The 55,737-nt window shown below is 67.9% G+C and carries 56 protein-coding genes and 1 riboswitch (2 of these 57 cut by a window edge); of the genes, 38 read left to right on the plus strand and 18 right to left on the minus strand.

The features are described 5' to 3' along the window. Nucleotides 1-1,313: the 5' portion of a malonate--CoA ligase gene (locus J2W22_RS08970; protein ID WP_307117873.1), read on the minus strand. Its footprint begins 214 nt before the window's first position; the window shows 1,313 of its 1,527 coding nt (coding positions 1-1,313); it begins with the start codon at nt 1,311-1,313; the stop codon falls past the left edge of the window. Nucleotides 1,314-1,428: 115 nt separating this feature from the next. Between J2W22_RS08970 and J2W22_RS08975 the strand changes: the two genes are divergently transcribed. From J2W22_RS08975 to J2W22_RS08995, 5 genes are all read left to right on the plus strand, one after another. After that, nucleotides 1,429-2,109: a GntR family transcriptional regulator gene (locus tag J2W22_RS08975; protein ID WP_307117874.1), complete on the plus strand. Its 681-nt coding sequence runs from the start codon at nt 1,429-1,431 to the stop codon at nt 2,107-2,109. A gap of 23 nt (nt 2,110-2,132) precedes the next feature. Beyond that, nucleotides 2,133-2,495: a malonate transporter subunit MadL gene (gene madL, locus J2W22_RS08980; protein WP_307117875.1), complete on the plus strand. Its 363-nt coding sequence runs from the start codon at nt 2,133-2,135 to the stop codon at nt 2,493-2,495. Then, nucleotides 2,492-3,253 (plus strand): malonate transporter subunit MadM, encoded by a 762-nt coding sequence (gene madM / locus J2W22_RS08985; protein ID WP_307117876.1) that lies wholly within the window; start codon nt 2,492-2,494, stop codon nt 3,251-3,253. The genes madL and madM overlap by 4 nt, the downstream gene beginning before the upstream one ends. A gap of 193 nt (nt 3,254-3,446) precedes the next feature. Continuing rightward, the gene (locus J2W22_RS08990; RefSeq protein ID WP_307117877.1) at nt 3,447-6,173 is read left to right on the plus strand and encodes a TonB-dependent receptor; all 2,727 of its coding nucleotides are present in this window, start codon (nt 3,447-3,449) and stop codon (nt 6,171-6,173) included. 346 nt (nt 6,174-6,519) lie between these two features. Further along, nucleotides 6,520-7,269, plus strand: coding sequence for an SDR family NAD(P)-dependent oxidoreductase (locus tag J2W22_RS08995; protein ID WP_307117878.1), 750 nt, complete (start codon nt 6,520-6,522; stop codon nt 7,267-7,269). Here the strand turns inward: J2W22_RS08995 and J2W22_RS09000 are convergent. Together J2W22_RS09000 and J2W22_RS09005 are read right to left on the minus strand one after the other, a co-directional pair. Beyond that, nucleotides 7,266-7,904 carry a response regulator gene (locus J2W22_RS09000; protein ID WP_307117879.1) on the minus strand — a complete coding sequence of 213 codons (639 nt, stop codon included), beginning with the start codon at nt 7,902-7,904 and terminating at the stop codon, nt 7,266-7,268. The two genes, J2W22_RS08995 and J2W22_RS09000, sit on opposite strands and share 4 nt — an antisense overlap. After that, the gene (locus tag J2W22_RS09005) at nt 7,894-10,971 is read right to left on the minus strand and encodes a sensor histidine kinase (protein WP_307117880.1); all 3,078 of its coding nucleotides are present in this window, start codon (nt 10,969-10,971) and stop codon (nt 7,894-7,896) included. The genes J2W22_RS09000 and J2W22_RS09005 overlap by 11 nt, the downstream gene beginning before the upstream one ends. A gap of 181 nt (nt 10,972-11,152) precedes the next feature. Between J2W22_RS09005 and J2W22_RS09010 the strand changes: the two genes are divergently transcribed. The 4 genes from J2W22_RS09010 (at nt 11,153) to J2W22_RS09025 (ending at nt 14,447) form a co-directional block, all read left to right on the plus strand. Further along, complete coding sequence (locus J2W22_RS09010) at nt 11,153-11,548, plus strand: hypothetical protein (protein ID WP_307117881.1); 396 nt, start codon at nt 11,153-11,155, stop codon at nt 11,546-11,548. A gap of 77 nt (nt 11,549-11,625) precedes the next feature. Continuing rightward, nucleotides 11,626-12,288 carry a response regulator transcription factor gene (locus J2W22_RS09015; protein WP_307117882.1) on the plus strand — a complete coding sequence of 221 codons (663 nt, stop codon included), beginning with the start codon at nt 11,626-11,628 and terminating at the stop codon, nt 12,286-12,288. 79 nt (nt 12,289-12,367) lie between these two features. Next, a complete protein-coding gene (locus tag J2W22_RS09020; RefSeq protein WP_307117883.1) occupies nt 12,368-12,745 on the plus strand; it encodes a response regulator transcription factor in 378 nt (125 codons plus the stop codon). Between the two features lies 1 nt (nt 12,746). Next, nucleotides 12,747-14,447, plus strand: coding sequence for a sensor histidine kinase (locus J2W22_RS09025; RefSeq protein ID WP_307117884.1), 1,701 nt, complete (start codon nt 12,747-12,749; stop codon nt 14,445-14,447). Between the two features lie 39 nt (nt 14,448-14,486). Here the strand turns inward: J2W22_RS09025 and J2W22_RS09030 are convergent, their stop codons facing one another. After that, complete coding sequence (locus tag J2W22_RS09030; RefSeq protein ID WP_307117885.1) at nt 14,487-15,308, minus strand: alpha/beta fold hydrolase; 822 nt, start codon at nt 15,306-15,308, stop codon at nt 14,487-14,489. Nucleotides 15,309-15,631: 323 nt separating this feature from the next. Here J2W22_RS09030 and J2W22_RS09035 point away from each other — a divergent pair, with 323 nt between their 5' ends. From J2W22_RS09035 to J2W22_RS09070, 8 genes are all read left to right on the plus strand, one after another. After that, nucleotides 15,632-16,384 carry an SDR family oxidoreductase gene (locus tag J2W22_RS09035; protein ID WP_307117886.1) on the plus strand — a complete coding sequence of 251 codons (753 nt, stop codon included), beginning with the start codon at nt 15,632-15,634 and terminating at the stop codon, nt 16,382-16,384. Between the two features lie 24 nt (nt 16,385-16,408). Next, a complete protein-coding gene (locus tag J2W22_RS09040; protein ID WP_307117887.1) occupies nt 16,409-17,170 on the plus strand; it encodes an SDR family oxidoreductase in 762 nt (253 codons plus the stop codon). Next, nucleotides 17,167-17,613 carry a hypothetical protein gene (locus J2W22_RS09045; RefSeq protein ID WP_307117888.1) on the plus strand — a complete coding sequence of 149 codons (447 nt, stop codon included), beginning with the start codon at nt 17,167-17,169 and terminating at the stop codon, nt 17,611-17,613. Before J2W22_RS09040 ends, J2W22_RS09045 begins: the two co-directional genes overlap by 4 nt. Before the next feature lie 24 nt (nt 17,614-17,637). Continuing rightward, a complete protein-coding gene (locus J2W22_RS09050) occupies nt 17,638-18,102 on the plus strand; it encodes a carboxymuconolactone decarboxylase family protein (protein WP_307117889.1) in 465 nt (154 codons plus the stop codon). A 67-nt stretch (nt 18,103-18,169) separates the two neighbouring features. Further along, a complete protein-coding gene (locus J2W22_RS09055; protein WP_307117890.1) occupies nt 18,170-18,904 on the plus strand; it encodes a sensor histidine kinase in 735 nt (244 codons plus the stop codon). Continuing rightward, entirely contained in the window at nt 18,901-19,530 is a 630-nt protein-coding gene (locus tag J2W22_RS09060; RefSeq protein WP_307117891.1) for a glutathione binding-like protein, read from the plus strand. Before J2W22_RS09055 ends, J2W22_RS09060 begins: the two co-directional genes overlap by 4 nt. Continuing rightward, nucleotides 19,527-20,297 (plus strand): SDR family oxidoreductase, encoded by a 771-nt coding sequence (locus tag J2W22_RS09065; RefSeq protein WP_307117892.1) that lies wholly within the window; start codon nt 19,527-19,529, stop codon nt 20,295-20,297. Before J2W22_RS09060 ends, J2W22_RS09065 begins: the two co-directional genes overlap by 4 nt. 11 nt (nt 20,298-20,308) lie before the next feature. Further along, on the plus strand, nt 20,309-21,082 hold the full coding sequence (locus tag J2W22_RS09070; protein WP_307117893.1) for an alpha/beta fold hydrolase: 774 nt from the start codon (nt 20,309-20,311) through the stop codon (nt 21,080-21,082). Between the two features lie 19 nt (nt 21,083-21,101). On the opposite strand, the gene J2W22_RS09075 is transcribed toward J2W22_RS09070, so the two are convergent. The 5 genes from J2W22_RS09075 to J2W22_RS09095 all read right to left on the minus strand — a co-directional run bounded on the left by J2W22_RS09075 (nt 21,102) and on the right by J2W22_RS09095 (nt 25,731). Then, nucleotides 21,102-21,425: a DUF3325 family protein gene (locus J2W22_RS09075; protein WP_307117894.1), complete on the minus strand. Its 324-nt coding sequence runs from the start codon at nt 21,423-21,425 to the stop codon at nt 21,102-21,104. Then, complete coding sequence (locus J2W22_RS09080; RefSeq protein WP_307117895.1) at nt 21,422-22,897, minus strand: PepSY-associated TM helix domain-containing protein; 1,476 nt, start codon at nt 22,895-22,897, stop codon at nt 21,422-21,424. Before J2W22_RS09080 ends, J2W22_RS09075 begins: the two co-directional genes overlap by 4 nt. Then, complete coding sequence (locus tag J2W22_RS09085) at nt 22,894-23,196, minus strand: ketohydroxyglutarate aldolase (RefSeq protein WP_307117896.1); 303 nt, start codon at nt 23,194-23,196, stop codon at nt 22,894-22,896. The genes J2W22_RS09080 and J2W22_RS09085 overlap by 4 nt, the downstream gene beginning before the upstream one ends. Before the next feature lie 14 nt (nt 23,197-23,210). Then, complete coding sequence (locus J2W22_RS09090) at nt 23,211-25,355, minus strand: TonB-dependent siderophore receptor (protein WP_307117897.1); 2,145 nt, start codon at nt 25,353-25,355, stop codon at nt 23,211-23,213. Between the two features lie 169 nt (nt 25,356-25,524). Then, nucleotides 25,525-25,731, minus strand: a complete 207-nt coding sequence (locus tag J2W22_RS09095) for a hypothetical protein (protein ID WP_307117898.1) — start codon at nt 25,729-25,731, stop codon at nt 25,525-25,527. A gap of 230 nt (nt 25,732-25,961) precedes the next feature. Between J2W22_RS09095 and J2W22_RS09100 the strand changes: the two genes are divergently transcribed. Then, nucleotides 25,962-26,492, plus strand: coding sequence for an alpha/beta hydrolase (locus J2W22_RS09100; RefSeq protein ID WP_307117899.1), 531 nt, complete (start codon nt 25,962-25,964; stop codon nt 26,490-26,492). Between the two features lie 64 nt (nt 26,493-26,556). Continuing rightward, nucleotides 26,557-26,739: riboswitch (yybP-ykoY riboswitch) on the plus strand. A 10-nt stretch (nt 26,740-26,749) separates the two neighbouring features. Next, entirely contained in the window at nt 26,750-27,322 is a 573-nt protein-coding gene (locus tag J2W22_RS09105) for a TMEM165/GDT1 family protein (protein WP_307117900.1), read from the plus strand. Here the strand turns inward: J2W22_RS09105 and J2W22_RS09110 are convergent. Then, complete coding sequence (locus tag J2W22_RS09110; RefSeq protein ID WP_307117901.1) at nt 27,319-27,933, minus strand: response regulator transcription factor; 615 nt, start codon at nt 27,931-27,933, stop codon at nt 27,319-27,321. The two genes, J2W22_RS09105 and J2W22_RS09110, sit on opposite strands and share 4 nt — an antisense overlap. Beyond that, nucleotides 27,930-29,360 (minus strand): sensor histidine kinase, encoded by a 1,431-nt coding sequence (locus J2W22_RS09115; RefSeq protein WP_307117902.1) that lies wholly within the window; start codon nt 29,358-29,360, stop codon nt 27,930-27,932. Before J2W22_RS09115 ends, J2W22_RS09110 begins: the two co-directional genes overlap by 4 nt. 287 nt (nt 29,361-29,647) lie before the next feature. Between J2W22_RS09115 and J2W22_RS09120 the strand changes: the two genes are divergently transcribed. The 16 genes from J2W22_RS09120 (at nt 29,648) to J2W22_RS09195 (ending at nt 46,969) form a co-directional block, all read left to right on the plus strand. Then, nucleotides 29,648-30,259 carry a TetR/AcrR family transcriptional regulator gene (locus J2W22_RS09120; RefSeq protein ID WP_307117903.1) on the plus strand — a complete coding sequence of 204 codons (612 nt, stop codon included), beginning with the start codon at nt 29,648-29,650 and terminating at the stop codon, nt 30,257-30,259. Between the two features lie 419 nt (nt 30,260-30,678). Further along, nucleotides 30,679-31,068: a hypothetical protein gene (locus J2W22_RS09125; protein ID WP_307117904.1), complete on the plus strand. Its 390-nt coding sequence runs from the start codon at nt 30,679-30,681 to the stop codon at nt 31,066-31,068. Then, complete coding sequence (locus J2W22_RS09130; RefSeq protein WP_307117905.1) at nt 31,065-32,339, plus strand: efflux RND transporter periplasmic adaptor subunit; 1,275 nt, start codon at nt 31,065-31,067, stop codon at nt 32,337-32,339. Before J2W22_RS09125 ends, J2W22_RS09130 begins: the two co-directional genes overlap by 4 nt. A 74-nt stretch (nt 32,340-32,413) precedes the next feature. After that, nucleotides 32,414-35,608 (plus strand): efflux RND transporter permease subunit, encoded by a 3,195-nt coding sequence (locus J2W22_RS09135; protein WP_307117906.1) that lies wholly within the window; start codon nt 32,414-32,416, stop codon nt 35,606-35,608. 102 nt (nt 35,609-35,710) lie between these two features. Beyond that, nucleotides 35,711-37,111, plus strand: coding sequence for an efflux transporter outer membrane subunit (locus J2W22_RS09140; protein WP_307117907.1), 1,401 nt, complete (start codon nt 35,711-35,713; stop codon nt 37,109-37,111). Nucleotides 37,112-37,307: 196 nt separating this feature from the next. Beyond that, nucleotides 37,308-37,694 carry an OsmC family protein gene (locus J2W22_RS09145; RefSeq protein ID WP_307117908.1) on the plus strand — a complete coding sequence of 129 codons (387 nt, stop codon included), beginning with the start codon at nt 37,308-37,310 and terminating at the stop codon, nt 37,692-37,694. Between the two features lie 56 nt (nt 37,695-37,750). Then, a complete protein-coding gene (locus J2W22_RS09150) occupies nt 37,751-38,479 on the plus strand; it encodes a response regulator (RefSeq protein WP_307117909.1) in 729 nt (242 codons plus the stop codon). Continuing rightward, the gene (locus tag J2W22_RS09155) at nt 38,476-39,807 is read left to right on the plus strand and encodes an ATP-binding protein (RefSeq protein ID WP_307117910.1); all 1,332 of its coding nucleotides are present in this window, start codon (nt 38,476-38,478) and stop codon (nt 39,805-39,807) included. Before J2W22_RS09150 ends, J2W22_RS09155 begins: the two co-directional genes overlap by 4 nt. An 88-nt stretch (nt 39,808-39,895) precedes the next feature. Next, nucleotides 39,896-41,263, plus strand: a complete 1,368-nt coding sequence (locus tag J2W22_RS09160; protein WP_307117911.1) for an arylsulfotransferase family protein — start codon at nt 39,896-39,898, stop codon at nt 41,261-41,263. Continuing rightward, the gene (locus J2W22_RS09165; RefSeq protein WP_307117912.1) at nt 41,254-41,460 is read left to right on the plus strand and encodes a hypothetical protein; all 207 of its coding nucleotides are present in this window, start codon (nt 41,254-41,256) and stop codon (nt 41,458-41,460) included. The genes J2W22_RS09160 and J2W22_RS09165 overlap by 10 nt, the downstream gene beginning before the upstream one ends. Next, a complete protein-coding gene (locus tag J2W22_RS09170; RefSeq protein ID WP_307117913.1) occupies nt 41,457-41,831 on the plus strand; it encodes a hypothetical protein in 375 nt (124 codons plus the stop codon). The genes J2W22_RS09165 and J2W22_RS09170 overlap by 4 nt, the downstream gene beginning before the upstream one ends. Next, entirely contained in the window at nt 41,815-42,840 is a 1,026-nt protein-coding gene (locus J2W22_RS09175; RefSeq protein WP_307117914.1) for a sulfotransferase, read from the plus strand. Before J2W22_RS09170 ends, J2W22_RS09175 begins: the two co-directional genes overlap by 17 nt. Nucleotides 42,841-43,130: 290 nt before the next feature. Next, nucleotides 43,131-44,225 (plus strand): Gfo/Idh/MocA family protein, encoded by a 1,095-nt coding sequence (locus tag J2W22_RS09180; RefSeq protein WP_307118014.1) that lies wholly within the window; start codon nt 43,131-43,133, stop codon nt 44,223-44,225. Between the two features lie 58 nt (nt 44,226-44,283). Then, nucleotides 44,284-45,300, plus strand: a complete 1,017-nt coding sequence (locus J2W22_RS09185; RefSeq protein WP_307117915.1) for an SMP-30/gluconolactonase/LRE family protein — start codon at nt 44,284-44,286, stop codon at nt 45,298-45,300. 194 nt (nt 45,301-45,494) lie between these two features. After that, complete coding sequence (locus J2W22_RS09190; protein WP_307117916.1) at nt 45,495-46,238, plus strand: NUDIX hydrolase; 744 nt, start codon at nt 45,495-45,497, stop codon at nt 46,236-46,238. Beyond that, nucleotides 46,235-46,969 carry an extensin-like domain-containing protein gene (locus tag J2W22_RS09195; RefSeq protein WP_373422953.1) on the plus strand — a complete coding sequence of 245 codons (735 nt, stop codon included), beginning with the start codon at nt 46,235-46,237 and terminating at the stop codon, nt 46,967-46,969. The genes J2W22_RS09190 and J2W22_RS09195 overlap by 4 nt, the downstream gene beginning before the upstream one ends. A gap of 37 nt (nt 46,970-47,006) precedes the next feature. Here the strand turns inward: J2W22_RS09195 and J2W22_RS09200 are convergent, their stop codons facing one another. Further along, nucleotides 47,007-47,558, minus strand: a complete 552-nt coding sequence (locus J2W22_RS09200; RefSeq protein ID WP_307117917.1) for a hypothetical protein — start codon at nt 47,556-47,558, stop codon at nt 47,007-47,009. 421 nt (nt 47,559-47,979) lie between these two features. Here J2W22_RS09200 and J2W22_RS09205 point away from each other — a divergent pair, with 421 nt between their 5' ends. Continuing rightward, on the plus strand, nt 47,980-48,549 hold the full coding sequence (locus tag J2W22_RS09205) for a CHAP domain-containing protein (RefSeq protein ID WP_307117918.1): 570 nt from the start codon (nt 47,980-47,982) through the stop codon (nt 48,547-48,549). Nucleotides 48,550-48,762: 213 nt separating this feature from the next. Here the strand turns inward: J2W22_RS09205 and msrB are convergent, their stop codons facing one another. From msrB to J2W22_RS09225, 4 genes are all read right to left on the minus strand, one after another. Further along, nucleotides 48,763-49,245, minus strand: a complete 483-nt coding sequence (msrB, locus tag J2W22_RS09210) for a peptide-methionine (R)-S-oxide reductase MsrB (RefSeq protein ID WP_307117919.1) — start codon at nt 49,243-49,245, stop codon at nt 48,763-48,765. Between the two features lie 185 nt (nt 49,246-49,430). Further along, nucleotides 49,431-50,672 (minus strand): cytochrome P450, encoded by a 1,242-nt coding sequence (locus tag J2W22_RS09215; protein WP_307117920.1) that lies wholly within the window; start codon nt 50,670-50,672, stop codon nt 49,431-49,433. Between the two features lie 228 nt (nt 50,673-50,900). Beyond that, the gene (locus J2W22_RS09220; RefSeq protein ID WP_307117921.1) at nt 50,901-52,133 is read right to left on the minus strand and encodes an ABC transporter permease; all 1,233 of its coding nucleotides are present in this window, start codon (nt 52,131-52,133) and stop codon (nt 50,901-50,903) included. Then, nucleotides 52,130-53,062 (minus strand): ABC transporter ATP-binding protein, encoded by a 933-nt coding sequence (locus J2W22_RS09225; protein ID WP_307117922.1) that lies wholly within the window; start codon nt 53,060-53,062, stop codon nt 52,130-52,132. Before J2W22_RS09225 ends, J2W22_RS09220 begins: the two co-directional genes overlap by 4 nt. Nucleotides 53,063-53,103: 41 nt before the next feature. On the opposite strand from J2W22_RS09225, the gene queG reads away from it, so the two are divergent. After that, a complete protein-coding gene (gene queG, locus J2W22_RS09230) occupies nt 53,104-54,204 on the plus strand; it encodes a tRNA epoxyqueuosine(34) reductase QueG (protein WP_307117923.1) in 1,101 nt (366 codons plus the stop codon). A 51-nt stretch (nt 54,205-54,255) separates the two neighbouring features. Here queG and J2W22_RS09235 read toward each other — a convergent pair whose 3' ends face one another. Further along, complete coding sequence (locus J2W22_RS09235) at nt 54,256-54,663, minus strand: hypothetical protein (protein ID WP_307117924.1); 408 nt, start codon at nt 54,661-54,663, stop codon at nt 54,256-54,258. Further along, on the minus strand, nt 54,660-55,355 hold the full coding sequence (locus J2W22_RS09240; RefSeq protein WP_307117925.1) for an EI24 domain-containing protein: 696 nt from the start codon (nt 55,353-55,355) through the stop codon (nt 54,660-54,662). The genes J2W22_RS09235 and J2W22_RS09240 overlap by 4 nt, the downstream gene beginning before the upstream one ends. A 56-nt stretch (nt 55,356-55,411) precedes the next feature. On the opposite strand from J2W22_RS09240, the gene J2W22_RS09245 reads away from it, so the two are divergent. Further along, nucleotides 55,412-55,737: the start of an adenosine kinase gene (locus J2W22_RS09245; RefSeq protein WP_307117926.1), read on the plus strand. The gene runs 673 nt beyond the window's last position; the window shows 326 of its 999 coding nt (coding positions 1-326); the start codon lies at nt 55,412-55,414; its stop codon lies off the right edge, out of view.

Here is a 55,737-nt window from a genome sequence, read left to right on the forward strand (position 1 = left end):
TCCGGGTGCGGCAGGCCGATGACCGCGCTCTCGGCGACGCCGGGGATCGCGTCGAGCAGCGTCTCGACCTCCGCAGGATACACATTGTAGCCACCGCAGATGATCAGGTCGCGGGCGCGGCCCACGATCGAGACATAACCGCGCGCATCGACCATGCCGAGATCGCCGGTGATGAAGAAGCCGCTTTGCCGCAGCTCCTCGCGGGTCTTCTCGGGCAGTTCCCAATAGCCCTTGAAGACGTTCGGGCCACGTACTTCGATCATGCCCACGCTACCCTGGGGAAGCTCGGCCCCCGTCTCGGGATCTGTGATCTGGAGCTCGATGCCGGGAAGCGGAAAGCCGACGCTGCCGGGCACGCGGTCCCCGTCATAGGGGTTCGACGTGTTCATGTTGGTCTCGGTCATGCCGTAGCGCTCGAGGATGGCATGGCCCGTGCGCACCTGGAACGCCTTGTGCGTCTCGGCGGAAAGCGGCGCCGAGCCCGACACGAACAGCCGGACATGGGCGACCAGTGCGTGCGTGAACGCCGGCTCGGACAGGAGGCGGGTGTAGAAGGTGGGCACGCCCATCATCACGGTGACGCCGGGCAGTGCCTGCAGGACCTTGCCCGCGTCGAAGCGGGGCAGCAGCCGGATCGCGCTGCCCGCGACGATCGTGGTGTTGGTGGCGACGAACAGGCCGTGCGTGTGGAAGATGGGGAGGGCATGGAGCAGCACGTCGGAAGCGGTGAAGCGCCAATAGTCCGCGAGCGTCGCCGCGTTCGAGGCCAGGTTACCATGGGTCAGCATCGCGCCCTTCGACCGGCCGGTTGTCCCAGAGGTGTAGAGGATCGCGGCGAGATCGTCGGGATGCGCATCATGGGCGTCGGCAGGGGCAGGCTGCGCATCGGCACCGTCCGCGAGCGTGCCGCGGCCGTCCGCGCCAAGGGTGAGCCGCTCGGGCACCCCCAGTTCGGCGCAGAGCGCAGCCATCTCCGCCTCGTCCTCGGCGCGGTGGAGGAACAGCGCCGGCCGTGCATCGCCCAGGAAGAAGCGGATCTCCGCTGCGGTATAGGCGGTGTTGAGCGGCAGATAGACCGCGCCGATCCGCAGCGATGCGAGATAGGTGAGGAGGGTATCGACGCCCTTCTCGGCCTGGATGGCGATGCGGTCTCCTGGCTTCACGCCCCGCGCCAGGAACAGGTTGGCGATCTGGCCGGTGCGGTCGAACGCCGCGCGATAGCTTAAGGTCGTCCCATCCTCGAGATGGAGGAAAGGGGCGTCGGGCGAGCGTCGGGCACGGTCCTGGAAGATCGGGAAGATGGCGCGTTTCATGAATTCCCCCACCGGGTCGGGATGCGCCGCGTCGCAGCGACGATGTGCAGTTGTCTGTTCCTCTAGTGTATGCAAGATCGTTTCTCTAGCCATTTCCCGCATGCAGGATGTCAGAATGCCGAGCGACGACGCGAACCCCAATCCGCTCCTGTCGGAGCGTATCCGCATCGCGCTTGCCGACGAGATCATGGCCGGCGCCCTGGCACCCGGCCAGGCGCTGGACGAGCAGCAGATCGGCGACAGGTTCGGCGCCTCGCGCACGCCGGTGCGCGAGGCGCTGCGTCAGCTCGCCGCCGCCGGCCTGGTCGAGATCCGTCCGCGGCGCGGTGCGATCGTCGGCGGCTTCACTGCCGAGCGGATCGTGGAGATGTTCGAGATGACCGCAGAGATCGAGGCCCTGTGCGTGCGCCTCGCTGCATGGCGGATGACGCCGGTCGAGCGAAGCCGCCTGGCACGGCTGCACGACGAGTCCGAGGCGATGGTCGCGAACAATGATATCGACGGATACGACCGGCTGAACTGGGAATTCCACCGGACGATCTACGAGGGGACGCATAACAGCTTCCTTGCCGAGCAGGCGATTGCGCTGCGCGATCGCATGGCGGCCTTTCGCCGGACCCAGTTGCGCGAGGAGGGGCGCCCGGTGCGCTCCCGCGGCGAGCATGAGAAGGTGCTGGAGGCCATCATGCGCGGCGATGGCGAGGAGGCGGCGCGCTGCATGCGCGCGCACATGTTCAACGCGTCGATCGCGCTGGAGCGGTTCACCGCCAAGCGTGAGCCGGCACCGAACAACTAATCACAAGATCAAGGGGGGAATGCATGGCGATTTACGGGACGGCGCTTCTCGCGTTGTGCACGCTGCTGGGCGTCGCGCTCGGCGAGCTGCTCGGCCGCTTGCTGCAGGTGAAGGCAAATGTCGGCGGCGTCGGGATCGCGATGCTGCTGCTCATCCTCGCCAAGATCTGGCTGACGCGCCGCGGCAAGCTGACACCCGGCATGCGGCTCGGCGTCGAGTTCTGGGCGATGATGTACATTCCGATCGTGGTCGCGATGGCGTCCCAGCAGAATGTGCTGGCCGCAGTCGAGGGCGGGCCGATGGTGATCCTTACCGGCGTCCTCGTCGTCGCGGCTTGCTTCGCACTGGTCGGACTGCTCGGTCGCGCGGCGGGCGGCGCGCGATGATCGGGGTTCTCGAGAAGATCGCGGAGGAGCAGGCGCTCGTCCTTTCCTTCGCGCTGGTGGGCGCACTGATGTGGCTCAGTGTGGTGATCTCGCGCCGGCTGACGCGCGGGCGAATCCATGCGAGCGCGATCGCGATCGTGGCCGCGCTGGCCCTGGCCTGGTGGGGCGGAGTGCTGACCGGCGGCAGGAAGGGATTGGCAGACATTCCCGCATTGGCGGGCCTTGGCCTCATGGGCGGGGCAATGCTGCGGGACTTCGCCATCGTCGCCACGGCCTTCGAAGTCGATGTCGTCGAGGCGCGCAAGGCCGGGTTGCTCGGCGTCGTAGCCCTGGCGCTGGGCACGATCGTGCCTTTCGTCATGGGCGTCGCCATCGCCTGGAGCTTCGGCTACCGGGACGCGGTCTCGCTGACCACGCTGGGGGCGGGGGCGGTCACCTACATCGTCGGGCCGGTGACCGGGGCGGCGCTTGGGGCGTCTTCGCCGGTGGTTGCGCTCTCGATCGCGATCGGGGTGCTGAAGGCCGTGCTGGTGATGGTCGCGACGCCGATGGTCGCGCGCTTCATCGGCCTCGACAATCCGCGCAGCGCCATGGCCTTTGGCGGGTTGATGGGCACCGTTAGCGGAGTCGCTGGCGGGCTGGCGGCCACGGACGAGCGCCTCGTTCCCTATGGTGCGCTGACGGCTACCTTCCATACCGGGATCGGCTGCTTGTTCTGCCCGTCGCTGTTCTTCCTGGTGGTGAATGCGCTCGCCTAGCGGTGTCGCCATTCCCCGCGATAGCTCGATCCTCGGAACGGCCGCGCGAGCCTGACGTGCGCGGCCTTGGCAATTGCTTCCCGAACCTTACCATTGCAGCACACCCCTTGTGCACAATAGCGGCACCAAGGTTGAATCATGTATATAATATGATAAGTGTGACTGATAATCGGCATACAAGGGGGAGGGAATCGTGACCACTCGCAACAGGTTTTTGTTGATCGGCGTATCGGTGCTTGGCCTGACCACGCCCATGCTCGCGACCGCGCAGACGGTGCCTTCGACGGCGCAGGACGGTTCGAAGAACGTGCCCGAAGCGGCCGAGGCGGATGGGGACGGTATCGTGGTCACTGCGATCCGGCGCAGTCTCGAGACATCCCAGGCGATCAAGCAGGATGCCGACCAGATCATCGATTCGGTCGTGGCCGAGGATATCGGCAAGCTGCCGGACGTAACCGGTGCCGAATCGCTGGCCCGCATCACCGGCGTGCAGGTCGATCGCGGGGGCGGCGAAGCATCCGGCGTGCGGGTGCGTGGCCTGCCCGATCTCACCACCACCTATAATGGCCGCGAGATCTTCACCGCGGAGGGCCGCTCCGTGGCGCTCCAGGATTTCCCGTCCGCCAGCATCGCGCGGATCGACGTGTACAAGTCAGCCAGCGCCAATCTGGTCGAGCCGGGGATCGCCGGCCTGATCGACGTGCGCTCGCGCATGCCGCTCGACTTCAAGGGCAGCCGGATCGCCGGTGGCATCTCGGGCGTGCACTGGACGCAGTCGCAGAAGATCGGGATCGACGCGAACCTGCTGCTCAGCACGCGCTGGCATACCGGGATCGGCGAGATGGGCTTCCTGATCGAGGGTTCCTATGCCGATGTGAACTTCCTCGATTCGGCGCGCGTGGTCAGCCAGGGGATCCTGACGCGCACCGGCGTGCCCGGCACGACCGGCGCGATCCGCTATCCGAACAACATCAACATGACCTATTCGCCGGGCGACCGCTATCGCCCCTCGGTCCACACCGCCTTCCAGTGGCGCCCGAGCAGCAACCTCGAAATCTATGCCGATGGCCTGTACCAGGGCTTCCGCAGCGATGACGCGGGCCGCAACCTGACCGTCAACAACGGCGCGGCGGCGACGCTGACCAACATCACCTTCTTCGAAGGCACGAACCTGGTCCGCAGCTTCACCGCGACGGGCGGCACCTTCCCGACCGGCCAGCAGAACGCGATCAAGGGCAAGACCGACACCTACCAGGCCGGCGGCGGCTTCATCTGGAAGCCGGGCAAATGGCGCATCACCGGCGATGCCGCCTATACCGACTCGACCTACACCCAGCTCAACCAGTCGTTCGTCTTCACCCAGACCCGGGTGCAGCCGACCCGCAACTTCAACTTCGACTCGCCGTACGGTGCGGGCGGCGGTTCCGTCACCGTTTCGAACTATGACCTGTACGATCCGCTGAACTACCGGATCACCGCGTTCAACGAGTCCGGCCGCCGCGCCAACGGGCGGGACATCCAGGCCCGGCTGGACTTCGAATATCCGCTCGAGGGCTGGCTGACCAAGATCCAGGGCGGCATCCGCTTCAACACGCGCGATGCCAAGCTGCAGACCTATACGCAGAACGGGAATGCCCCTGTCGGGTACAACTACACGGTGCTGCCGCTCGACTTCACCAGCAATTTCGCCGGCCGTCGGGGCGACGAGGTCAATTCGATCGTTTCCTGGATCTCGCCTACGCCGGAGAGCATTCGCGCGAACGTCGATTATCTGCGGACGCTGGTCGGCAAGGCGAAGGGGCAGCCGGCATTCCTGGCGCCGACCTTCCGGGGCACCGAGAAGGGCTATTCGGCCTATCTGCAGGCGCGCTATGCTTTCGACATCGGAGTGCCGGTGGATGGCCTGATCGGCATCCGGGCGATCCGCACCGAGGACAATATCAACGGCTTCACCACCGTGCCGGGGGCGACCGCAGGCTCGACGGTGGACGTGCCGGTGATCCGCAACAACAGCTACACCGACTATCTTCCCAATGTCAGCCTGCGCGCCAAGCTGACCCGCGAGTTGCAGATGCGCCTCGCCTTCACCCAGACGCGCACGCGTCCGGCATTCGCAAGCCTGAGCCCTTCGATCACGGTGGGTGTTCCCTCGGATATCTGCTCGACCGACCCGACCAATGCCGACTGCCTGCGCGTGGCATCGGGCGGCAACCCGGACCTGAAGCCGACCAAGTCGACCAACTATGACGCGTCGCTGGAATATTACTTCACCCGCGACGGGTCGATCACCGTCGGCGCCTTCTATCGGGACCTGACCGGGTTCATCAACACCACCACCACGACGATCATCGATCCGGTCTACAACCGGCTTAAGATCACCCGTCCGGAAAATGGCGGGAAGGGCCGTATCCGCGGCGTCGAGGCGGGCTTCCGCACCTTCCTGCGGGCGCCGTGGCTGCCCGAGTGGATGCACGATTTCGGCGTGCTGGCGAACTACACCTATCTCGATCATCAGTCCGAGCTCGCCCCGGCGCTTGCGGCGACCCTGCCCGGCATGCAGCCGATCTCGGGAGTGTCCTCGCACCTCGTCAACGGGTCCGTATTCTACGAGAACCGCTTCATTTCGCTGCGCGCTGCGTACAATTACCGCTCGAATTTCCAGACCTACAGCCAGGTCGTGAATCCGACCACCAACATCCTGGGACCGACGCTGCCGACTAGGGAGGAGGCCCGGGGGACGCTCGACCTGTCCGGCACGATCAATCCGGGTGAGAACATCAGTGTCAACTTCAGCGTCGCGAACGTCCTGGGCGCGGTTGCCACCAACAGCCGGCCCTTCGACGTGGAAGGCGACGCCTATCCCTATCAGGTGCGCTTCCTGGAGACCGTCTACCGCCTCGGCGTCCGTTTCCGGTTCTGACGCCGCTGCAGTGCCATGGCTTGCCGAACCGTCGGCGAGGCAAGCCTTTCGGCGGTGGAAGAGCCGGACAGGTGGGACGCTCGACTGCCATTTCGTTGGCCGCAGGGTGAAATCGGAAAAACCCCTGCGTTCGTCATCCCTGTCGCGTCCGATTGACACGGCTCCCCAAGCTGCCCGGGCTGGCCCGGAGCCTCCGGTACATTTGTGCGGCACGTCCCTGCCGTCCGCATCTGGCCAGGGGCAGGGGAACGGCCCGACCTTTGTCGGAGCGCGCCTAGACCCGGGTACAGGTTCTGCAGAAGCCGTCGCTCCCTACTTCCGGATCAGTCAATTCTGGAGGAAAACCATGGCTTTGCTCAGCGGCAAGACGGCGATGATCACGGGCGGCACGAGCGGGATCGGCTTCGCCATCGCCCGATCCTTTGCGGCGGAAGGCGCGCAGGTGATCGTCACCGGCCGCCGGGCGGATGCCGCGGAGGAAGCGGTGCGGCGGATCGGCAATGGCGCGACCTCGGTGATCGGCGATGTCGGCGATCCCGAATTCCATGGCTGGGCGGCGGACGTTGTGAGCGAGCGCTTCGGCGGGCTCGACATCTATGTCGCCAATGCCGGGATCAACACGATTCGCCATTCGGCCGAAGTGCCGCAGGACGAATATGACGCGCAGTTCGCCACCAACACGCGCGGCGTGTTCGTCGGGGTGCAGAAGATGGCGCCGCTCCTTCGCGATCACGGCGCGATCGTGATCACCGGATCGCTCGCCAGCGAGAAGGTGCTCGACGGGCATGCGGTCTATGCCGGGTCGAAGGCGGCGATCAACGCCTTCGCGCGCAGCTGGGCGCTCGAGCTCAGGGAGCGCGGCATTCGCGTCAACGTCCTGAGCCCGGGCCCCACGGATACCGAGATACTCGGCAAGCTGGGCGTCTCGGCCGAGCAGCGTCCGGCCTTCGAGGCACAGATGGCTGCCGCGATCCCGCTCGGCCGGCTCGGCCGGCCCGAGGAGTTGGCGAGCGCGGCCCTGTTCCTCGCCTCGGACATGAGCAGCTTCGTGACCGGCGTGAATCTGCGCGTCGATGGCGGGATGGCGCTGCTCTAGAGCTCGATGATCCCGCGACGGGCGGCGACCGTCACCGCATGGGTGCGGTCGCTGACGTCGAGCTTGGCGAAGATATTCTTGAGGTGGGCCTTCACCGTCTCCTCGGAGAGGGCGAGGGCATGGGCGATCTCCTTGTTCGCCTTGCCTTCGGCGACCAGCCGCAGCACCGAGATCTCCCGCTCGCTGAGATTGTCGTCCGCTACGTGCAGCGCGATCTCTGCGGCGACCTCGCCGTGCACATGGCGCCGGCCGCGATGGACGTTGTGAATCGCATCGAGCATCTCGGTGCGCAGGCTGCTCTTGAGCAGATAGCCGGTCGCCCCGGCCTTGAGCGCGCGCACCGCCTGGACGTCGCCGGCATAGGTGGTGAGGACGAGGATGCGGGCGTCGGAGAATTCGGCGCGGATCGCGGTTATCGCATCGACGCCGTTCATAACCGGCATCTGCAGGTCCATCAGCGTCACGTCCGGGCGCAGCTCGCGAAAGCGCGCGACGGCCTCGGCTCCGTCGCGGGCCTCGCCGATCACGATCATGTCGGTACGATCCTCGAGGATCGCGGTGACGCCTTCGCGCAGCACTGGGTGATCGTCGACGATCAGGATCCGGATAGGCGAAGCACCCTTTTCAGGCGGCATGATCGTGGTTCCTGTTGCGGAAGAAGCGGGAGAAGAAGCGGCGGCGGCCCGGCGCGTGGTCGGCGAAGGCGAGGCGGGCGGGCAGGGTCATCGTCACCGCGCAGCCCATGCCGGGGCGGCTGTCGATCGAGAAGCTGCACCCGATCCGCTCCGCGCGCTCGCGCATGCCGATCAACCCGAAATGGCCGGGCTTGTGCCCTCGCGCGACGATCTCGGCGGGGATGCCGACACCATCGTCGCGGATCTCGACGCCCAGCTGGTGCCCCCCGAAGCGGATGACGATCTCGACCGCGCTGGCATTGGCGTGGCGATGGACGTTGAACAACGCTTCGTCGACGATCCGGCTGAGCTCGGCTGCGACCAGCGGATCGACCGGGCGCTGGCGGCCCTCCACCACGATACGCACACCGACCGCCGGATCGAAGCCCGCGGCAACCGCGCGCTCCTTGAGCAGCTCGGGCAAGTCGCCCTTGTCGTCGGTGCCGCGCAGGCCCTGCACCCGCTCGCGCCCATCGGCGATGATCTCGTCGGCACGGGCAAGCGCCGCCTCGAGCTGACCCCGGGCCGGCCCCTCCGGCGGCATCTTGTTGGCGACCGACTGGAAGCGGAGGACCAGGCCCTGGACGCTCTGGAGCAGCGTGTCGTGCAACTCGCGGGCGATCCGCTCGCGCTCGCCCATCCGTTCCTCGAGGCGGGCGCGGATACGGCCGGCGACCTGGGCCATGCGCAGCCGATAGGCAAGCCATAGCAGCGCCAGCACGATCGCGGCGCACAAGGCGAGGAACCATTTCGACTGCACGAAGGTCGGCGGGATGGTAAATTCCACCGTGGCCCCGGCCTCGTTCCACGCACCATTGTCGTTCGCGGCGATCAACTGGAAGCGATAGGTGCCGGGGGCGAGATTGGTGTAGAAAGCCTGGCGCCGCGTGCCAGGATCGACCCACTCGCTGTCCTGCCCTTCGATCCGGTAGCGGACCTGGGTGGCGTGCTGGTTGGAGAAGCTCAGCACCGCGAAATCGATCTGCACGTTCGAGCGGCCGGCGGGCAGGGTGACGCTCGTCGGATCGCGATAGACCTTGTCGGCGACCAGCGCGCCGATGGCGACCCGGGGCGGTGCCAAGCTGCGCTTCACATCCTTGGGATCGAGCCACAAGGTTCCGGTCTGCGTCGCGATCCAGAGACGCCCGTCACCGCCCTGCACGATCGCATTGCGGCTGTGGGAATGCGGCCGGCTGCGCAGGCCGTCGGCGGCGCCGAAAACCTGCATCGGCGGTGTCCAGTCATGCCGGGTGAAGGCACGGTCGAGATCGGTGGTGCGGATACGCAGGATGCCGCCGGGGCTCGCCAGCCAGGTTTCTCCCGAGGCGCTGCGGGCCATGCCGTTGACGCCGCCGAAAAGGGGCGCCTGGCGGGTGGAGATGGTCTGGAAGCGATTGTCGCGCAGTCGGGCTAGGCCAAATTCGCCGGCGACGAACAGCGCGCCGGGTTCCGGATGCAGGGCGATCTCGTCATTGCCATGGCTGCCGAAGGGGATCTGGAAGGACTGGCGGGTCAATCCGTCGAGCCGGCCCAGCACCCGGTCGCTCCAATGGACCAGGATTCGACCCTGTGCGTCCGCGGTCATCGAGCGCGGTGCGAAGGACTGGCCAGGCGGCAGCGTGACGCGCTGCCAGCGTCCGTCGTGCAGACGCGCCATGCCGCCCAGCCAGGCAGTCACCCAGAAATCCCCGCGCGCATCGAAGGCGCAGTCGTAAACGACATAGTTCAGCGGCACCCGCGGCCCGGCGCGAACCTTGCCGTCCTTCCAGATCATCACCGGCTTGCTGGGGGGCGGGCCGGGCCCCACGCTCTTGCTCATACCGATCCAGATCGCGTGGTCCGGCGCTTCGCACAGGGTGCGCGGCTCATTGTCCGGCGTGCGGAAGATCGGCTCCGGCCTGCCGCCGGGCCGCACGCGGTACACCGTCGCTGCCTGGCCGATATAGACGCTGCCGTCCGAGCCGCGCAGCAGCAGGTCGCCGAATGCAGCAGGCTGGGAGAGCTGAGGTTCGTAGCGCAGCGTCGCAGGCCAGAACCGGTCGAGGCCATTCTCGGTCCCCGCCCAGACATTGCCCTCCGCGTCCTGGAAGATCTGGGTAGCGGCATTGGACGAAAGGCCATCATGCGCGGTGAAGCGCTCGACCCGTGCCCGCGCCTCGGCCGGCGTGGCGGCGCCGCGCGGATCGGGACGGCGCACGCGCTGGAGCCCGCCATAATAGGTCGCGATCCACAGATTGCCCTCGCGGTCGAAACGCGGCCAGCCGCGGATCTCGGCGCTGTCTGTGGCGTAGGGGTATCGAAGTGCGGGCGGCTTTCCGCGGCCGCCCGGGCCGGTGAGCGGATAGCTGCCATGGCGGTCGCTGATCCAGACCCGCTCCTCAGGATCGAGCGAGAGCCTGCCAAGGGCACGGAAGTCCTTGCGCACCGACTCGAAGCGGCTGGCATTGGGGCCGAGCCGCATCACTTCGCCGGAAAAGGCGACCCATGCGGTGCCGTCCCGCGTCACCACCAGGCTGAAGGGGTTGTCGACCGGCGCGCCCAGTTCGCTGCCGAACGAGGCCCAGCGGCCGTTCCGGAAGCGCAGGAGCGGAAGCCCCATCCGTTCGGTCATCACCCAGATCGTGCCATCCGCCGCCTCCTGCATCGAGAGGACCCGATCGGGTGAGGGGGGCGCATCGAGGAAACGCAGCCGGCCTTCGCGATAGACGGCAAAGCGGCCGCTCCGCTCGAAATTGGTCCAGACCTCGCCATTGCGCCGGACGAGGATCGCCGAGGGCGGGCCATGGACCGCAAGGTCGACGCCGGTGCTCATCCGCTCGAAACGGATACCGTCGAAGCGGAACAGCCCGGCATTGGCCGCGATCCACAGATAGCCGCGCCGATCCTGCGCCAGGGCGACCACCGGGCGCGGCGCGTCGCTCTCCTCGCTCCAGCGCTGATGGGTATAATGGGCGATCAGACGCGGGGCATCGGCCGGCGCCGCGCCGACGGGCTGGAACAGCAGCGCCGCGACGAGGGTCGCCAGCACAGGTAGCCCCCTGATCAATTGCATCGCCGTTCCAGCAATCCCGCCGGGTCTCCGCCTGAGCCTGTTCGAAGCAACCCGCCCCTTCGCCGTCAGGTGGATGCGATGCTACCCCCGAATGGGGGAGCGGCATATCCCCGGACCGAAGGCTGGCCGGCCCCCATGGGGGAGCTATCGCCTGGCGGTGCCCAAATTGATTCTACGCTATCCGGATGGTCTGTTCGGCGTCGCGCTGCTGCTGCTGCGCCTGTCCTATGCAGCGATCGCCTATCCTTCGCTCGCGCTGCTCTGGCCGGCGCCGTCGAACGCGGTATCGATCGGGCTGGGGGCGAGCCTGCTCGGCCTGGCGCTGGTTCTGGGCTTCGGGGCGCGGGCGGCGGGCGCGCTGCTCGTCGTCGTGCTGGTGGTCGGCTTTGCCGGGACGCCGGGCCTGCTCGCCTGGTTCCTGCTCGCCTGTGCCGGGGGAGCCGCGGCGTTCGTGCTGCTCGGGCCGGGCGCCTTTTCGATCGACGCGCATCTCCATGGCCGGCGGGTGATCCGGCTCGAGCCGCGCTCCCCGGATCGGGTAGGTCCCGGCTAACCGGAACCGGGATGGCGCCCAGTCGCGCCCAGTGGAAGGATCACTCGTCTCCAGCCGACAAGCCAGGAGGTCCTGCGATGAACCAGATGACGCAAATGCCCCGGCCCGCCATACCGGCCCGCCCGCTGGTGCTGATCGTCGACGACGACGCCGCCGTGCGCACCGCGATCGAGGAGCTGATGCTCTCGGTGGGGATCGAGGCCGCCGGCTTCGCCTCATCGCGCGAGCTGCTCGAGGCCGATCTGCCCGAGCGGCCGGGATGCATGGTGCTCGACGTGCGCATGCCGGGATCGAGCGGGCTCGACCTGCAGCAATATCTGGCCAGCACCGGCAATGCCAAGCCGATCATCTTCCTCACCGGCCATGGCGACATCCCGATGTCGGTGCAGGCGATGAAGGCCGGCGCGGTCGATTTCCTGACCAAGCCGGCGCGCGACCAGTCGCTGCTCGACGCGGTGACCGCCGGGATCGAGCGCGACCTGGCCCAGCGCGCCGACGCCGAGCTGGCCAAGCGCCAGGCCGACCGCCACGCCACGCTCACCCCGCGCGAGCGCCAGGTGCTCCGCCAGGTCGCGCGAGGCAGGCTCAACAAGCAGATCGCCTATGATCTTGGGATCAGCGAAGTCACGGTGAAGCTCCACCGCAGCAGCGTGATGCGCAAGATGGAGGCGAGCACGGTCGGCGAGCTGATCCGTGCCTGGGACCTGCTGCCCGAACCCCTTCGGCAGGAGGAGACCTAGACCATGGTATGGTTACGGCTGCCTGGGCCTTGGGCGACAGTCGCGGACGGGCGCAGCTCGCGCCGGAAGGACGCGTCGCTTGTCCAGGCCAGTGGTGATCGCGATCGTGGATGACGACCTGGCCGTGCGCGAGGCGCTGTGCGAGCTCCTCGAGGTCGAGGGGATGGCGGCGCTCGGTTTCGAGCGGGCGGTCGCGTTCCTCGACCGCGCGGGCGAGTTCGACTGCGTGATCTCCGATGTCCGCATGCCGGGGATGGACGGGCTGGAGCTGCAGCGCCGGCTGCGCGCCTGCGGCTCGGCGATCCCGATGATCTTCGTAACCTCGCTGGCCGACGAGACGGCATGTGCCCGTGCGCTGCGGGACGGGGCGACCGCCTGGTTCGCCAAGCCCGTCGCGAATGTTGCGCTGCTCGGCGCGCTTCGCGTGGCGCTGGGCAGCACAGGCAGGGGCGCCTGAGATGGAGCCGCTGTCCCGGCAGGAAGAGGCGGCGGACGGCGCCGACCCCGAACTATCGTCGGCGCTGCTCCCGCGCATCGGCGATATCGCCCATGCCGGGATGGACGAGGAAACGAGCGCGTGGAGCGTGTTCGACATTTCCGGCGCGCGCGGGCTGATCGTCCGGATCGCCGCCGGTGAGGTGCCGGGCGACTGGAAGCGCGCGCTGCTCGATGCCGTGCGCGTGGTCGATGTCGACGACAATGCCCTGCGCGCGCTCGGCCCGATCGGCGGGCGCCGGCGGATGATCGGCGCGCCGGTCACCGCCTATTGGCCAGCCGAGAGCTGGCCGGCCCTGGCCGAGCTGATCCTCGCCGAGCTGGCCGACATTCCCGGCGCGGCGCGAACCCGCAAGATAATCTCGAGCGTGTTCAACGATGCGACGGTCAACATCTCGACCGATCCCGCCCATCCCGATCTCGTCTTCGTCTCGGTGGGCGGCGGCGTGACCGACAAGCGCTCGCTCTGGTCGCTGCGCGCGAGCGAGGAGCGCTACCGCACGCTGATCCATCATCTCCCCTGGGCCCTGGTGCTGGTCGACTCCACCGCGATGCTGCCGATCTTCGACGCGCTGCGCGCGGCGGGCGTGACCGATGTCGGCGCCTATCTCGATGCGAACCCCGACCTGCCGTTCGAATCGCGTGCGATCGTCCGGGTGACCGATGCGAACCGCAACGCGGTGGAGCTGTTCGGGGCGGGGAGCGCCGATCGGCTGGTCGGGCCGGTCGATTATCTGTTCGCAGCCTCGCCCGATACCGCCAAGCGGGTGATCACCGCGCATTTCGACGGGCGCCGCAACCTCACCGAGATCATGAAGCTGCGGACTTTCGACGGGCAGCTGCGCGACGTGCAGCTGTCGATCACCTATCCGACGCCGCCCGAGCGGCTAGACGTGACGCTGCTGATGTTCGAGGACGTCACCGAGCGGCTGCAGACCGAGGTGCAGCTGCGCCAGCTCCAGGAGGAATATGCCCGCGCGGCGCGGATCGCGACGCTGGGCGAGCTGGCCAGCTCGATCGCGCATGAAGTGAACCAGCCGCTCGCCGCGATCGCGATGAACGCGGAGACCAGCCTGCGCTGGCTGGCGCGCGACGAGCCGAACCTCGCCAAGGTCGAGCAGTTGACCAAACGGATCGCCGACAGCGCGCGCCATGCCAGCGAGATCGTCCAGCGCATCCGCGGCATGGCCGGGCGCCATGTGCCGAACCGCACCGCGCTCGACCTGAATCGGGTGGTCGAGGAGGCGCTGATGTTCGTCTGCCACGACATCGAGGCGCGCGGCATCCAGCTGGGCGTGAAGCTCGACATCGCCTTGCCGCGCGTGCTCGGCGACCGGGTCCAGCTCCAGCAGGTCGTGGTCAATCTGCTGGTCAACAGCCTGCAGGCAATGGCCGGGCGGCCGCAGTCGCAGATCGAGATCACCACCGGGCGGGATGGCTTCGGGGGCGTGCGCCTGTCGGTGCGCGACAATGGGCCGGGCATCGCCGCCGGGGATCTCCACCGGGTGTTCGAGGGCTTCTTCACCACCAAGCAGGACGGGATGGGGATTGGCCTGGCCGTCTGCCAGTCGATCCTCGCCGCGCATGGCGGGGGCATCTCGGCGGCGAACCAGGCACAGGGCGGTGCCCTGTTCCAGGTGACGCTGCCGCCGATTTCGGGCTGACGCCCGGCGGCGCTGGGGACACCGCCGGGCGTCTCCGCTTCAGCTGCGCAGGAAGGCGAGCAGATCGGCGTTGAACCGATCGGCATGCGTCGCGGTCAGGCCATGAGGGAGGCCCGGATAGAAGAGCGACTGTGCGCCCTGCACCAGCTTGGCGGATTTGTGGGCCGAGTCCGCGATCGGCACGATCTGGTCGTCCTCGCCGTGGACGATCAGCGTCGGCACGTCGAACTTCTTGAGGTCCTCGGTGAAGTCGGTCTCGCTGAATGCCTTGATGCACTCATAAGCGTTCTTCAGGCCGGCCTGCATGCTGATCAGCCAGAACTCGTCGAGCAGGCTCTGCGACACGTTCGCGTCCGGGCGATTGGCGCTGAAGAAGGGGATCGCGAAGTCCTTGTAGAATTGCGAGCGGTTCTTGAGGATGTCCCTGCGCAGCCCGTCGAACACGCTGAACGGCAGGCCATCGGGGTTGGCGGCGCTCTGTACCATCACCGGCGGCACCGCACCGAGCAGCACGGCCTTTTTCACGCGGCCCGTGCCGTGGCGGCCGATATAGCGCGCGACCTCGCCGCCGCCGGTCGAATGGCCGACCATGGTGATGTCCTGCAGGTCGAGCGCCGCGAACAGCTGCTCGAGATCATCGGCATAGGTATCCATCTCGTTGCCCGTGCCGGTCTGGGCCGACTTGCCATGGCCGCGGCGATCATGCGCGATGCAGCGATAGCCCTGCTCGGCGAGGAACTGCATCTGACCGCTCCACGCGTCCGAGCTGAGCGGCCAGCCATGCGAGAAGGTGACGACCGGGCCCTGGCCCCAGTCCTTGTAGTGCATCATGTGTCCGTCGCTGGTGGTGAACATCGGCATCGAGTGTCTCCCTGGATGCGCGCCGCACGACCCGCCACGGGCCGCCTCCCGGCGGAGAGGGGCTAGGGGAGGGCGTGCCTCCCGGTCGATCGCACCTCCGGGGGAGCCCGGTGGGGCAAGGGGAGGGGCAGGGCTCGCCCAAGGTCGGGCATTGCGATGCGCAGGTATCGGTTCCGCCGCGTGGCCCTGCGCCGAGGTGGCGGAACCTGCACCTTGGGAGAGGGGTGCCTGCCAAATAGCGAGGGTCGCGCATGCCTCTGCACGATGGAGGCGCGGGGGGCGATCGATGATCCTGCCCTCCAGTTCGAATGCGGAGACGGGACATGCGCATTACCGTGGTGGGAGGCACCGGCCTGGTCGGCACGCGGCTGGTCCGCCAGCTCGAGTCGGCGGACCACCAGGTGGCGGTCGCGGCACGGGCGACTGGCGTGGACATCGTCACCGGTACGGGGCTCGACCGGGCACTGGACGGTGCCGAGGCGGTCATCGACGTCTCCAGTCCCGGCTATGCCGACGCAGTGGAGATGCTGCGCTTCTTCGAGCAAGCCGGCGCCACGCTGCTCGCCGCCGAGCAGGCGGCGGGGATCGCGCACCACATCACCTTCTCCGCTATCGGTGCCGAGCGGATCGGAGACGGCTATTATCGCGCCAAACGCGCGCAGGAACGGCTGATCGCGGGATCGGGCATCCCCTTCACCATCGTCCGCTCGACGCCGCTGTTCGAATATATCCATGACGTGATCGACGCCGGGCGCAGCGAGGCGGAAGTTCGGGTGCCGCCGATCCGCGTCCAGCCGATCGCGACGGAGGACGCGGCGCGGGTGCTGATGCAGGTGGCGCTGCGCGCGCCGGTCAATGCGGTGCTCGAGGTCGCCGGGCCCAACAGCTACGCGCTGCCGGGCCTCGCCCAGCAGATGCTGACCGCAGGCGAGGATTTTCGCCCCGTGCTGACCGACGCCGATGCCCGCTTCTTCGGCGCGCGGCTGGGCGAAGAGAGGCTCGTCTCCGATGCTGCGGTGGGGCCGGGCGAGACGGGTCTCGAGACCTGGCTCCGCGGCGCGCTCGCGCCAGCCTGAACCCATCCATCGAAAGGACGCAACATGAAGATCGTGGTGATTGGCGGCACTGGCCTGATCGGGTCGAAGACCGTCGCCCTGCTGGCGAAGGAAGGGCACGAGGTGTTCGCCGCCGCACCCAACACCGGTGTCGACACGCTGACCGGCGAGGGGCTCGACCAGGCGCTGCACGGCGCCGACGTGGTGATCGACGTCTCCAACTCGCCGACGCTCGACGGCCCGGCGGCGCTCGACTTCTTCGAAAAGGCCGGGCGCAACATCGCCGCCGCCGAGAAGAAGGCGGGCGTGCGCCACCATATCGCGCTCTCGGTGGTCGGCACCGAGCGGCTCCAGGCCAGCGGCTATTTCCAGGCCAAGCTCGCCCAGGAAAAGGGCATCGCCGCATCGGGCATCCCGTTCACGCTGATCCACGCGACGCAGTTCTTCGAGTTCCTGCGCGGCATCGCCAATTCGGCGACCGAGGGCGACACGGTCCGCCTGTCGCCGGCGCGCTTCCAGCCGATGGCGGCGCAGGACGTCGCCGAGGCGGTCGCCCGTGCGGCGCTGTCCGAGCCGGTCAACGGCCTGATCGAAGTGGCCGGCCCGCAGGCCTGGCGCATCGACGAACTGGTCGCGCAGGTGCTGGCGTTCGACAAGGATCCGCGCCGCGTGGTCGCCGATCCGGCGGCGCCCTATTTCGGCGTCACCATAGACGACGCCTCGCTGATGCCGGGGCGGGACGCCCGGCTGGGTACTACCGGCTTCGACTGGTGGCTCGCCAATGTGCCCGCGCCGGTGGCGAAATGAGCGCGCGTGCACACCCCGCCCGCGATGACAGGCCGGTGCTTCGCCAGCTCTGCGTGTCGCTCGCGATGCTGCTCGGCGTCGGCGGGCTGCTCAACGGCATCTACATGCTGATCTCGCCGGTCGGCTGGTATTTCGCAGTGCCCGGCGTGACCACCACCGGCCCGTTCAACCAGCACTTCATCCGCGACATCGGAATCATCTTCCTGTTCATCGGCGCCGCCTTCCTGATCGGCACGGTGCGGCACCAGATGCGGGCGGTGCTGTGGGGCGGGGCGACGCTGTGGCTCGCCTGCCACGCGCTCTTCCATTTCTGGGAGGTCGCGGCCGGCATCTGCGGTCCCTCGGTGCTGCTGCGCGACTTCCCCGCCGTCACGCTCCCCGCGCTGATCGGCGCCGGGCTCACCCTCTTCGCGCTGCGCGACCCTTTGCCTGCGCGCCCCTGATCCATCCAAGCAAGGAGAACATCCATGACCCCGCGTATGAACATCTTCGAGGTCGCCGGCGAAGGCACCAAGGCGATGATCGGCGTCGAGACCGCGATCGCCAAGTCCGGCCTCGATTCCAGCCTGCTCCACCTGGTTAAGATCCGCGCCTCGCAGATCAACGGCTGCGCCTTCTGCATCGACATGCACGTGAAGGATGCAGTGAAGTCGGGCGAGAGCCACCAGCGCCTCCACCTGCTCGACGGCTGGCGCGATTCGCCGGCGTTTACCGATCGCGAGCGTGCCGCGCTCAACTGGACCGAGGCGCTCACCCGTATCGCCAAGACGCATGCGCCGGACGCCGACTACGCGATGCTCCAGGCCCAGTTCAACGAGACCGAGATCGCCTGGCTGACGCTGGCGATCGGCGCGATCAACCTGTGGAACCGCGTGCAGATCGGCCTTCGCGCGGTGCACCCGGTCGAGGTCCCGGCGGCCGCGGCGGCCTGACCGGTCGGGCCGCGGGGTGGCTCCCCCTCCGCACCCCGCGGCCCCCTCTCTGAAAAGGAGCTCGGTGATGGTTCCTCAGACCCCGGTCCTGCACGGACAGGAGATACTGCCGCCCTTGCGTCCGGCAGCGGGCGGCGAGGTCGCGCTCGCCGCGGCTGGCATGCTCCATGACCTGGGCAATCTGGTCCAGATCGCAACGTCCGCGCTCAATATCCTGGCGCGGACGCCGGACATGCCGGTGACCCATCGCGAGCCGCTCCTCCATCGCGCCCGCACCTCGCTCGATCATGCGGGTACGATCCTCCACCAGAACATGGCGCAGGCCAGCGCCCGGGCGATGGCGAACCTGCACTGCGATGTCGCGGAATGCCTTGCCGATATCGTCGCGCTGATCGCCGGCGGCGAGGATCGGCTGCTGCGTGTCGTCGTAATCGCCGAGCCCGGGCTGCCTGCCCTGGCATGTGATCCGATCGGGCTGCGCCGGGCGCTACTCAACCTGGTCCTCAACGCGCGCGACGCGATGAGCGGGCAGGGGACCGTGTGGATCGAGGCACGCGCATTTCCTTCGACGGTGACGCTAAGCGTCCGCGATCACGGTGCCGGCATGTCGCCCGCGACGCTCGCCCGCGTCTTCGATCCCTTCTTCACCACAAAGCGCGACGGGCTGGGCGGCATCGGCCTGCCGATGGTCGAGCGCTTCGCCCGAAGTGCCGGTGGCGGCGTCTCGATCGAGAGCGAAGCCGGCATCGGCACCCTCGTCACCCTGCATTTGCCCGCAGCTTTTCAGGAGTCCCGATCATGAAGCTCTATTATGCCCCCGGCGCCTGCAGCCTGTCCGGCCGGATCTCGCTGCACGAGGCCGGCCTCGCCGCCGAGTTCGAGCGGGTCGACATCAAGACCAAGACGACCGAGCACGGCTATGACTATACCGCGATCAACCCGCGCGGCTATGTGCCGCTGCTCGTCCTCGACGACGGCAATGCGGTGAGCGAGAACACCGCGATCCTCGAATTCATCGCCGGCATGGACGCCAGCCTGACCCCCGGCGGTCCGCTCGGCCGCACCCGGTTGATCGAAATGCTCTCCTGGCTGTCAACCGAGCTGCATGTCGCCTTCAAGCCCTTCTGGCATTCGGAGGAAGAGGCCGAGCGCGCGGCGGCCAGCGAGGCGGTGGCCAGGCGGCTGGCGCTGATCGAGGAGCATATCAACGAACTCTACCTGTTCGGTCCGCGCTTCACCGTCGCCGATGCCTATCTGTTCGTCATGCTGCGCTGGGCGCAGGCGTTCGGCGTGCCGATGTCCGCCGACATGCTCGGCTATTTCGAACGCGTCGCAGAGCGCCCGACGGTTCGCCAGGCGCTGATGGAGGAGGGGCTGTTCGTACCGCTCCCCTCGGTCGACACCTCTTCGATCGAGGCGCTGATATGAAGGTCGCGGTGATCGGCAGCCGCGGCCGGATCGGCGAGCGGCTGGTGCGCAACCTGCGCCAGGAGGATTTGCGCGTCGTCGAGGCCTCGCGCAGCACCGGCGTGGACAGCTTCACCGGTGCCGGGCTCGACGCCGCGCTGGACGGCGCCGAGGTGGTGATCGACGTCACCAACGTCTCGCCCGATGACGGCGATGCGGCGATGCGCTTCTTCGAGACATCGAGCCGCAACCTGCTCGATGCCGGGCGGCGCGCGGGCGTGCGGCACCATGTCGTGCTGTCGATCGTCGGCACCGACGGGCTGCTCGCCAGCGGTTATTTCCGCGGCAAGAAGCTGCAGGAGGAGATGGCCGCCGGATCGGGCATCCCGTTCACCATCCTGCGCTCCACCCAGTTCTTCGAGTTCATCAGCTCTGTGGTGCAGGCCGGGACCGAACGCGACATCCGGATCGCGCCGGCACTGGTCCAGCCGATCGCCGGCGAGGACCTGGCCGACATGCTGGCCGACGCGGTGTTCAGCGATCCGTTCAACGGCATGCTCGAGGTCGCCGGCCCCGAGCGGCTGCGGCTCGACGCTGTCGCCGTCGAGATCGCCACCGCGCAGGAGGATCCGCGTCGGATCGTCGCCGACGCCGCCGCGCCCTATTTCGGTGCCGAGCTCGGCGAGCATTCGCTGCTGCCGGGCGCCGAAGCGCGGATCGCCAGGCTCACCTTCGACGACTGGCTGCGCGACAGCCTCCAGCCCCACCGCATCTCCATTCCCAATTGAGGAGGATATCCATGCGTTTCTCGACACTTTTGCTGCCCGCCGCACTGCTCCTCTCCGGCGGCGCCCATGCCCAGACCAAACCCGAGAAGCCGGTGATCGTGCTGGTCCACGGTGCCTTTGCCGAAAGCGCCAGCTGGGAGCCGGTGATCACCCGGCTGGAGAAGGACGGCTATACCGTCATCGCCGCCGCCAACCCGCTGCGCAGCGTGGCGAGCGACGGGGCCGCGGTCTCGGCGGTGGTCAAGTCGATCAAGGGGCCCGTCGTATTGGTCGGCCACAGCTATGGCGGCCCGGTGATCACCGAGGCGGCGAACGGCAATCCGAACATCAGGGCGCTGGTCTATGTCGCGGGCTTCGCCCCGGAAACCGGGGAATCGAGCTTCTCGCTTTCGGGCAAGTTCCCGGGCAGCACGCTGGGTGAGGCGCTGACCGCGGTTCCGCTGCCGGATGGCGGGCAGGACCTCTATATCCAGCCGGCGAAGTTCCATGCCCAGTTCGCCGCGGACGTGCCCGCAGGCCAGGCTGCGGTGATGGCGGCCACCCAGCGACCGATCACGATGAAGGCGCTTCAGGAGCCCACGGGAGTCGCGGCCTGGAAGACGCTGCCGAACTACATGATCTATGGCACCGCCGACCGGAATATCCCCGCCGCGGTGATGAAGTTCATGGCCGAGCGGGCGCATTCCCGGAAGACGGTGGAGATTCCCGGCGGCTCGCATGCCCTGATGGTCTCGCACCCCGCGGAGGTCGCGGCGCTGATCGAGGATGCGGCAGCGGCGAAATAGCTGGTCGTCGGGCGCCGTTTCAGACGAACGGCGCCACCAGCACCATCAGCGCGGCGACCGGCACCACGGCGCGCGGCACCGCCGGGCGGTAGGTGAGGCCGAGCAGGAGGATCGCGCTGACCAGAGGAATCAGCCCGAACCACAGGACGAGTGCCTGGCCGCCATCGCGCGCGAAGGCCGCCAGGAGCGCGGAGAGCGCCACCAGCACCCAGCCATAGCGGGCCGGATGGCGGAGCGCCGAGAGCTTGGACTGCGCGCCGAGCAGGGGTGGGGCGTGGCGCGACATGCCGGCGGCAAGGGCGAACATGCCGAGATAGAGCAGGCCGGTGATGGCGAGGGTCATGTTGCGGCGTGTCTCTTGCGCTCGGGACGTTTCGCCGGACCGCGCAGCTGCTTCCGGACGAGCAGCGCCAGGCTGGCGGCGGTGGCGAGCAGCACCGCCGACATCATGCTCGGTGGCAGGCCGATGAGTGCCGAGACCGCGCAGGCGAGGGCGGTGGCGCCGGTGAGGAGGGGCCAGGACCAGCGGGGCTTGAGTGCGATGCCGATCGCCAGTGCGGCGGCGGCGGTCCACAATGCGATCGATACCTCGAGCTCGGCGCGGCCATTCAGGCCGAGGGGGAGCAGGCGGTTGGCGAGCAGATAGGCGGCGCAACCAAGGGGGACTCCTCCCAGAAAGCCGGCATTGAGGCGTTCCAGGATACGGTTTCCGAGCGAGAGCGGCGCGCGTTCGCGGCGTTTCACGATCCAGAGGACCATTCCCGTCGCAATTGCGAGCGTCAGCATCACGCCGCCGAGGAAATAGAGCCAGCGCGTCGCGAGCGGAGCGAAGCGGGCCATGTGGAGGCCGTAGACGATATTGTAGGTCTGGATCGCCCCGCGCGTCTCGCGCCAGGTGCCGAGCGGCTTGCCGGTGACGCCGTCGAAGCTGATCTGGGACGGGTTGAAGCCGATCTGGTCGGCATCCGAGCGATAGACGGTGACCAGCGCGGCCTTGTCGCCGGGGTTGAGGACATAGACCCGGCCGATCGTGCCGCCCAGCTGCCGCTGCGCCTCGCGCAGCATCGGCGCGACCGGGGCGAGCGCCGCCTTCTCGCCGGTCGGCGCGCGCTGGGTGAAACCGGGGGTGAAGTCCTGATAGAATTTCGCCAGATCGCTGCCGTAGAGCGCGGTGATCCCCCAGGGCATCGACAGCGAGGCAAGCGTGACCAGCCCGGTGAAGGTGATCATCAGGTGGAAGGGCGTGGCGAGCACGCCCAGCGCATTGTGCCCGTCGAGCCAGGAGCGCTGGCCCTTGGCGGGGCGGAAGGTGAAATAGTCCTTGAAGATGCGGCGGTGCGCGATGATCCCGGTGATCAGCGCGACCAGCATGAACATCGCCGCGAGCGAGGCGAGCAGCCGGCCCCAGGGATAGGGCAGCTCGAGCTCGAAATGCAGCCGGTAGAAGAACTCGCCGCCCAGCGTCTCGCGCGGGGCCGCCGCACCGCTCACCGGATCGAGCGCGCGGTAGAGGAAGGCGCCGTCGCTGTCGTACGCGGCCTCGACCGTGTTGCTCCGGTCGTTCGGTGCGGTGAGGTACCAGCCGGTCGAGCCCTTGCTGTTCTTCGCCAGCCAGTCGGTCGCCGCCTGCACCGCATCGGCCGGATCGGCGGTGGCGACGGTCTCCGGGCGCATCCATTGGCCGATCTCGGGCTTGAACACGCTGAGTGTGCCGGCGAGGCACATGACGAACAGCACCCAGCCGAGCAGCAGACCGACCCAGCCATGGAGCCAGGCCATGACCTGGCGGACGCCTTCGCGGACCGCGGCGCTCATGCCGGCGCCCCCACGGCCCAGGCGATCGCGGCGAAGAGCGCGCCGAACGCGACCACGCCGCCCCAGGCGCGCCACGGGCCGCGGGCGAGGAACGCCCAGATCGTCACCGCCGGGCCGACCAGGAAGGCGAGCAGGGTCGCCGGCACGACCGCCTGCGCCCGGTCCATCGGCAATATCCGGGCGAGCGCCATGGCGAACAGTCCGGCGACCGCATAGGCGCCGATCGTTCCCGCCACCACGCGCGCCGCGACATTGGCGCGATAGCGCCAGCCGGCTCGTTGTTGTGCTGCCCCCGCCACCTGGAAACCGTAGATCAGTAGGCGAAGCGAAGCGAGACGGTCGCGCTGCGGGGCGCGGCGTAGAAGGCCTGGCCCCACATCAGGCTGCCGAGATATTTCTCGTCGCCGACATTGCGGACATTGACCGCGGCGGTGAGCCGGTCGACCAGCCTGATGCTCGCCATCAGATCGACCACCGCATAGCTGGGCTGGCGCAGGATCACGTCGCCGGTGACCAGGCCGGCGCTCTGCACGCCGCTATCGGCATAGGTGATCGCGTTCTGCCAGCGCAGCTGCGCGCCGAGCTTGAGGTCGTTGAGCCGCGGCACGGCATAGGTGGTGGCGAACTTGAGCGTCCGGTTGGGCAGCCAGGTGCGGGTGCGGTTGCCGGCATCGTCCTCGATCTTCATGCCGGTATAGCCGCCGCTGATCGACCAGTTGTCGGTCACCTTGCCCGAAAGCTCGACTTCGAAGCCCCTGGAGGTGGTGTCGACGCCCAGATAGCAGCTGTCGCCCAGCTTGCCGCCGGTCGGGCAGGGGCCGGCCGGATCGCCGAAATCGCCGGCATAGGCGGCGAGCCCCTTCTGCCTGGCGCGGAACAGGGTGGCGGTGGCGTAGAGCCGGCCGCCGAACCATTCGCTCTTGATGCCGCCTTCCAGGCTGCTGCCCTTGGCTGGCGCGAGCTTGGCGCCATCGACGCCGAGCTCGACCTGCGGATTGAAGATGTCGGTATAGCTCGCATAGAGCGTGACGTTCTTCGTCACGTCGAACAGCAGGCCGGCATAGGGGCTGACGGCGCTGTCCTTGCGCGCCTGGTCGGTGCCGTAGGAGGTGCCGTTGGACCGGATCCACATCGCGCTGGCGCCGACCACGGCCTTGAGCCGGTCGGTGAAGTTGAGGTGCGCGGCGCCGTATGCGCGGGTCAGCTTGTCGGTATACTTCGCCGCGAGATATTCGCCCGGATAGGTCGGCTCGGCGACCTGGGTGCTGCCCCAGTCCTGCCATTTCGGATAGACGATCGTATCGAGCGAGAAATTCTCCCATTCGCGCCCGTCCGAGCGGCCGGTGGAAACGCCGAAGGCGAGGCTGTGCTCGCGGCCGAACAGGGTGACCGGACCCGAGGCGTAGAAATCGCCGAGATACTGGTCGTAGACCGAGGGATAGATGCCCGACATGCCTTCGACGCCGAGGCCGGTCGTCTTGTCGGGGTAGTTATAGGCGTAGAGGAGCTTCGCATTCTCTTCGAAGCGCTTGTAGGTGAATACCCCCTTGGCCTGCCAGCCGCCGCCGAACTCGTAGTTCAGCTCGGCGAAGACGCTCTGGTCCTTGACGTCCCAATAGGTCCAGTCGGCCGAGGTGGAGGCCGAGACCGGATAGGGGACGCGCGTGCCGTCGGTATAGGTGAGCGGCAGCGCCCCCCACAGCACGCCATCGGCGTTGTTCTCCTGGCGGGTATAGCCGGCAGTGACCGTCAGCCCCTGTGCCGGCTTCCAGGCGATAATCGCGCCGTACACGTTCCGGTTGACGTGGTTGTAGTCGAGATAGGAATCGCGCTGGTCGTGCGCATAGACGAAGCGCGCGGCGAGCGTGTCGCTCACCGGCACGTTGACGTCCGCCTCGCCGCGCCACTGGTTCCACGAGCCGCCCTGGGCGGCGACGCTGGCGTGGAGTGCGTCGAAGGACGGGCGCTTGCGGACATAGTTGATCGTCGCCGACGGATTGCCGATGCCGGTCATGATCGCATTGGCGCCGCGCACCGCCTCGACCCGGTCGAACAGCGCGGTGTCGAGATCGCCGAACTGGATGCCCCAGAACAGCGGCATGCCGATGCCGTCGACCTGGAAGTTCGACACGTCGAAGCCGCGCGAGTTGAAATAGGTGCGGTCGGTCTCGACCCGCTCGACATTGATGCCGGGCAGCTGGGCGATCAGGTCGTTGACGTTGGTCAGCGCGAAATCGTCGATCCGGGTGCGATCGAAGATGGTGATCGACTGCGGGGTTTCCTTCGGCGTCAGCGCCAGGCCGGTGGCCGACGGCGTCTTCTCGTTCGCCAGGCCGGTGACGACGATCTCGTCGCGGCTCTTGTCCTGATCCTCGTCTCCCTCCGGTCCGGCAGCCCAGGCGGTCATGGGCAGGAGCATGGCGCTGGCAAGCAGCGCGCTGCGGAGGAAGGTCTGCATCCCGGATACCCTTTGAAACGATTGGTCCGGGGGCTGGTAGGGAAGGGTATATTGCGAGTCAATCTCATTAGCGAAAGCGGTGCGCGAACCCTGCCCGCCGCGTAAAAAGAAGGGAGCGGTTTGGCCGCTCCCCGCATCAGGTGATGATGGTGTCGATTGGATCGAGGTGTCAGGCGGGCTTGGCACCCGCGGTGCCGCACTTCACGAACTTGCCCTTGGCGTCCTTGCAGCGAGTCGCCTTGGCAGGGGCGGCGGGCTTGGTCGCGCATTTCACGAACTTGCCATGCGCGTCGCGACACGGCGCGGCGGCGATCGAAGGCGAGGCTGCGGCGAGCATCGCGAGCGAGGCGCCGGCGACTATCAACTTCCTGAGCATGGGCATCTTCTCCGTTGTGGAGCCTGGAAATTGCGCCCCGCCGGATGGCCCGCAGGTCTCCGCAGGATGAACTTTCCGCAATATTCGGTGCCTGGATGCTCGTTGCTCGATTCTATTATTTCGGCGCACGGGGAAAACATCCTGGCGCAGGGGCAATTGCACAGTGAGTGAGTGGGAATAAGCTGGCGACTCGTTGAGCGTGCTTTCCCCAGCTTGAGGGAGTTAAGCGAATGCCCGAAAATGGCCTCTTCGATACGTCGCTTCCGACCCTGACGATCTATGACCGTGCCGATCGTCCATCCCGCAATCTGCTAGCCCATGCCGGGCAGATCATCGAGCTTGGCGCCGGTGGCGGCGGGCGCAATCTCTGGGCCGCGCGGCTCGACGAGGCGGTGCGCCTGACCGAGCGCCCGGTGATCCTGGTCGCGCACGGCATCGGCTGCTTCGCCGTGACCTGGTGGGCGCGGCTCTCGCCGGCCTCCTATGTCGAGAAGGTGGCGGGGGCGGTGTTCGTCCGGCCGCTGGGATCGGTGGTCGGCGCTTCGCCCGAGCAGCTGTTCGCCGGGCCGCGGCTGCGCATCGCCTTCCCCTCGATCCTGGCCGACACCGGGGCGGATGCCGCGGCGCTGGCGCGGGACTGGGGCAGCCGCTTCCTCGATTCCTCGCCGCTGCGATCGATCGGCGAGCTGCTCGCCTCGCTGCGCGGCGATGCGGACGGGCAGCCGGAGACCGAACGCAGCCTGCTCAGCCTGGCGCGCTGAGACACAAACGACTGGATTTCTGCAGAGGTGCAGGCTAGGGGCCAATGCGCTGCCCCTGGGCGGCACCTCGCTATTTGGGGAGTAGCCAGCCGCGCACCTGCGCGGGCTCCCGCGTCAACATACTTGGCCGAGAGGCCATGGCGCGGGAGGGACGGGATCACCGTTCGGGCGAGACCAATGGCGTCGCATCTCCGTCCTTGCCGGGCGGGGAGGTGCGATGTCGTTGGATTTCGCCTCCGTCCGGCCCGGAGTTCCTCTTGCTCGAAGCCCTGTTCAGCTCGACCGCGCTCGTCGCGCTCGCCGAGATCGGCGACAAGACCCAGCTGCTCGCCATCCTGCTCGCCACCCGCTTCAGGAAGCCGGTGCCGATCGTGCTCGGCATCCTGGTCGCGACGCTGGCCAATCATTTCCTCGCCGCGCTGGTCGGCTCCTCGGCTGCCGAGCTGCTCTCGGGCGCCTGGTTCCGCTATCTGATCGCGGCGTCGTTCATCGCAATGGGACTGTGGACGCTGATCCCGGACAAGATCGACGATCTAGAAGACAAGCCGGCGCGCTTCGGCGCCTTCCTGACCACGGCGATCGCCTTCTTCCTGGTCGAGATGGGCGACAAGACCCAGCTCGCCACCGTCGCGCTGGGCGCGAAGTTCCACAATGTCTGGGCGGTCACGGCAGGCACCACGATCGGCATGATGCTCGCCAATGTGCCCGCGGTGTTCCTGGGCAATGCGCTGCTGCAGCGCGTCCCGCTCAAGCTGGTGCACGGCATTGCCGCGGCGCTGTTCCTGGCCGCGGGCGCCTGGATGCTCGTCGAGACGGCGGGCTGGCTCTAGATCTCGCCCATCTCGGCGGTGAAGGTGACGCGCAGCGCCTCGGAGAGGCTGCGCGCGCCGAGCTTCTGCATCAGGTTGGCGCGGTGCACCTCGACCGTGCGCGGCGAGATGCCGAGATCATAGGCGATGGTCTTGTTGGGGAAGCCGGCCGCCAGCCCGTCCAGCACTTCGCGCTCACGCATCGACAGGCTGGCGAGCTGGGTGCGCGCGGCGTCGGTGCGCGAGGCGCTGCTTCCCTCACAGGCGCGGCCGAAGGCAGTCTCGATCGCGCAGAGCAGCTGCTCGGCCTCGAACGGCTTTTCGAGGAAGTCGACTGCGCCGTTGCGCATCGCCTTCACTGCGATGGTGACGTCGCCATGCCCGGTCAGCACGATCACCGGCATGGTGACGCCGCGCGCGGCGAGCTGCTGCTGCACCTGCAGCCCGTCCATCTCGGGCATGCGGATGTCGAGCAGGATGCAGCCCTGCTCGGCGCTGCGCAGATCGCGCAGGAACGCGGCACCCGACGGCCAGGTGCGCACGGCATAGCCGGTGGTCTGCAGCATGAACCCGATCGAGTTCCGGACGCTTTCCTCGTCATCGATGATGTGCACCAGACGCCGGTCGTTCATTCAGACTGCTCCGTTTCCATGCGTGCGAGAGTGAAATGGAATGCCGTGCCGCCCTCGGGCCGCGCCTCGCTCCAGATCTTTCCGCCATTGGCCTCGACGATCGTCCGGCAGATGGAGAGGCCCAGTCCCATCCCGCCATGCTTGCTGCTGTTGAAGGCGCGGAAGAGATTCTCCGCGATTTCGGGTTCGATCCCGGGTCCCGTATCCGCCACGGTGACGCGGACATAGCCGCCGGGTTCCGGCTGGCTCGAAACGGTGAGGCGGCGGATCTCCGATTCCCCCATGGCGTCCACCGCGTTGCGCATCAGGTTGATCAGCACCTGCTGCGTCTGGATCTTGTCGACCAGCACCTCGGCGCTCGCCCGGTCGATGACGAAGCGGGTCTCGATCCCGCGCTCGCGCGCGCCGATCAGCGCCAGCTGCGACGCTTCCTCGACCAGCGCCTCGAGATCCTCGACGCTCTTCTCGCTATCGCCGCGCGCGACGAATTCGCGCAGCCGGCGGACGATGCCGCCGGCGCGCATCGCCTCGGCGGTCGCTTCGTCGAGCGCATGCTGGATGATCGGCAGGTTGGAGCGTTCGGCGACGCGCATCAGGTTGCCGGCGCCGCGGACATAATTGACCACCGCGGTGATCGGCTGGTTGAGCTCGTGCGCCAGGGTCGACGCCATGGTGCCCATCGCGCTGAGGCGCGCGGCATGGACCAGGTCGCCGCGAAGCTGCTCGATCCGCGCTTCGGCCTTCTGCTTCTCGGTCAGGTCGCGGATGAAGCCGGTGAACACGCGGACGCCATCGGTGACCGCCTCGCCGACCGAGAGCTCCATCGGGAAGGTCGAGCCGTCGCGGCGCTGGGCGATGACCACGGTGCGGCCGCGCCCGATCACCCGGCGCTCGCCGGTGGTGAGATAGCGGGCGACATAATCGTCGTGCCGGCCGCTGTCCTGGCGGGGCATCAGCCGGTTGATGTTGCTGCCGACCATCTCGGCCTCGGTGAAGCCGAACAGCCGCTCGGCCGCGGCGCTGAACGAGAGGATCCGGGCGTGCTCGTCGATCACGATCATCGCGTCGGGCACGGTGGCGAGGATCGAGCGGAACTGGTTCAGGCTCGCCCTGAGCTGCCGTTCGGCCTGTTGGTGCGCGCCGCTGGCGAGGATGGTCTGGCCGGCATGCGCCCTGGTGGCGAGCAGGAGGACCAGCCCGGCGCTGGCGAGGAAGAGCAGGAGATCGACGATGCTTTCCGGCGTGCCGTGCGGCGTCGCCAGGTTTTCCATGGCGATCGACAGGATCGTCGCGACCAGGCCCGGGAGCAGCCCGGCCAGCAAGGCCGCGACCAGCACGGCCAGGAGAAAGATCAGATATTGCGGCCGGTCGCCAAGCCAGGGATCGAGCAAGGCGCGCAGCGCGCCGGCGGCGGTTGCCGCAAGCAAGGCGAGGCCTATTCCTCCCCACCGCTTCTGGAACGCCCCGACGATCATCTCAGACGGCAGTATCTCCCGACCTGCCGGAATGGCGGCCGCATGCATTGGAAACTTGAATCACAAGCGCCGAATGGACACGCCAACTGGTGAGTCGGAGAGAGTTGATCATTGCGACCGGGTAATCCGGCTGGCCGACAAGTTCACACCCGTGAAAATACAGTGGTTAATGTGCTGGTGTGCGAAAGCCGGGCAAGGCATTGGACTTTCAGGCCCATCTACATTATGTACCGGTCATTATGGAAATCACTGCCTGCCATGCCGCCAAGGGGCGCCCCCGTGAATTCGACACCGACTCGGCGTTGACCGCGGCGCTGCGCGTCTTCTGGACCAAGGGTTATGAAGGCGCCTCGCTAAGCGATCTGACCGAGGCGATGGGTATCACCCGGCCGAGCCTTTATGCCGCTTTCGGCAACAAGGAAGCGCTCTTCAGGAAGACGCTCGACCTCTATCAGCGCGAGAAGCTCGACTATATGGGCAAGGCGCTCGATGCGCCGACCGCGCGGGGCGTGGCCGAGCGGCTGCTGACGGGCGCGCTCGAGATGCAGATGAGCTCGTGCGACCCCAAGGGCTGCATGGGCGTGATCAACTCGGTCGCCTGCGGCACCGAGGCCGAGTCGATCCGGGCCGAAGTGCTCAAGCGCGGCGCGACCGTGAAGCAGGGCCTGATCGACCGGTTCGAGCGCGCGAAGACCGAGGGCGACCTGCCCGCCGACACCGATGTGATCGGGCTAACCGCCTATCTGACCGCGCTGCTCCAGGGCATCGCGCTGCAGGCCGGTGGCGGCACCTCCTGCGCCGACCTCAAGGCGCTGATCGACACCAGCCTTTCCTGCTGGCCGAGCAAGTGATGTGGACGTCATCCCGGCGAAAGCCGGGATCTCGTGCCGCTGACAGTCCGCTTGCCGCCTGAGATCCCGGCTTTCGCCGGGATGACAGGCGACCCGTCAAACTTTTTTCTCACCCGTCTCGACAAAAAATACCGAGCGGTATAAAAAGTCCCTTGACGCAACGCAGCACGATTTCTATACCAGTCAGTATAGAAATGAGGGAAGTTGCCGAAGCGAGGGAATGGGACTGGGGTCCTAGCCCGAAACTCCAGCAGCGCTGAATTTGGACAGGACCGGGACGGTGCGCCGCAGACACATGCGTCTGCGCGAAGGCCTCGTCTCGTGCCGGTTGAGGATGACCGGAAATGCTCGCGGAAACAGCTCCGCGCGGCACGGGGAGGTTTTGCCTTCCGCCGGGCAACAAGCAGGAGGAGACGATCATGGCCTATCTCAACTTTTCCGCGCTCGAGGGGCGCCCGGTCATGGCGCCTGCCGATGTCCTCCCGGTCACCGGCTTCTCCGCGCTCGAATGGCAGGTCGTCGCGATCGCGCAGCACGACCGGCTGGCGAGCCTCGAGAAACCCGGCCGCCTCTCGGTGGCGCTGGGCATGATCTTCGGGGGTGAGAGCCCCAATCCCAAGCTTGCGGATCTCAAGCTGGAGGCGCTGCGCCGGATGTCGGTGCTCGCCTGGCACAAGGGCTATGCCGTGCCGCGTCACGAGATCCGCGCCTTCCACGAAGCGGGCTTCACGCCCGACCAATATGAAACGCTGCTCGCGAGCATCAGCCGCGGCCGGGCAGCCCTTAATCAGGGGAAGCGATTCCAATGAACATGATCTCGCGCATCGAAACCGAGACCGGCGACAACAAGCCGGGCGTCTCGGCCCGTATCCGCCGCATGCCCTTGTGGCAGCGCGGTAGCCTGGTTGCGATCCCCGTGGTGCTGGTCGCCGCCGGCCTGGGCATCGCCAGCAAGGACGCGCCCGCCGCGATGGCGGCCCCGCCGCCGCCGGTGGTGACCGTCTCCACCCCGCTGGTCCGCGACATCAACGAGTGGGACGACTATGTCGGCCGCTTCGAGCCGAGCCGCGCGGTCGAGGTGCGTCCGCGCGTCTCGGGTGCGATCACCGGCGTCCACTTCACCGATGGCGCGATCGTCCAGAAGGGCCAGCTGCTCTTCACGATCGACCAGCGTCCTTTCGCCGCAGCGCTGGCCGAGGCCCGGGCCGGGCTGGCCAGCGCCGAGAGCGATCTCGCGCTGGCCCGTTCCGACCTGAGCCGCGCCGAGCGTCTCGTTTCGGTCGAGGCGGTGTCGAAGAGCGATGTCGAGCGGCTCCAGGCCCGCGTTCGTGCCGCCGACGCCGCCGTCTCGGCTGCCCAGGCCCGCGTCCGCAGCCGCGCGCTCGACATGGAGTTCACCCAGGTCCGCGCGCCGATCGCCGGCCGCATCTCGGATCGCCGCGTCGATCCGGGCAACCTGGTCGCCGCGGGCGAGGGGCAGGGCGGTTCGCTGCTGACCACGATCAACGCGCTCGATCCGATCTACTTCACCTTCGACGGTTCGGAGGCTTTGTTCCTCAAGACCAAGCGCGCGAAGGAAGCGGGCGCCCAGGAATCGCCGGTGGAGATCCGTCTGCAGGACGAGACCGACTACAAGTGGAAGGGCAAGCTCGACTTCACCGATAACGGGCTCGATCCCAAGTCGGGCACGATCCGCGGGCGCGCGGTGCTGAGCAACCCGGGCATGTTCCTGACGCCCGGCATGTTCGGCAACATGCGCCTCTCGGCCGGCGGCACCACCCAGGCGCTGATGGTGCCCGATGCTGCGATCCAGACCGACCAGGCCCGCAAGCTGGTCCTGGTCGTCGGCAAGGACGGCAGCGTCGCACCGAAGCCGGTGACGCTCGGCCCGGTCGTTGACGGCCTGCGTGTCGTTCGCACCGGTCTGACCGCCCAGGACAAGGTCGTGATCTCGGGCACCCAGTTCGCGCAGCCCGGGGGCAAGGTGACCCCCAAGGCCGGCAAGATCGAGCCCACCGCAACCAGTCAGGCGCCGGCCCTCACGGCGCCGGTCACCGGCGAAGCAACTTTCGCCCGTTGACCATCAGCCGCCGGCTCTCCCCAGGGGCCGGCGGCTGACCCTTTTTCCGAACTCAATTCACGAGGAGTGGCCCGATGCGCCTCTCACGGTTCTTCATCACGCGCCCGATCTTCGCGGCTGTGATCGCGGTGATCATCACGATCATCGGCGCGATCGCCTATCTGGCGCTGCCGATTTCCCAATATCCCGACATCGTCCCGCCGACGGTGACGGTCACCGCTTCCTATCCGGGCGCCTCGGCAGAGACGGTCGCGGAAACCGTGGCCGCGCCGATCGAGCAGGAGATCAACGGCGTCGACGACATGCTCTACCAGTCGTCGCAGTCGACCGGTGACGGCAACGTCACCATCACCGTCACCTTCAAGTCCGGGACCAACCTGGATGCGGCGCAGGTGCTGGTGCAGAACCGCGTCGCGGTCGCCATTCCGCGCCTGCCCGAAGAGGTGCAGCGCCTGGGCGTCGTGACGCGCAAGACCACGCCGGACTTCCTGCTGGTCGTGAACCTGATCTCGCCCGACAATTCGGTCGATCGCGAGTACATCTCCAACTACGCGCTGACCCAGGTTAAGGACCGGCTTGCCCGTGTCGAAGGCGTGGGTGACGTGCGCATGTTCGGTGCGCGCGACTATGCGATGCGCGTGTGGATCGATCCAGGCCGCGCCGCCGCGCTCAACCTGACCGCGGGCGACATCGTCCAGGCGCTGCGCGCGCAGAACGTCCAGGTTGCCGCCGGCACGCTCGGCCAGCCGGGCTCGACTCCGACCGGCAACGCCTTCCAGCTCAACATCGAGACGCAGGGCCGCCTGAAGGACCCGGCGCAGTTCGGCCAGGTCGTCATCCGCACCGATGCCGATGGGCACCAGGTGCGCGTGAGCGACGTGGCGCGCGTCGAACTGGGTGCGGCGGACTATTCGTCCAACACCTATCTCTCGAACAAGCCGACCGTGATCCTCGCCGTCTTCCAGCGCCCGGGCTCGAACGCCCTCGCCGCTGCCAATGCGGTGCAGGACCAGCTGAAGCTGATGTCCAAGAACTTCCCGAAGGGCTTGGAATATCGCGTCATCTACAACCCGACCGAGTTTATCGCCCAGTCGATCGACGCGGTCTATCACACGCTGGGCGAAGCGATCCTGCTCGTCGTGCTGGTGGTCATCGTCTTCCTCCAGAAGTGGCGTGCGGCGATCATCCCGGTGCTCGCCATCCCGGTGTCGCTGATCGGCACGATGGCGGTGCTGCTGCCGCTTGGCTACTCGCTCAACAACCTCTCGCTGTTCGGCCTGGTGCTGGCGATCGGTATCGTCGTCGACGACGCCATCGTCGTGGTCGAGAATGTCGAGCGCAACCTGGCGCGGGGCATGACTCCGCTCAAGGCGGCGCAAACCTCAATGGACGAAGTGTCCGGTGCGCTCGTCGCGATCGTGCTGGTGCTGCTCGCGGTGTTCCTGCCGACCCTGTTCCTCAACGGTCTGTCGGGCGCCTTCTACAAGCAGTTCGCCGTGACGATCTCGGCCGCGACCGCGATCTCGCTGCTCGTCTCGCTGACTCTGTCGCCCGCCATGGCCGCCGTGCTGCTGCGCCACCATGACAGCGAGGCCAAGGGGCCGGTCGGCAGGCTGCTGCGCCGCGGCGCCGATGCGTTCAACAATGGCTTCGAGCGGATGAGCGTCGGCTATGCCAAGCTCACCCAGGTGCTGGTCACCCGCCCGAAGCGGATGATGGTCACCTATGTCGGCCTGATCGCCGCCACCGTGGGCATGTTCTGGGTGACGCCGGTCGGCTTCATTCCGCAGCAGGACCAGGGCTACTTCCTCACCGTCATCCAGCTGCCGCCGGGCTCGTCGCTCGAGCGTACCGACGAAGTGATGCGCAAGGTCGTCGCCCGCATCCTGCCGATCCCGGGTGTGAAGGGCTCGGTGATGCTCGCCGGCTTCGACGGCCCGTCGCAGACGCTCGCTCCGAACTCGGCCGCCGCCTATGTGCCTTTGCTCTCCTTCGAGGAGCGCAAGAAGCTGGGCGTCAGCATCGAGGACATCATGGGCGAGGCACGCAAGCGCACCGCCGACATCAACGAGGCGATGCTGCTCGTCGTCCCGCCGCCCGTCATCCAGGGCATCGGTTCGGCCGGTGGCTATCGGATGATGATCGAGGACCGCGCCGAGCATGGCTATGACGAACTCGGCAAGACCGCCTTCGGTCTGATCGGCAAGGCCAACCAGACTCCCGGCCTGAAGCAGATCTACACCTTCTACAACACCGCCACCCCGCGCGTGTTCGCCGATATCGACCGCCGCAAGGCGGACATGCTCGGCGTGCCCCCGGAGCGGGTGTTCGAGGCGCTGAACGTCTATCTCGGCTCGGCCTTCGTGAACGACTTCAACATGCTCGGCCGCACCTATCGGGTGACCGCGCAGGCTGACGCGCCGTTCCGTTCGACCGAGGCGGATATCGCCAACCTCAAGACCCGCTCGAACTCGGGTGCGATGGTGCCGATCGGTTCGGTGTCGACCTTCGAGAACAAGACCGGTCCGTACCGCGTGACGCGTTACAACCTGTTCCCGGCGGTCGAAGTGGATGGCGATACCGCTCCGGGCTACAGCTCGGGCGCCTCGCTCGACACGATGGAGAAGCTCGCGAGCGAGCTGCCTCCGGGCTATGGCGCCGAGTGGACCGGCATTGCCTTCCAGCAGAAGATGGCTGGCAGCACCGCGGGTCTCGTCTTCGCCCTGGCCGTGGTGTTCGTCTTCCTGGTGCTGGCGGCGCAATATGAGAGCCTGACCATGCCGCTGGCGATCATCCTGATCGTGCCGATGTGTCTGCTTGCGGCCATGGCCGGCGTGAACCTCAGGGGCATGGACAACAACGTCCTCACCCAGATCGGCCTGGTCGTGCTGATCGCGCTGGCGGCGAAGAACGCGATCCTCGTGGTCGAGTTCGCCAAGCAGGCCGAGGAGCAGGATGGCCTGTCGCCGGTGGAAGCTGCGGTGCGTGCCGCCCGTGACCGCCTGCGTCCGATCCTGATGACCTCGTTCGCCTTCATCCTCGGCGCCGTGCCGCTGCTGATCGCGAGCGGCGCGGGTGCGGAGCTCCGCCAGGCGCTCGGTACCGCGGTGTTCTTCGGGATGATGGGCGTGACTGCCTTCGGCCTGCTGTTCACGCCGACCTTCTACGTCGTGTGCCGCGCCCTTGGGGACCGCATCGCCAGGATGCGCGGCAACCGCAAGGCGCATGACGAAGGTGGCCATGCGCCCGAACTGGTGCCGGCTGAATGATGAACCGTCGCCCCGGCGAAAGCCGGGGCCTCGGGCGGCTCTTTTCCCGCCATCGCCTGAGATCCCGGCTTCCGCCGGGATGACGGGCAGGAGGAAGTTGAAATGACCTACCGTATTTTCCTCGCAACCGCTTCGGCCCTGGCGCTCGCCGCCTGCGCCGCCGGTCCGAACTATGTCGCGCCGACGCCGCCGCAGACCGCCGCGGGCAATTTCGTCGCCGCCAATCCCGCGGTCACCGCCGAGCCCGTGCAGGGCGACTGGTGGCGGCTCTACAATGACCCCGTCCTCGACCAGCTCGTCTCCGACGCGCTGGCTGCCAACACCGACATCCGCGTCGCGGTGGCGCGGATCGAGAAGGCCCGGGCCACGCTGCGCGGCGCCAAGGCCAACCAGCTGCCCCAGGCGACCCTGGGCGCCGGCGCCAATTACGGCCGCCTGCCCGAAGGTCAGCGCCAGCCCTCCGCGCCGCTCAACGACTGGCAGATCGATGCCGGCCTGAGCGTCAGCTACGAGGCGGACCTGTTCGGCCGCCTCAGCCGCGGCACCGAGGCCGCGCGCGGCGATGTCGGCGCGGCGGAAGCCGATGCCGATGCGGTCCGCGTGATCGTCGCCGCCGATACGGCGCGTGCCTATGCCGATGCCACCTCGTCTGCCGAGCGGCTGGGCGTGGCCGAGCATATCGTCCAGCTGCTCGACCAATCGATCGAGCTGACCGAGCGGCGCCGCGGCGTTGGTCTCGCGACCCGGCTCGACACCGCCCGGATCGGCGCGCTGCGCAACCAGCGCCAGGCCGATGTGCCGGCGCTCAAGGCGTCGCGTGACGCCGCGCTGTTCCGCCTCGCCACGCTGACCGGCCGCACCCCCGCCGATCTGCCGGCGGTGGTGGGTGAGCGCAACACGACGCTGCGCCTCAGCCAGCCGATTCCGGTCGGCGACGGTGCGGCGCTGCTCGCCCGTCGGCCCGATATCCGAGCCGCCGAGCGCCGCCTCGCCGCTGCCACCGCACGGATCGGCGTGGCGACCGCGGACCTCTATCCGCGCATCACCCTCGGCGCCTCGGGCGGCTCGACCGGTACCGATTTCGGTGACGTGTTCGGTGCCGGGCCGCTGCGCTGGCTGGTCGGCGGACTGCTCAACTGGGCGGTGAATCCGGGCCCGGCACGCGCCCGCGTCGCGGGGGCCGAGGCCGATACCAAGGTCGCGCTCGCTACCTTTGACGGCACGGTGCTCAACGCCTTGCAGGAAACCGAGACCGCGCTCTCCGCCTATGGCCATGCGCTTGAGCGGCGCACCGCGCTGCAGGCGGCGCGCAACGAGGCGGAGGCGGCGGTCAACATCGCCCGTGCCCGCCAGCGCGAGGGCGACATCGACTCGCTCGCGCTGCTCGACGCCGAGCGTACCTTCGCCGATGCCGAGGCCGCGTTGGCCCAGGCGGACGCCTTCATCGCCGAGACTCAGGTGGACCTGTTCCGCGCGCTTGGCGGGGGCTGGCAGAAGAGCTGACACCACTTCCCCTCCCCGAAGGGAGGGGACTGAGGGGTGGGTAGGGCCTGGCGATACGCTTACCGTGCCGCCGGGCCTTTCCGTATCGCCTGGACGCGACCCACCCCCCGGACTCCTCCCTTGCAGGGAGGGGAGAAAGAAAATGCTACCCAAATGGGCTCTGGCGATGTCGGGCGGAGCCGCTAGTCTCCCCGCCATGACCCAAGCCATCGCCAGGATCGGGCGCGACGCCCCTTACGCCACCCAGATCGATTTCGGCACGCACCAGCTCGTCGGCGACGAGCCCGCCGAGCGCGGCGGCGGTGATGCCGGGCCGGCGCCCTATGAGCTGCTGCTCGGCTCGCTCGGCGCCTGCACCGCGATCACGCTGCGCATGTATGCCGAGCGCAAGCAATGGACGGTCGAGAATATCGAAGTCGCGCTGTTCCTCCACGGACAGGGCGAGACGCTCAACATCGAGCGCATCCTGACGATCACCGGCACCGATGCCGAACAGAATGCGCGTCTCGCCGAAATCGCCGAAAAGACGCCGGTCACCCTCACCCTGAAGCGCGGTGTTCCGATCGAAACCCGGCTCGGGTGAACTTTGTTACAACTTAGCGCAACACCGCAGACGCATTTTGTCGTAGAAGCTGAAATATGCTTGCTACCGCGACTCAACAGGACGATTCGGCGACACTGCTCGTCGTAGATGACGACCGCGACATCCGCATGCTGCTGGCGAACAGCCTCGGCTCGCGCGGGTACAAGGTCGAAACCGCTTCCAGCACGCGCGACATGGACCAGATCCTCGCGCGCACGCCGGTCGATCTGGTGATCATGGACATCATGATGCCGGGCGAGGACGGGCTTTCCGCCTGTCGCCGTATCGCGCGTGCCGACGGGCCGGAGATCATCTTCCTGAGTGCGCTCGGCGAGGAGCAGGACCGTATCCTCGGCCTCGAGGTCGGCGCCGGCCATTATCTTCCCAAGCCGTGCAGCCCGCGCGAGATTCTCGCCACGGTGCGCGCGGCGCTGCGCAAGCGCGGTGCGGTCGCCGCCACCAGCGAGAGCGGCGATGTCTACACCTTCGAGGGCTGGCGGATCGACCTGGGCAGCCACGAGCTGTTCGATCCCAACGGCGTGCTGGTCGGGCTGACCGACGGCGAGTTCGCGGTGCTGCGCGTGTTCATCGAGCGGCCGCGCCGGGTGCTGAGCCGCGAGGCGCTGCTCGCGGCTGCCCGCGGGCCGGATTCGGACGCCTATGACCGGGCGATCGACGTGCAGGTCAGCCGGTTGCGCCGCAAGCTGCGCTCGGGCGGAGACGAGATCATCCGCACCGTGCGCAATGAAGGCTATCTGTTCGTCCCCAAGGTGGTGCGCGCGTGACATTGCGACGCGCGGGTGCCGGGTCTCCCCTGTTCCTGCGCGTCTTCGCGCTGATGGTCGTCTGCGTCGCGGTGACGCAGCTGATGAACTTCGGCCTGCTGATCGCGGTCCAGACGCCCACCGCCAAGCTCTACACGGTGGGGCAGGCGGTCGATGCGCTGCGCGGCAAGATCACCGACGACGACTTCTCGGTCTCGCGCGAGGATCGCTTCGCCGAGCAGCCCTGGAACCCGCGCGGCGAGCGCACCGAGATCGCGATGGCCAAGGCGATGGGCGTGCCGGTCGAGCGGGTGCTGATCAGCTTCCCCACGCCCATCCTCACCCGTGAGAAGAGCTACGACCGCGCCAGCGTGCCGCGTCCGGTGCCGCCGCCGACGGTGCAATCGGCGCGCGACGTGATCATCACCGGCGATTTCTCCGCCGCCTATCGCGCCGATGACGGGCGCTGGGTGACCGTCACCACCAGCACCGGCTTCGAGCCGTGGCGCTGGTTCGTGCTGTGGTGGCTGGTCGTCTCGGCAGCCGCCGTGGCGCCCTTCGCCTGGGCGCTGGCCCGCCGCATCGCCAAGCCGATCGGCGCCTTCGCCGAGGCGGCCGAGCGGCTGGGCCGCGATCCGCGCGCCGCACCGATCGCGATCGAGGGACCGTCCGAGATCGCCGACGCCGCCGCAGCGTTCAACCGGATGCAGGCACGGCTCAACCGCTATGTCGACGACCGCGCCACCGTGGTCGGCGCGGTGGCGCACGACCTTCGCACCCCGCTGATGCGGCTGGGGCTGCGGCTCGAGGTGGCGCCCGACGATCTGCGTCAGGCGTGCGAGCGCGATATCCGCGATATGGAGGCGATGATCTCCGCGACGCTCAGCTATCTGCGTGACACCACCAAGCAGGGCGTGCGCAAGCCGCTCGACCTGCGCTCGCTGGCGGAGACGGTGACCGACGACATGAGCGATCATGGTGAGCCGGTGATCCTGGCGCCGGGCGAGCCCGTAGTGGTCGAGGGCAATTCGCCTGCGCTGAAGGCGATGCTCAACAACCTGATCATCAATGCGATAAAATATGCCGGCAGCGCCGAGGTCTCGCTCGGCGAGGCCGACGGGCAGGCGCTGATCGAGGTGCGGGATGATGGCCCCGGCGTGCCGCCAGAGGACCTCGACCGGGTGTTCGAGCCATTTTTCCGCGGCGAGCGTTCGCGCAACCCGGATACCGGCGGGATCGGGCTGGGCCTGGCCAGCGCTCGCGCCGTCGCCCGCGCGCATGGCGGCGACCTGGTCATCCGCAACCGCGAAGAGGGCGGGCTCTCCGCGCTGGTAACCCTGCCTGTCTAATTCGGCCACAAAGCGGAAACGCGGCTGCGACGAACCGAAATCCCCCCGACATTCATGAAGTTGAACTCATGTATCTCAGTGAGGATGCATGCGGCGGGACAAGGATAGCGACAGCGAGGACCGGGAATATGGTGCGTTCGAGCGGCTGCTCGCGCGCCCGGTGCCGCTGTGGAGCCTGGCGCTGGTGCTGCTGCTGGTGCCGCTCGCCGCGATGGGGGCAGGGGCGATCGTCGATGGCTGGGAGAAGTCCGGCGCCGTAGGCCGCGCGGCGATCACGCTGGCCCGGGTGCCCGACACGATCCAGCACCTGTTCCGCAGCAATGCCCCCTATTTCGGCGGCAGATACGAGAAATTGCCCGGCGGATTCACCCGTGACGCCGCCTTCACCGACCCCGGTTATGCGCTGATCTCGCCCTTCGATCCGGCGCGCAAGCGCTCGGTGGTCGAGCTCGTCCGCCTCTCCGACGGGCGCAACGTGCACACATTCGTGCCCGATGTGGACGCAGCCAATGCCCGGTCGAAATTCCGCTCGGCGCTGACCGACGTTCACCGCGACAAGACCGCCGGGCTCAACCGGCTGATGCACCCGCTGCTGCTGCGCGACGGCAGCCTGGTGCTGCACGACAGCTCGCCGCTTGCCCGCTACGACGCCTGCGGCAGGCTGCTCTGGTCACTCGACGGCATCTTCAGCCATTCGACCGAGCTCGGCCCCGACGGCACCATCTGGGCGCCCTATCGCTATCCGGTGCCGCGCGAGCCGGGGGTGAAGGCCGATTTCTGGGACGATGCGGTGGCGCAGGTCTCGCCCGAGGGCGCGCTGCTCAAGGTCGACCGCGTCGCGGACATCCTAGAGCGCAACGGGCTCGCCCGGCTGTGGCGGGGCCGGCCCTATGTGCAGGATCCCTTTCATCTCAACGACATCCAGCCTGCGATGACCGACGGGCGGATGTGGAAGAAGGGCGACCTGTTCCTCAGCATCCGCAACCTCTCGCTGATCGCGCTCTACCGGCCCGAGACGGGCAGGGTCCTGTGGTGGAAGATCGGCCCGTGGCGCTTCCAGCACGATGTCAGCATCCTCGACGACCACCGCATCTCGGTGTTCGATAACAACACGCTGATGGGCTATCCCGACGAGCGGGTGAACGGGCATAACCGCCTGCTCGTCCACGATCTTTCCAACAACAAGACCGGATCGCCCTGGGAGAAGGGCTTCGTCACCAACCGCATCGCCACCCGCGCCCAGGGCCGCGGCACCCCGCTGCCCGGCGGCGACGCGATGATCGAGGAGACCGAGCAGGGTCGTCTCCTCCGCATGTCGCCCGAAGGCGCGGTGCGCTGGCGCTACATCTCCGCCGATTCCGCCGAGCGGCGCATGGCCCTTAGCTGGGCGCGCTATCTCGATCCCACCACCGATGGCCCGGCCATTCAAGCTACGGTGAATGCAAAATGCTCGTAAAAACCCTTCGTTTCCTGTCGCTTGCCCTCGCGCTCTCGGCCCCGATCGCCGCCCAGGCCTATACCGGACCGGGGCTCGGCCTCGGTGCGGTCGGCGTCGCCTTCGGGCTGATCGGCTCGATCCTGCTCGCGATCGTCTCGGTGGTCTGGTACCCGGTCAAGCGGCTGGTCCGCCGCATCCGCGGGCGCGCCCGGTGATCCTGACCTTCCTGGCGATCATCGCGGTGCTCGAACTGGCCCGCGCCCTGCCGCTTATCCCCGCTTTCCAGGAGCTTGGCGGCTGCGGCCAGCATGCCCTGCGGCTGATGGCCCGCAAGGGCGTGTCCGACTGGGGCAAGGAGCGGGCGATGCGGATCCTTTCGGGCCGTATGTTCGCGCGGACGATGCGCGCCGGGGGGCTGCTCGTTGCGGCCGCTTCGCCTCTGCTCGCAGTGCTGGCAGCGGACGCCTGGTGGCCGGAAATTGCGGCCGCGCAGACGGAGTGGACGGCGAAGTTGGCACTGATGCCCTTCACGCTCGGCTATGCCGTGCTGCGCTGGCAGGTGATCCCGCGTGTACAGCGGGGCTGACAAGCTCCTCCACCGCATCGCTTTGGGATCCCCCGCGCTGCTCGAAGCGACCTTCGACATCGAGCGCGCCGCTCAGCGCAAGCGCATCGCGCAGGTGGAGATAGGGCGCCCCGTGTTCATCGCCGGGCTGGCGCGGGCGGGCACCTCGATCCTCACCCGCCTGCTTCATGCCAGCGGCGATTTCGCCGCGCCGTCCTACCGCGACCTTCCGTTTCCACTTGCTCCGAACAGCTGGGCGCGGCTGGGCGGCAAGAGGCATGTCGAGGCCCGCGAACGCGGCCATGGCGACGGTTTGACCCATGATCTCGACAGCCCGGAGGCGATCGAGGAGGTTTTCTGGCGCGCGATGGAGGGAAATCGCTATCTGCGCCGCGACGGACTGGTGCCGGTGGCGCCCGATCCCGAGACGCTCGCCAACTTCCGCGACTATGTGTGCCTGGTGCTGATCCGCCATGGCGGCACCCGCTATCTATCGAAGAACAATAACAATATCCTGCGGCTGGAGGGGCTGGCGGCGAGCTTTCCGGACGCGCTTCTGATACATCCGTTCCGCGATCCTTTGCAGCAGGCTCTGTCGCTCCTGTCGCAGCACCGCCGCGCGATCACGCTGGCCGAGGACGATCCGTTCCGCCGCCGCTTCATGACCTGGCTCGGCCATCACGAGTTCGGCGCCGATCACCGGCCCTTCCTGTTCGACGGCGCCCCTGGGCCGGGCGAGGATGCGATGCGCGTCGATTACTGGCTGAAGCTGTGGGACAGCGTGCACCGCGCGCTGCTCGCCGCGCCGGCCGCAGTCGGGGAACGCCAGCTGTTCCTTGACTATGACGCACTGTGCGCCAGCCCGCGCCTCCATGCGCCGCGGCTGGCGGTGCTGGTCGAGGCGCCGATCGACGCTTCGGTGCTGCGGGCGCCGGATGCGCGGCAGGCGGAGGCGGATCCGGTGCTGCTGGCGCGGGCGGGGGAGACGCATGCTCGGCTGCGGGCACGGTTTCGGAGGGTGTTCGGGTAGAAGGCCTCGAAAAATCCTCCCTCGCGAAGCGGGGGAGGTGGCGCGCGCAGCGCGACGGAGGGGGCGTCTCCGCAAGCTTATTGCCGGCGGCTAGGCCCCCTCCACCACTCGCTTCGCGAGCGGTCCCCCTCCCCCGCTTCGCGAGGGAGGATTTTCTGCATGGAGAGGGAGAAGTGCGACCAAAGTCGTAGCTGCCTAGGCGGCTATCCCCATCCATGATAGCGCTAACGCGTTGATCGGCGGGATACGCGCCGGCGCCAGTCGGAAGAGGGAACCGGGCAATGAAGATCATGGGAACGCGGCGCGACGTGCTGGGCACGATCGGCGCGGGGCTGGTGACCAGCGCGATCGGGCTGCCGGCCTGCGCGCAGGGCAAGCGCAAGCTGGGCTATGCGATCGTCGGGCTGGGCAGCTACGCCACCAACCAGATCATGCCGCGGATCAAGGACTGCGAGTTCGCCGAGCTCAAGGCGCTGGTGAGCGGCACGCCGGCCAAGCTGGAGAAGTTCGGCGCGCAATACGGCATCCCGAAGACGCACTGGTACGACTACAAGAATTACGACCGGATCAAGGACAATCCCGACATCGACCTGGTCTATGTCGTGCTGCCCAACAGCATGCATGCCGAATATGCGATCCGCGCCAGCCAGGCCGGCAAGCATGTGCTGTGCGAGAAGCCGATGGCGACCTCTGTCGCCGAATGCGAGGCGATGATCGCGGCGGCGAAAAAGGCCAATCGCAAGCTGATGATCGGCTATCGCTGCCATTTCGAGCAGTATAATCTCCACGCGGTCGAGCTGGTGAAATCGGGGTTCGTCGGGCGGCCGACGCTGATCACTTCCGAGCATGGCTTCTATGCCCAGCCGAACCAGTGGCGGCTCGACCGGCCGATGTCGGGCGGCGGATCGATGATGGACATCGGCATCTACAGCCTGAATGCCGCGCGTTATCTGGCCGGCGAGGAGCCGGTGGCGGTCAGCGCGATGGAATATACCGACCGGAGCGACCCGCGGTTCAAGACCGTGGAGGACCGGATCGACTGGCAGATGCGCTTCCCCTCGGGCGTGATCGCCAATTGCGTGTCGAGCTATTCGTCCAACCACAATGCCTTCCGCGTGACGGGCACCAAGGGCTGGGTGGGGATGGAGCCGGCCACCGCCTATACCGGGCACCAGATGTGGACGCGCCAGGGCGGCGGCACCGAGCAGGTGACGCTGCCGACGCCGGCCAAGAACCAGTTTGTCGCCCAGCTCGATCACCTGGCGGAAGTGGTGCAGGCCGGCATCCCGCTGCGCGCATCGGGCGAGGAAGGGCTGCGCGACATGCGGCTGATCGAGGCGATCTATCGCTCGGCACGCGAGGGGCGGACGATCAAGCTTGCATGATCGCCGGGTTATTCGCGATGACGCTGCGACGACCCCGCGCACCACGGAGACATTGAACATGATCGAGACGACCCGCCGCGCATTGCTGGGCGGCATGGTTGCGCTGCCCTTCCTGCCCGGCCTGGCGCAGGCCGAGACTCTGGGTGGCATCACCCGGCTCGATCCCGCGCTCGACGCGCTGATCGATGCGGCGAGCCCGATCGAAGTGATCGCCCGCGGCTTCAAATGGGCCGAGGGGCCGGCCTGGTCGAAGAAGGGCGGCTATCTGCTCTTCTCCGACGTGCCGGAGAACATCGCCTATCGCTGGAAGGCGGGCGAGGGGGCGAAGCCGTTCCTGGTGCCCTCGGGTCTGGTCGGGCCGATCCCGGCGGGCGTGCGCGAGGCGGGATCGAACGGGATGCTCGTCGATGCCAAGGGCGACCTGCTGATGGCCGATTCGGGCACGAGGGCGATTGCGCGGGTCAACCTGGCGACGAAGAAGAAGACGATCGTCGTCGGCGACTATGAGGGCAAGAAGTTCAACAGCTGCAACGACCTGGTGATCGGGCGGGGCGGGGCGATCTATTTCACCGATCCGCCCTATGGCCTGAGCGAAGGCGATGAATCGCCGCTCAAGCAGCTGCCCTTCAACGGCGTGTACCGGGTGGGCGCCGATGGCCGCGGCGTGTCGCTGATCGACAAGAGCCTGGAGCGGCCCAACGGGATCGGCATCTCGCCGGGGCTCGACCGGCTGTATGTGAGCCAGTCCGATCCGGATGCTGCGCTCATCTATACCTGCGAGCTGGCCGCGGATGGCTCGGCGAGCTCGGAGCTGGTGCCGTTCGTCGATTTCTCGGATGAGGTGGCGCGGAAGCTGCCGGGGCTGCCCGACGGGATGAAGGTGGCGAAGAGCGGCCATCTGTTCGCCAGCGGGCCGGGCGGGATCTGGGTGATCGCGCCGGACGGCAGGAAGCTGGGCGTGATCGGCACCGGCAAGGCGGCGGCGAACTGCTGCTTCGGCGAGGATGGGAAGACGCTGTTCATCACTTCGTCGGACATGGTGGTGAAGGTGCGGCTGAAGGTTTCCGGGTGGTAGCGGCTTAATTCCTCCCCCAGCTTGCTGGGGGAGGGGGACCATTCGCGTAGCGAATGGTGGAGGGGCCGCCGGCGCAGGCGGCGTCCCGCCTTGCCCCTCCACCACCGCCTTCGGCGGCGGTCCCCCTCCCCGAGACAAGCTCGGGGAGGAATTGTTGGTTGGCCATCGCTCCGCGCGCGACCTAAGCTCGTCCGATGACCGACGAACCCGCGATTCCCGCCGCGACCGTGATCGTGATGCGCGAGATGCCCGGCGGGGCGCCCGAGCTGCTGATGGTCGAGCGGGCGGCGGCGATGTCGTTTGCGGGCGGGGCGCTGGTGTTTCCCGGCGGGCGGGTCGATCCGGGCGACCTGGTGCTGGCCGGGCTGCACGGCGGCGATGCCGAGGAGCAGGCCGCGCGCATCGCCGCGATCCGCGAGACGCTGGAGGAAGCGGGTGTCGCGGTGGGGCTCGATCCGGCCGGCGACATGGTCGCGCTGCGCGATCGGCTCTATGCCGGCGAGCCGATGGGCGAGCTGCTCGAGGAGGCGGGCGCGGCGCTGGCGCTCGATACGCTGGTGCCGTTCGCGCGCTGGCTGCCGGCAGGCGTGCACCACAAGGTGTTCGACACGCGCTTCTATCTGGTCCGCGCGCCCGAGGGGGCCGAGCCGCTGGTCGACGGCAACGAGAATGTCCGCCTGTTCTGGGCGAGCGCCCGGGCGGTGCTCGACGCGGCAGATGCCGGCGAGGTGCACATCATCTTCCCGACCCGGCGCAATCTCGAGCGGCTGGCGCTGTTCGGCAGCTTCGACGATGCGGTGGCCGACGCCCGGGCGCATCCGGTGCGGACGATCACGCCGTGGATCGAGGAACGGGACGGCGAGCGGCACCTCTGCATCCCCGACGATCTCGGCTATCCGGTCACCTCGCAGCGGCTCGACGAGGCGATCCGCGCGTGAAGGATGTGCGCCGGGCGATCTCGGCGACGATCCTGTTCGCCGTGCTGCTCGGGGGCGGACTGCTCGCCTGGGCGGCGCTGCGCGGGCGGCCGCAGGACCTGCCCTGGACGCGGCTCGACCTCAGCCAGCCGATCGGCATCTTCACCGGGCGCAAGCTCGCCGGGCTGACCGACGACTTTGCCGAGTGCCGTGCGCTGCTCCGCTCGGCCGGGGTTCGCTACACCGTGCTGGCCCAGGTGACGGGCGAGGATGCGCAGTGCGGCTATGCCGATGGCGTGCGGCTGGTGGGCGGCGGGTCGCGGGGGATCGGGTTCAGCCCCGCGAACCTGGGCACCTCCTGCCCGGTGGCGGCGGCGCTTTCGCTGTGGGAATGGGAGGTGGTCCAGCCGGCAGCGCAGAAGCATTTCGGGGCGGCGGTGACGCAGGTCGAGCATCTCGGCAGCTATTCGTGCCGGCGGATGTACGGGCGCAGCGCCGGGGACTGGAGCGAGCATGCGACGGCGGACGCGATCGACGTAGCGGGGTTTCGCCTGGGCGACGGGACGCGGATCAGCGTGGTGAAGGACTGGGGCGAGGGCGGGGCGAAGGCCGCATTCCTGCGCGAGGTGCGGAGCGGCGCGTGCCGGCTGTTCTCGACCGTGCTCTCGCCGGACTACAACGCCGCGCACCGCGACCACCTGCACCTTGACGAGGCGGAGCGGGGCGAGATGGGGTGGCGGGCGTGCAGGTGAGGTCCTCCCCCGCTTCGCGAGGGAGGAGTTTTAGTCTTCAGTTCGGCAGGGCGGCCGAGTCGACCTTTTCCACCCAGGCCGGGTAGAAGCTCGGCTGGCGGTTCGACCAGCCCGAGGCAGTCGCGGCGGCTTCGCTGATCGACTGGAGCAGCTTGCGGCGCAGCTCCGGATGGAGGTGCGGCAGCGCCGCCGCGGCGCAGAAGGCCGAGGGGAGCCACGGGCGCACTTCGGCGCCGATCAGCCGCTCGTAGAGGAAGCGGAAGGCCGAGAAGCTGGTGAGGCGGCCCTGGCTGAGGTCGAAGGCGGCGATGGCGACGAGCGGGGCCATGAACGGCTCGATCGAGTCGAGGTCGCTGTCGTCGGGCATCAGCGCGCGCACTTCCTGGAGGCGCTCATAGATATGCGCCTGGGCGCGGATGCTGGCAGCCTCGACCACGTCGCGCGACCAGCGGAGCATCGCGTCGTCGCGCTCCAGCCCGATGTCGAGCGAGCGGCGGATGTAGCGCTGCGTCGCTGCGGAGAATCCCGCGAATTCCTTCATTTCGGCCAGCGTCATCGCGCCTTCTGCCGGCTTAGCCCGTGCTCCCATCGTTCAAAACTCCCACCCCAAAATTACCCTCCAGGACAGATACTGCGCCCATATGGTTAACGGGTCGCTTAACCTGTCGTCGTCCCCTGTTCATTATAGGAGACCAACCGATTCCGCGGCGCAACATGGATGCGACGAACCGAAGTCGCGCTTGTGGAAAAGCTTGCCGGGTGATGGGCTTGCGCAACGATATTGCCCATTCGTGGCCTATCCGGGTCCGGGTTCGCCCGGAGGGTCTGGCCGGCTTTCGGGAGGGGCGGCACGAAGTTTCGAGGCAAAGGTTCCCTCCGGCGGAGGGTTTTTTGCAGGTCATCGGCTCGTCGCAACGGTTCGTCGGATCGACGAGCCGCAGGGGTGTACTTCGCGCCTATACTTTGGTCAGTCGCACTCAACACCTGACTGCTTCCTGACCGGGGGGTCCATGAATTTCCGCGTTTTCGCAGCGCGTTTCGCGCTGATGGCTGTTTGCACGCTGATGATGGCCGCTCCGCAGGCGGCTTCGGCCAAGGGCCGTACCTTCTGGCAGTGCGCGCCCTATGCCCGCGAGATTTCCGGCGTGAACATCCATGGCAATGCCTGGACCTGGTGGAACCAGGCCGCCGGCCGCTACCAGCGCGGCGAGGCCCCGAAGGTCGGCTCGGTGATGTCGTTCCAGCGCACCTCGAAGATGCCGCTCGGCCATGTCGCGATGGTCAGCCAGATCGTCAGCGACCGCGAAGTGCTGCTCACCCATGCCAACTGGTCGCGTGCCGGCGGCATCGAGCGCAACGTCCGCGCCGTCGACGTGTCGGCCGCGGGCGACTGGAGCGAAGTGAAGGTGTGGTTCGCGCCGGTCGGCGGCCTCGGCACCTCGGTCTATCCGGTCAACGGCTTCATCTATTCGGACGGCGCGCCGCGCGACTTCAGCGACGACGACTTCAAGCCGTCGCTCGACCTCGACCTCAGCGACCTGATGGCGGAAGCCAAGAACGAGATCCCCGACGCGGGGTGATCGGTTCTAGAGCTTCGGAACTGGGAAAGCCCGGCAGTGCCGGGCTTTTTCGTATGTATTTCATTCCTCCCTCGCTCCGCAGGAGCGGGGGAGGGGGACCGCGCGACGCAGTCGCGTGGTGGAGGGGGTGTGGCGGGGCGGAGCGCCCCCTCCACCACCGCCTTCGGCGGCGGTCCCCCTCCCCCGGAGGTGCCCTCCGAGGGAGGAATTAGGTTAGCCCTTCGCCACGAACGCCAGCGCGACGCCGTTCATGCAGTAGCGCTTGCCGGTCGGCCTCGGGCCGTCGTCGAAGACGTGGCCGAGATGGCCGCCGCAGCGGCGGCAGCGGACTTCGGTGCGGCGCATGCCGAGCGAATTGTCCGCATCGGTGGCCACCGCGTTGGGAAGCGGCTGCCAGAAGCTCGGCCAGCCGGTGCCGCTGTCGAACTTGGTCGTGGAGCTGAACAAAGGCAGCGCGCAGCCGGCACAGGTGAAGGTGCCGGCGCGGTGCTCCTTGTTGAGCGGGCTGGAGAAGGCATACTCGGTCGCGCCCTGGCGCAGCACGCGATAGGCGGCGGGGCTGAGCCGCTTGCGCCACTCGGCGTCGCTGAGCGTGAAGGGGAATTTCTGCGCCGCCTCGGCGGGCGCGCCGCCACAGGCTGCGGTGAAGGCGCCGAGACCGGCGATGGCGAGGAAGCTGCGGCGGTTGGTTTCCATATGGGAGATGTGGGCTTCTGCTCCCCTCCCTGCAAGGGAGGGGTTGGGGGTGGGTTGCGACCCCGGCGAAGGCCGGGGGCGCCCAGCCAGCCGGCAGCCGAAAATAGAAAAGGCCGGGCATCGAGCCCGGCCTTTCCTAACCCACCCCTAGCCCCTCCCTTGCAGGGAGGGGAATTTGTCGGGCCTCAATAGTGGCTCAGCTCCACGGCCATCTTCTTGTACCCGTGGACGAAGCAGGCCGCGACGCGTTCCGGCTCGGCCAGCACGTTCACCCGCAGGCGGCGCTTGGCCATTTCCTCCATCAGCACACCGATCTGCAGCTCGGCCAGGCGCGCGCCGACGCAGCGGTGGATGCCGTGGCCGAAGGCGAGGTGGCGGCGGGCATTCTCGCGGTCGACGATGATCCGGTCGGCATCCTGGAAGACGCTCTCGTCGCGATTGGCCGAGATGTACCAGAGGCCGAGCTTGTCGCCTTCGCGGATCTTGTGGCCGTCCAGCTCGGTATCCTGCGTCGCGGTGCGGCGCATATGGGCGAGCGGGGTCTGCCAGCGGATGATCTCCTGCGTGGCATTGTGGATCAGCCCGGGATCGGCCTCGAGCTTGGCGCGCTCGTCGGGGAACTGGTTGAGCCCCCAGGCATAGGCGCTCATCGAGTTGCGCGTGGTGTCGTTGCCGCCGACGATGAGCAGGATGAGGTTCCCGAGGAACTCCATCTGGTCCATGTGGCTCATCGCGTCCGAATGGATCATCATCGAGATCAGGTCGGGCCGCGGCTCCTTGCCTAGCTTGCCCTGCCAGAGATTGCCGAAATAGGCGGCGCATTCGAACAGGATCTGACGGCGTTCCTCCTTGCGGACGGGATCCTTGGCGATCTCGATATCGCCGGCCCAGTCGGACCAGTAGGTGAGCTTGCGGCGCTCCTCCCAGGGGAAGTCGAACAGCAGCGCCAGCATCTGGGTGGTCAGCTCGATCGAGACGCGGTCGACCCAGTCGAATTCCTCGCCGACCGGCAGCGAATCGAGGATCTCGGCGGTGCGCATGCGGATATTGTCGCTCATCCGCACCATCTCGCTCGGCGTGAAGGCGGGGGCGACGGTGCGGCGCTGGTCGGTGTGCTTGGGCCGGTCCATCGCGATGAACATCGGCATCTTGATGTCGCCCTCGGCGATGTCGGCGATGGTGATGCCGCCGGCCTCGGACGAGAAGATCTCGGGCAGCGACTCGACCTGGACGAGCGGCTTGTAGGTGGCGATCGACCAGAAGGGGCCGAAGGCGGTGTTCTCGTGATAATGGATGCCGCCGCGGGCGCGCAGCTCGCGGAAGGGCGCGTGCCAGGTGTCGTCGCGGTAGAGCTCGGGGCGGCTGACGTCGAGCGGATCGACCGCCGGGGTGCCGGGAGTTCCGGTTTCGGTCGCAAGCGTAGCCATGCTGCCTCTCCTGTATTCTGCGGAGAGGGAATACCTAATTGACAGTCGTGTCAATAGTGAGAGGTGATAGGGGGTAGGCGGGCTATCGCAAATAGCCGTCATCCCCGCGGAGGCGGGGATGACGATCAAATAGGTGGCGCGCACCGGGCACCGCCGCGTTCCGCGCCGGCCCCTCCACCATTCGCTGCGCGAATGGTCCCCCTCCCCGAGACAAGCTCGGGGAGGAATTTAGATGGTCGCCTCGATCTTCGTCTTGCGCTTGGGGCTGCCCGACTTGAGCACGCCGCGGCGGAAGACGCGGGCGCCAACGGTGATGATGATCGCCACCCACAGCGCCTGCCAGGCGAGCGCGAGCAGATGCGGCCAGATCACCGGGGAGCTGCCCGCCAGCCCGATCATCGCGAAGGGCGAGCTGAACGGGAAGACCTGCGCCGCGATCTCGACCCAGCTGCCCGGCCGCGTCGCCGCGCCCAGCGCCAGGCCGAACATCATCATCTGGAAGATGGTGATCGGCAGCGACAGCATCTGCAGCTCGCGCTGGGTGGAGGTCAGCGCGCCGATGCTGAGGAACATCGCGCCGAGCAGCATGTAGGACATGGTGAAATAGGTGATGAACAGCAGCGCATAGGTCGGCGCGCCGATCACCGCGACCACGCTGGGGAAGCCGGCGGCGATCTCGGGCGGCAGCAGCCTGGTCGCGTTGATGAGCACCGTCGCCCAGAACAGCACGAACAGCATTGCGGCGCCGAACATGCCGATCAGCTTGCCGAAGAATACGCTTTCCAGGGGGACGGCGGCGGCAAGGATCTCGATCACCTTGTTCGAGCGCTCCTCGGCCATGGTGCCGACCGCCTGGCCCGAGAGGAACAGGGTGAGGAAGAAGATCGCGAACACGCCGATCGAGGCGGCCTGGCCGCGCCCGGTGGGCGAGCCCTGGCCGCGCTTGACCGCGGTCTGGGTGACGGTGGCGAGCGGCTCGGCATTGCCCAGCTTCTGGGCACGCAGGCTCTGCTCGGCGAGCTGGGTTAGGAACTGCGCCTCGGTCCAGCCGCGGCGGGCATAGAGGATCTCGGGCTTGTCGAGCGGGCCGTAGAGCACGGCGGCGGCATCGAACTTGTCGCTGTCGAAATAGGCCCGCGCCTGCGCCGCCGGATCGCCCTGCGGTGCCTCGACGGTGAGCGGCGGCGGCATGATCTCGCTCTTCCTGGGGAAGAGCTTGCGCAGCTGCCGGTCGGTCTCGATCAGGGTGGGCGCCTGGGAGGGCGGGGCGATCACCACCATCTTCATCTGCGAATCGTCGCCGACGATCGACTGGGCGCCGATGCCGCCGACCGCGCCGAAGCCGATCATCAGCACCGGGGCGAGCAGGAAGAGCAGGAAGGTGGGGGTGAAGACGGTGGCGGTGAAGTCGCGGCGGGCGACGGTCAGCGCCTGGCGCAGCATGCGCGAAAACTTGCTCATGCCGCTTCCTCCTCGTCCTGATCCTTCAGGGCATCGGCACCGACGATCTTGACGAAGGCATCGTGCAGGCCGGGCCGTTCGATCGACAGGCCGGAGACGCCGTAGCCGCCGTCGATCAGCTTCACGAGCAGCGCCTCGATGCCGTTGGCCGGCAGGGTGAAGCGCCAGCCATCGCCTTCGCGCACGGCATCGGCGGGGAGCAGGACATGGGCACCCTCGACATTGTGGTGCGGCGTGTAATGCGCCTTCATCGGCAGCGTCGCGCGGGCATCGTTGACCGTGCCTTCGAAGCGGACCTTGCCGCCGGCGATGATCGAGAGGCGGTCGCAGAGCCGCTCGGCATGCGCCATGACGTGGGTGGAGAAGAGGATGGTGGCGCCGCGGTCGCGCTCGGCGCGGATCAGCTTTTCGAGCTTCTCCTGGTTGACCGGATCCAGGCCTGAGAACGGCTCGTCGAGGACGAGCAGCTGGGGCTCGTGGACCACCGAGCCGAGCAGCTGGACGAGCTGCGCCATGCCCTTGGAGAGCTTGCGGATCTTCTCGTCCTTGGCATGGCCGAGCCCGGCATTGTCGAGCAGCGTGTCGGCGCGCTTGCGTCCGGTCGCCCAGGGCAGGCCACGCAGGGCACCCATGAAGGCGATCGCCTCGCGGCACTTCATGTTTGGATAGAGGCCGCGCTCCTCGGGGAGATAGCCGACCAGGTCGCTGGCGTCGCGCGGATGGCCATAGCCGAGCATCGAGCGCTCGCCTTCGTCGGGCTCGATGATGCCGAGCAGCATGCGCAGCGTGGTGGTCTTGCCGGCGCCGTTCGGGCCGAGCACGCCATAGACCAGCCCCTTGGGAACCTTGATGTCCACGCCGTCAACCACGCGGCGATCGCCGAAATATTTGACGAGCCCTTGGGCGCTTACGGCCAATTCTCCAGTCAAATGGAGTCCCTCCCTGATTGCTTTGGTGGTAGCGGGTCGGCGTGGAACAGCACAAGCCACTCGAAGCACTAATAAAGGCCAAAGCCGCCGAAATCGGCTTCGCGGCCTGCGGGATCGCGCGCGCCGATGCCGCGCCGAAGACCGCCGAGCGGCTGCGGCAATGGCTGGAGGACGGGCGCCACGGCTCGATGCTGTGGATGGAGGAGCGGGCGCATCATCGCGAGAGCCCGGCGGGGCTGTGGCCCGAGGTGCGCTCGGTGATCTCGCTGGGGATGAGCTATGCGCCGGCGCGCGACCCGCTGGCGCTGGCCGGGCATGGCGAGATCGGGCGGATCTCCACCTATGCCCAGGGGCAGGACTATCATGACGTGGTCAAGCGGCGGCTGAAGGAGCTGGCGCGCTGGCTGGTCGCCGAGGCGCCGGGGACCGACCTGAAGGTGTTCGTCGATACCGCGCCGGTGATGGAGAAGCCGCTGGCCGAGGCGGCGGGGCTGGGCTGGCAGGGCAAGCACACCAATCTGGTCAGCCGCAGCCATGGCAGCTGGCTGTTCCTCGCGGCGATCTACACCACGGCGGAACTGGAACCCGATGCGCGGGTGCGCACCACCTGCGGCAGTTGCGATGCGTGCCAGACGGCGTGCCCGACCGATGCCTTTCCGGCGCCCTATCAGCTCGATGCGCGGCGCTGCATCTCCTACCTGACGATCGAGCACAAGGGGCCGATCCCGGAGGAGTTCCGCGAAGGCATCGGCAACCGCATCTATGGCTGCGACGATTGCCTGGCGGTGTGCCCGTGGAACAAGTTCGCCCATGCGGCGCAGGCGAACCTGGCGTTCGTGCCGCGCGCCGAGCTGACCGCGCCGGCGCTGGCGGACCTGCTGGCGCTCGACGATGCGGGGTTCCGCGAGGTGTTCTCGGGATCGCCGATCAAGCGGATCGGGCGCGACCGGATGGTGCGCAATTGCCTGATCGCGGCGGGGAACAGCGGGGATGCCGGGCTGGCCGAGCCGGTGCGGGCGTTGCTGGGGGATGCGGACGAGACGGTGCGGGAGGCTGCGGGGTGGGCTTTGGCCAAGTTAAGCCCCTCCCCTTCAGGGGAGGGGTTGGGGTGGGGGCTGTCCGCTGGCTCCCGCTCTCGGTGAGACACATGCCCCACCCCAAACCCCTCCCCTGAAGGGGAGGGGCTTAAGCGATCACCGCGCCCTTGCCCCGCTCAGTGCCGCCACACAGCTCGCCTCGTCGATCGGGCGGCCGTCGCGCTGGCGGGCGTCGACATGGGTGACCACCGGCTCGCCGCGGCTCTGCGGATAGAGATAGGTGTCGAGCACGCAGATCGGGCCGGCGAATTGCAGCTTGCGCGCGGTGCCCTCGCTCATGTCGAGCTGGGGCTTGCCGAAGCGCGCGATCAGGCGCGGGGCGGTGGCGCCCTGGACGGCGGCGAGGCCGCCGGGCAGCGGGGTGGCGGGGCCCGGGGTGGGGCGGGCGCTCGGCGTGGCGCGCGCGCTCGGCACCGGCACATAGCCGGCGCGGGGCGGGGGGATCACGCCTTCGCCGCCACAGGCGCCGAGCGCCAGGGCCGTGATCAGGATGAGTTTCTTCATTGTGCCCGCCTCCCGCGGTGAAATGCGTGCGTGGCCATCGCGGCTCCCAGCACCGGGGCGACCAGGTTGAGGATCGGGACGAGCAGAAGCCCGGTGCCGACCGCGCCGAGCGTGAAGCGGCCGATGCTGGTCCGCCGGCGCCAGCCGCGCAGCTCGCCGCGCGGCATGTGGCGGGCGGCGACCATGTCGCCCAGGTCGCGGCCGAGCAGCCAGGAGTTGACCAGGAAGAAGGCGAGCGCGGTGCCGATGCCGGTGACCAGCAGGATCAGGTAGAGCGGCGAGAGCAGCAGGTTGATCGCGAGCAGCCGCACCGCCGAGCCGAGGCCCATCGCGATCGAGCGGCCGAGCGGCACGTCGATCGCCTGGGCATGGGCGCCGGGATAATGTTTCTTCTCGACCGCGGCGACGACCTCGTCGGCGAAGATGCCGATCACCGCGACGGCGATCGCGCGGAACATCAGCCAGTGGAAGAGGATCACCAGCAGGATCGTGGTAATGTCGGCGAACGCCTCCGAGCCGCTCCAGCCGCCGAGCCAGGCGGAGATCCAATCGGCCAGCGCGTGCATGCCGAACCACAGGCCGATGCTCGCCGCGGCGAACAGCACCAGGGTCAGCAGCACGGACTTGACGAAGACGGCGAGTATCGGCCGGTCGAACAGCTGGCCCAGCGAGAGGAAGAAGGCCTGAATCATTGCGCTATCCTTTGCCCGCTACTAGGGCGGCGGCGCAATCTTTTTGGAGCACCCATTTGACCAGCCCGACCTATGACGTCGTCGCCATCGGCAACGCGATCGTCGACATCCTCGCCCAGGCGGAGGACAGCTTCATCGAGGAGATCGGCGTCGCCAAGGGCTCGATGCAGCTGATGTTCTCGCCCGAGGAAGCCGACGCGCTCTACGCCAAGATGGGCCCGGGCCGCGAAGTTTCGGGCGGCTCGGCGAGCAACACCGTGGCGGGCCTCGCCGCGCTCGGCAGCAAGACCGCGTTCATCGGCCAGGTCGCCGACGACCAGCTCGGCGAAGTCTTCGCGCACGACCTGCGCGCCGCCGGCGTGCATTTCGATACCGCGGTGCG

Origin of the sequence: Sphingomonas kyeonggiensis (assembly GCF_030812785.1) — a bacterium.
Lineage (GTDB): Bacteria > Pseudomonadota > Alphaproteobacteria > Sphingomonadales > Sphingomonadaceae > Sphingomonas > Sphingomonas kyeonggiensis_B.

What these genes read in the sequence shown, in the direction of transcription:
- J2W22_RS08975 (WP_307117874.1), top strand. Translation starts at nt 1,429, where the DNA reads ATGCCGAGCGACGACGCGAACCCCAATCCGCTCCTGTCGGAGCGTATC.
- madL (WP_307117875.1), top strand. Translation starts at nt 2,133, where the DNA reads ATGGCGATTTACGGGACGGCGCTTCTCGCGTTGTGCACGCTGCTGGGC.
- madM (WP_307117876.1), top strand. Translation starts at nt 2,492, where the DNA reads ATGATCGGGGTTCTCGAGAAGATCGCGGAGGAGCAGGCGCTCGTCCTT.
- J2W22_RS08995 (WP_307117878.1), top strand. Translation starts at nt 6,520, where the DNA reads ATGGCTTTGCTCAGCGGCAAGACGGCGATGATCACGGGCGGCACGAGC.
- J2W22_RS09000 (WP_307117879.1), bottom strand. Translation starts at nt 7,904, where the DNA reads ATGCCGCCTGAAAAGGGTGCTTCGCCTATCCGGATCCTGATCGTCGAC.
- J2W22_RS09015 (WP_307117882.1), top strand. Translation starts at nt 11,626, where the DNA reads ATGAACCAGATGACGCAAATGCCCCGGCCCGCCATACCGGCCCGCCCG.
- J2W22_RS09025 (WP_307117884.1), top strand. Translation starts at nt 12,747, where the DNA reads ATGGAGCCGCTGTCCCGGCAGGAAGAGGCGGCGGACGGCGCCGACCCC.
- J2W22_RS09030 (WP_307117885.1), bottom strand. Translation starts at nt 15,308, where the DNA reads ATGCCGATGTTCACCACCAGCGACGGACACATGATGCACTACAAGGAC.
- J2W22_RS09035 (WP_307117886.1), top strand. Translation starts at nt 15,632, where the DNA reads ATGCGCATTACCGTGGTGGGAGGCACCGGCCTGGTCGGCACGCGGCTG.
- J2W22_RS09040 (WP_307117887.1), top strand. Translation starts at nt 16,409, where the DNA reads ATGAAGATCGTGGTGATTGGCGGCACTGGCCTGATCGGGTCGAAGACC.
- J2W22_RS09045 (WP_307117888.1), top strand. Translation starts at nt 17,167, where the DNA reads ATGAGCGCGCGTGCACACCCCGCCCGCGATGACAGGCCGGTGCTTCGC.
- J2W22_RS09050 (WP_307117889.1), top strand. Translation starts at nt 17,638, where the DNA reads ATGACCCCGCGTATGAACATCTTCGAGGTCGCCGGCGAAGGCACCAAG.
- J2W22_RS09055 (WP_307117890.1), top strand. Translation starts at nt 18,170, where the DNA reads ATGGTTCCTCAGACCCCGGTCCTGCACGGACAGGAGATACTGCCGCCC.
- J2W22_RS09060 (WP_307117891.1), top strand. Translation starts at nt 18,901, where the DNA reads ATGAAGCTCTATTATGCCCCCGGCGCCTGCAGCCTGTCCGGCCGGATC.
- J2W22_RS09065 (WP_307117892.1), top strand. Translation starts at nt 19,527, where the DNA reads ATGAAGGTCGCGGTGATCGGCAGCCGCGGCCGGATCGGCGAGCGGCTG.
- J2W22_RS09070 (WP_307117893.1), top strand. Translation starts at nt 20,309, where the DNA reads ATGCGTTTCTCGACACTTTTGCTGCCCGCCGCACTGCTCCTCTCCGGC.
- J2W22_RS09075 (WP_307117894.1), bottom strand. Translation starts at nt 21,425, where the DNA reads ATGACCCTCGCCATCACCGGCCTGCTCTATCTCGGCATGTTCGCCCTT.
- J2W22_RS09080 (WP_307117895.1), bottom strand. Translation starts at nt 22,897, where the DNA reads ATGAGCGCCGCGGTCCGCGAAGGCGTCCGCCAGGTCATGGCCTGGCTC.
- J2W22_RS09090 (WP_307117897.1), bottom strand. Translation starts at nt 25,355, where the DNA reads ATGCAGACCTTCCTCCGCAGCGCGCTGCTTGCCAGCGCCATGCTCCTG.
- J2W22_RS09095 (WP_307117898.1), bottom strand. Translation starts at nt 25,731, where the DNA reads ATGCTCAGGAAGTTGATAGTCGCCGGCGCCTCGCTCGCGATGCTCGCC.
- J2W22_RS09100 (WP_307117899.1), top strand. Translation starts at nt 25,962, where the DNA reads ATGCCCGAAAATGGCCTCTTCGATACGTCGCTTCCGACCCTGACGATC.
- J2W22_RS09110 (WP_307117901.1), bottom strand. Translation starts at nt 27,933, where the DNA reads ATGAACGACCGGCGTCTGGTGCACATCATCGATGACGAGGAAAGCGTC.
- J2W22_RS09120 (WP_307117903.1), top strand. Translation starts at nt 29,648, where the DNA reads ATGGAAATCACTGCCTGCCATGCCGCCAAGGGGCGCCCCCGTGAATTC.
- J2W22_RS09125 (WP_307117904.1), top strand. Translation starts at nt 30,679, where the DNA reads ATGGCCTATCTCAACTTTTCCGCGCTCGAGGGGCGCCCGGTCATGGCG.
- J2W22_RS09130 (WP_307117905.1), top strand. Translation starts at nt 31,065, where the DNA reads ATGAACATGATCTCGCGCATCGAAACCGAGACCGGCGACAACAAGCCG.
- J2W22_RS09135 (WP_307117906.1), top strand. Translation starts at nt 32,414, where the DNA reads ATGCGCCTCTCACGGTTCTTCATCACGCGCCCGATCTTCGCGGCTGTG.
- J2W22_RS09140 (WP_307117907.1), top strand. Translation starts at nt 35,711, where the DNA reads ATGACCTACCGTATTTTCCTCGCAACCGCTTCGGCCCTGGCGCTCGCC.
- J2W22_RS09145 (WP_307117908.1), top strand. Translation starts at nt 37,308, where the DNA reads ATGACCCAAGCCATCGCCAGGATCGGGCGCGACGCCCCTTACGCCACC.
- J2W22_RS09150 (WP_307117909.1), top strand. Translation starts at nt 37,751, where the DNA reads ATGCTTGCTACCGCGACTCAACAGGACGATTCGGCGACACTGCTCGTC.
- J2W22_RS09160 (WP_307117911.1), top strand. Translation starts at nt 39,896, where the DNA reads ATGCGGCGGGACAAGGATAGCGACAGCGAGGACCGGGAATATGGTGCG.
- J2W22_RS09165 (WP_307117912.1), top strand. Translation starts at nt 41,254, where the DNA reads ATGCTCGTAAAAACCCTTCGTTTCCTGTCGCTTGCCCTCGCGCTCTCG.
- J2W22_RS09180 (WP_307118014.1), top strand. Translation starts at nt 43,131, where the DNA reads ATGGGAACGCGGCGCGACGTGCTGGGCACGATCGGCGCGGGGCTGGTG.
- J2W22_RS09185 (WP_307117915.1), top strand. Translation starts at nt 44,284, where the DNA reads ATGATCGAGACGACCCGCCGCGCATTGCTGGGCGGCATGGTTGCGCTG.
- J2W22_RS09190 (WP_307117916.1), top strand. Translation starts at nt 45,495, where the DNA reads ATGACCGACGAACCCGCGATTCCCGCCGCGACCGTGATCGTGATGCGC.
- J2W22_RS09200 (WP_307117917.1), bottom strand. Translation starts at nt 47,558, where the DNA reads ATGGGAGCACGGGCTAAGCCGGCAGAAGGCGCGATGACGCTGGCCGAA.
- J2W22_RS09205 (WP_307117918.1), top strand. Translation starts at nt 47,980, where the DNA reads ATGAATTTCCGCGTTTTCGCAGCGCGTTTCGCGCTGATGGCTGTTTGC.
- msrB (WP_307117919.1), bottom strand. Translation starts at nt 49,245, where the DNA reads ATGGAAACCAACCGCCGCAGCTTCCTCGCCATCGCCGGTCTCGGCGCC.
- J2W22_RS09215 (WP_307117920.1), bottom strand. Translation starts at nt 50,672, where the DNA reads ATGGCTACGCTTGCGACCGAAACCGGAACTCCCGGCACCCCGGCGGTC.
- J2W22_RS09220 (WP_307117921.1), bottom strand. Translation starts at nt 52,133, where the DNA reads ATGAGCAAGTTTTCGCGCATGCTGCGCCAGGCGCTGACCGTCGCCCGC.
- J2W22_RS09235 (WP_307117924.1), bottom strand. Translation starts at nt 54,663, where the DNA reads ATGAAGAAACTCATCCTGATCACGGCCCTGGCGCTCGGCGCCTGTGGC.
- J2W22_RS09240 (WP_307117925.1), bottom strand. Translation starts at nt 55,355, where the DNA reads ATGATTCAGGCCTTCTTCCTCTCGCTGGGCCAGCTGTTCGACCGGCCG.